The 55,980-nt window shown below is 72.4% G+C and carries 52 protein-coding genes; 25 read left to right on the top strand and 27 right to left on the bottom strand.

All coding sequences use genetic code 11. The annotated features are described in order from the left end of the window. Positions 1–32 precede the first annotated feature (32 nt). The gene (locus AC3ET3_RS14485) at positions 33–1,268 is read right to left on the bottom strand and encodes a sensor histidine kinase (protein ID WP_432133947.1); all 1,236 of its coding nucleotides are present in this window, start codon (positions 1,266–1,268) and stop codon (positions 33–35) included. 213 nt (positions 1,269–1,481) lie between these two features. On the opposite strand from AC3ET3_RS14485, the gene AC3ET3_RS14480 reads away from it, so the two are divergent. Beyond that, positions 1,482–1,682 (top strand): hypothetical protein, encoded by a 201-nt coding sequence (locus AC3ET3_RS14480; RefSeq protein ID WP_432133766.1) that lies wholly within the window; start codon positions 1,482–1,484, stop codon positions 1,680–1,682. A gap of 86 nt (positions 1,683–1,768) precedes the next feature. On the opposite strand, the gene AC3ET3_RS14475 is transcribed toward AC3ET3_RS14480, so the two are convergent. Both AC3ET3_RS14475 and AC3ET3_RS14470 read right to left on the bottom strand, forming a co-directional pair. Next, positions 1,769–2,392, bottom strand: a complete 624-nt coding sequence (locus AC3ET3_RS14475) for a dihydrofolate reductase family protein (protein ID WP_432156443.1) — start codon at positions 2,390–2,392, stop codon at positions 1,769–1,771. A gap of 72 nt (positions 2,393–2,464) precedes the next feature. Next, positions 2,465–3,277 (bottom strand): AIM24 family protein, encoded by an 813-nt coding sequence (locus AC3ET3_RS14470; protein WP_432156444.1) that lies wholly within the window; start codon positions 3,275–3,277, stop codon positions 2,465–2,467. 89 nt (positions 3,278–3,366) lie between these two features. Between AC3ET3_RS14470 and AC3ET3_RS14465 the strand changes: the two genes are divergently transcribed. Then, a complete protein-coding gene (locus AC3ET3_RS14465) occupies positions 3,367–4,119 on the top strand; it encodes a 3-oxoacyl-ACP reductase family protein (protein WP_432133763.1) in 753 nt (250 codons plus the stop codon). Between the two features lie 200 nt (positions 4,120–4,319). Here the strand turns inward: AC3ET3_RS14465 and alc are convergent, their stop codons facing one another. Both alc and allB read right to left on the bottom strand, forming a co-directional pair. Next, complete coding sequence (alc, locus tag AC3ET3_RS14460) at positions 4,320–5,444, bottom strand: allantoicase (RefSeq protein WP_435612264.1); 1,125 nt, start codon at positions 5,442–5,444, stop codon at positions 4,320–4,322. Between the two features lie 48 nt (positions 5,445–5,492). Next, the gene (gene allB / locus AC3ET3_RS14455; RefSeq protein WP_432133761.1) at positions 5,493–6,830 is read right to left on the bottom strand and encodes an allantoinase AllB; all 1,338 of its coding nucleotides are present in this window, start codon (positions 6,828–6,830) and stop codon (positions 5,493–5,495) included. 249 nt (positions 6,831–7,079) lie between these two features. Between allB and allR the strand changes: the two genes are divergently transcribed. Continuing rightward, positions 7,080–7,874: an allantoin degradation transcriptional regulator AllR gene (gene allR / locus AC3ET3_RS14450; protein ID WP_432133760.1), complete on the top strand. Its 795-nt coding sequence runs from the start codon at positions 7,080–7,082 to the stop codon at positions 7,872–7,874. Between the two features lie 218 nt (positions 7,875–8,092). On the opposite strand, the gene AC3ET3_RS14445 is transcribed toward allR, so the two are convergent. Next, positions 8,093–8,380, bottom strand: coding sequence for a DUF5955 family protein (locus AC3ET3_RS14445; protein WP_435612263.1), 288 nt, complete (start codon positions 8,378–8,380; stop codon positions 8,093–8,095). 238 nt (positions 8,381–8,618) lie between these two features. Here AC3ET3_RS14445 and AC3ET3_RS14440 point away from each other — a divergent pair, with 238 nt between their 5' ends. Continuing rightward, on the top strand, positions 8,619–9,218 hold the full coding sequence (locus tag AC3ET3_RS14440) for a nucleotidyltransferase family protein (protein WP_435612262.1): 600 nt from the start codon (positions 8,619–8,621) through the stop codon (positions 9,216–9,218). 185 nt (positions 9,219–9,403) lie between these two features. After that, complete coding sequence (gene aceB, locus AC3ET3_RS14435) at positions 9,404–11,026, top strand: malate synthase A (RefSeq protein WP_435612261.1); 1,623 nt, start codon at positions 9,404–9,406, stop codon at positions 11,024–11,026. On the opposite strand, the gene AC3ET3_RS14430 is transcribed toward aceB, so the two are convergent. The 3 genes from AC3ET3_RS14430 to AC3ET3_RS14420 all read right to left on the bottom strand — a co-directional run bounded on the left by AC3ET3_RS14430 (position 11,016) and on the right by AC3ET3_RS14420 (position 14,122). Continuing rightward, positions 11,016–11,318 (bottom strand): Rdx family protein, encoded by a 303-nt coding sequence (locus AC3ET3_RS14430; RefSeq protein ID WP_432133756.1) that lies wholly within the window; start codon positions 11,316–11,318, stop codon positions 11,016–11,018. The genes aceB and AC3ET3_RS14430 overlap by 11 nt on opposite strands. Beyond that, positions 11,315–12,229, bottom strand: coding sequence for a HipA family kinase (locus tag AC3ET3_RS14425; protein WP_432156449.1), 915 nt, complete (start codon positions 12,227–12,229; stop codon positions 11,315–11,317). Before AC3ET3_RS14425 ends, AC3ET3_RS14430 begins: the two co-directional genes overlap by 4 nt. A 402-nt stretch (positions 12,230–12,631) precedes the next feature. After that, positions 12,632–14,122: an alpha/beta hydrolase family protein gene (locus AC3ET3_RS14420; protein ID WP_435612260.1), complete on the bottom strand. Its 1,491-nt coding sequence runs from the start codon at positions 14,120–14,122 to the stop codon at positions 12,632–12,634. Between the two features lie 222 nt (positions 14,123–14,344). On the opposite strand from AC3ET3_RS14420, the gene AC3ET3_RS14415 reads away from it, so the two are divergent. After that, complete coding sequence (locus AC3ET3_RS14415; RefSeq protein WP_432156451.1) at positions 14,345–16,030, top strand: ribonuclease J; 1,686 nt, start codon at positions 14,345–14,347, stop codon at positions 16,028–16,030. A 49-nt stretch (positions 16,031–16,079) separates the two neighbouring features. Then, positions 16,080–16,808 carry a spermidine synthase family protein gene (locus AC3ET3_RS14410; RefSeq protein ID WP_432133752.1) on the top strand — a complete coding sequence of 243 codons (729 nt, stop codon included), beginning with the start codon at positions 16,080–16,082 and terminating at the stop codon, positions 16,806–16,808. Between the two features lie 305 nt (positions 16,809–17,113). Here the strand turns inward: AC3ET3_RS14410 and AC3ET3_RS14405 are convergent, their stop codons facing one another. Further along, on the bottom strand, positions 17,114–19,393 hold the full coding sequence (locus AC3ET3_RS14405; RefSeq protein WP_432133751.1) for a catalase: 2,280 nt from the start codon (positions 19,391–19,393) through the stop codon (positions 17,114–17,116). Between the two features lie 332 nt (positions 19,394–19,725). On the opposite strand from AC3ET3_RS14405, the gene AC3ET3_RS14400 reads away from it, so the two are divergent. Continuing rightward, positions 19,726–20,157 carry a PRC-barrel domain-containing protein gene (locus AC3ET3_RS14400; protein ID WP_435612259.1) on the top strand — a complete coding sequence of 144 codons (432 nt, stop codon included), beginning with the start codon at positions 19,726–19,728 and terminating at the stop codon, positions 20,155–20,157. 155 nt (positions 20,158–20,312) lie between these two features. Beyond that, complete coding sequence (locus AC3ET3_RS14395; protein WP_435612258.1) at positions 20,313–20,837, top strand: DUF4232 domain-containing protein; 525 nt, start codon at positions 20,313–20,315, stop codon at positions 20,835–20,837. Positions 20,838–20,870: 33 nt separating this feature from the next. Here AC3ET3_RS14395 and AC3ET3_RS14390 read toward each other — a convergent pair whose 3' ends face one another. The 4 genes from AC3ET3_RS14390 to AC3ET3_RS14375 form a co-directional block, all read right to left on the bottom strand. Then, the gene (locus AC3ET3_RS14390; protein WP_435612257.1) at positions 20,871–21,350 is read right to left on the bottom strand and encodes a phosphatase PAP2 family protein; all 480 of its coding nucleotides are present in this window, start codon (positions 21,348–21,350) and stop codon (positions 20,871–20,873) included. Positions 21,351–21,389: 39 nt separating this feature from the next. Then, entirely contained in the window at positions 21,390–21,632 is a 243-nt protein-coding gene (locus AC3ET3_RS14385) for a hypothetical protein (RefSeq protein ID WP_488191828.1), read from the bottom strand. Between the two features lie 332 nt (positions 21,633–21,964). After that, positions 21,965–25,090, bottom strand: a complete 3,126-nt coding sequence (locus tag AC3ET3_RS14380; RefSeq protein ID WP_435612255.1) for an FAD-binding and (Fe-S)-binding domain-containing protein — start codon at positions 25,088–25,090, stop codon at positions 21,965–21,967. 53 nt (positions 25,091–25,143) lie between these two features. Further along, positions 25,144–26,292, bottom strand: a complete 1,149-nt coding sequence (locus tag AC3ET3_RS14375; protein WP_432133746.1) for an enolase C-terminal domain-like protein — start codon at positions 26,290–26,292, stop codon at positions 25,144–25,146. A 146-nt stretch (positions 26,293–26,438) separates the two neighbouring features. Between AC3ET3_RS14375 and AC3ET3_RS14370 the strand changes: the two genes are divergently transcribed. The 3 genes from AC3ET3_RS14370 to AC3ET3_RS14360 all read left to right on the top strand — a co-directional run bounded on the left by AC3ET3_RS14370 (position 26,439) and on the right by AC3ET3_RS14360 (position 30,494). Then, a complete protein-coding gene (locus tag AC3ET3_RS14370) occupies positions 26,439–27,914 on the top strand; it encodes a cation:proton antiporter domain-containing protein (RefSeq protein WP_432133745.1) in 1,476 nt (491 codons plus the stop codon). A gap of 145 nt (positions 27,915–28,059) precedes the next feature. After that, entirely contained in the window at positions 28,060–28,689 is a 630-nt protein-coding gene (locus tag AC3ET3_RS14365) for a PepSY domain-containing protein (protein ID WP_432133744.1), read from the top strand. A gap of 14 nt (positions 28,690–28,703) precedes the next feature. Next, positions 28,704–30,494: a glycoside hydrolase family 15 protein gene (locus tag AC3ET3_RS14360; protein WP_432156457.1), complete on the top strand. Its 1,791-nt coding sequence runs from the start codon at positions 28,704–28,706 to the stop codon at positions 30,492–30,494. Here the strand turns inward: AC3ET3_RS14360 and AC3ET3_RS14355 are convergent. From AC3ET3_RS14355 to AC3ET3_RS14345, 3 genes are all read right to left on the bottom strand, one after another. After that, positions 30,401–31,549: an SDR family oxidoreductase gene (locus tag AC3ET3_RS14355; RefSeq protein ID WP_435612254.1), complete on the bottom strand. Its 1,149-nt coding sequence runs from the start codon at positions 31,547–31,549 to the stop codon at positions 30,401–30,403. The two genes, AC3ET3_RS14360 and AC3ET3_RS14355, sit on opposite strands and share 94 nt — an antisense overlap. After that, the gene (locus AC3ET3_RS14350) at positions 31,549–33,348 is read right to left on the bottom strand and encodes a thiamine pyrophosphate-requiring protein (protein ID WP_432133741.1); all 1,800 of its coding nucleotides are present in this window, start codon (positions 33,346–33,348) and stop codon (positions 31,549–31,551) included. The genes AC3ET3_RS14355 and AC3ET3_RS14350 overlap by 1 nt, the downstream gene beginning before the upstream one ends. A gap of 167 nt (positions 33,349–33,515) precedes the next feature. After that, positions 33,516–35,054: an IucA/IucC family protein gene (locus tag AC3ET3_RS14345; RefSeq protein ID WP_432156458.1), complete on the bottom strand. Its 1,539-nt coding sequence runs from the start codon at positions 35,052–35,054 to the stop codon at positions 33,516–33,518. A 95-nt stretch (positions 35,055–35,149) separates the two neighbouring features. Between AC3ET3_RS14345 and AC3ET3_RS14340 the strand changes: the two genes are divergently transcribed. From AC3ET3_RS14340 to AC3ET3_RS14330, 3 genes are read left to right on the top strand one after another with little or no spacing between them, the layout of a single operon-like run. Beyond that, positions 35,150–36,655, top strand: a complete 1,506-nt coding sequence (locus AC3ET3_RS14340; RefSeq protein WP_435612253.1) for an IucA/IucC family protein — start codon at positions 35,150–35,152, stop codon at positions 36,653–36,655. A gap of 43 nt (positions 36,656–36,698) precedes the next feature. Beyond that, positions 36,699–37,958, top strand: a complete 1,260-nt coding sequence (locus AC3ET3_RS14335) for a VWA domain-containing protein (protein ID WP_435612252.1) — start codon at positions 36,699–36,701, stop codon at positions 37,956–37,958. Then, a complete protein-coding gene (locus tag AC3ET3_RS14330; RefSeq protein ID WP_432156460.1) occupies positions 37,958–38,761 on the top strand; it encodes a hypothetical protein in 804 nt (267 codons plus the stop codon). Before AC3ET3_RS14335 ends, AC3ET3_RS14330 begins: the two co-directional genes overlap by 1 nt. Before the next feature lie 103 nt (positions 38,762–38,864). Here AC3ET3_RS14330 and AC3ET3_RS14325 read toward each other — a convergent pair whose 3' ends face one another. After that, the gene (locus tag AC3ET3_RS14325) at positions 38,865–39,497 is read right to left on the bottom strand and encodes a winged helix-turn-helix transcriptional regulator (RefSeq protein WP_432137072.1); all 633 of its coding nucleotides are present in this window, start codon (positions 39,495–39,497) and stop codon (positions 38,865–38,867) included. Positions 39,498–39,578: 81 nt separating this feature from the next. Between AC3ET3_RS14325 and AC3ET3_RS14320 the strand changes: the two genes are divergently transcribed. Then, entirely contained in the window at positions 39,579–40,787 is a 1,209-nt protein-coding gene (locus tag AC3ET3_RS14320; protein ID WP_432137071.1) for a pyridoxal phosphate-dependent aminotransferase, read from the top strand. Positions 40,788–40,821: 34 nt separating this feature from the next. Here AC3ET3_RS14320 and AC3ET3_RS14315 read toward each other — a convergent pair whose 3' ends face one another. Beyond that, positions 40,822–41,253 carry an ATP-binding protein gene (locus tag AC3ET3_RS14315; protein ID WP_435612251.1) on the bottom strand — a complete coding sequence of 144 codons (432 nt, stop codon included), beginning with the start codon at positions 41,251–41,253 and terminating at the stop codon, positions 40,822–40,824. Between the two features lie 136 nt (positions 41,254–41,389). On the opposite strand from AC3ET3_RS14315, the gene AC3ET3_RS14310 reads away from it, so the two are divergent. The 6 genes from AC3ET3_RS14310 to AC3ET3_RS14285 all read left to right on the top strand — a co-directional run bounded on the left by AC3ET3_RS14310 (position 41,390) and on the right by AC3ET3_RS14285 (position 45,203). Beyond that, on the top strand, positions 41,390–42,217 hold the full coding sequence (locus AC3ET3_RS14310; protein ID WP_435612250.1) for a helix-turn-helix domain-containing protein: 828 nt from the start codon (positions 41,390–41,392) through the stop codon (positions 42,215–42,217). After that, positions 42,214–42,417: a DUF397 domain-containing protein gene (locus tag AC3ET3_RS14305; RefSeq protein ID WP_435612249.1), complete on the top strand. Its 204-nt coding sequence runs from the start codon at positions 42,214–42,216 to the stop codon at positions 42,415–42,417. Before AC3ET3_RS14310 ends, AC3ET3_RS14305 begins: the two co-directional genes overlap by 4 nt. Further along, complete coding sequence (locus AC3ET3_RS14300) at positions 42,414–43,058, top strand: hypothetical protein (RefSeq protein ID WP_435612248.1); 645 nt, start codon at positions 42,414–42,416, stop codon at positions 43,056–43,058. The genes AC3ET3_RS14305 and AC3ET3_RS14300 overlap by 4 nt, the downstream gene beginning before the upstream one ends. A 51-nt stretch (positions 43,059–43,109) precedes the next feature. Next, positions 43,110–43,532, top strand: a complete 423-nt coding sequence (locus AC3ET3_RS14295) for an acyl-CoA thioesterase (protein ID WP_432137066.1) — start codon at positions 43,110–43,112, stop codon at positions 43,530–43,532. Between the two features lie 165 nt (positions 43,533–43,697). After that, entirely contained in the window at positions 43,698–43,958 is a 261-nt protein-coding gene (locus AC3ET3_RS14290; protein ID WP_435612247.1) for an NUDIX domain-containing protein, read from the top strand. A 144-nt stretch (positions 43,959–44,102) separates the two neighbouring features. Continuing rightward, positions 44,103–45,203, top strand: a complete 1,101-nt coding sequence (locus AC3ET3_RS14285; protein WP_432137064.1) for a barstar family protein — start codon at positions 44,103–44,105, stop codon at positions 45,201–45,203. Positions 45,204–45,352: 149 nt separating this feature from the next. On the opposite strand, the gene AC3ET3_RS14280 is transcribed toward AC3ET3_RS14285, so the two are convergent. From AC3ET3_RS14280 to AC3ET3_RS14245, 8 genes are all read right to left on the bottom strand, one after another. Continuing rightward, positions 45,353–45,727, bottom strand: coding sequence for a cold-shock protein (locus tag AC3ET3_RS14280; protein ID WP_432137063.1), 375 nt, complete (start codon positions 45,725–45,727; stop codon positions 45,353–45,355). A gap of 211 nt (positions 45,728–45,938) precedes the next feature. Beyond that, a complete protein-coding gene (locus AC3ET3_RS14275) occupies positions 45,939–47,315 on the bottom strand; it encodes a nucleobase:cation symporter-2 family protein (RefSeq protein ID WP_432156468.1) in 1,377 nt (458 codons plus the stop codon). A 217-nt stretch (positions 47,316–47,532) separates the two neighbouring features. Beyond that, the gene (locus AC3ET3_RS14270; RefSeq protein WP_432137061.1) at positions 47,533–48,909 is read right to left on the bottom strand and encodes an 8-oxoguanine deaminase; all 1,377 of its coding nucleotides are present in this window, start codon (positions 48,907–48,909) and stop codon (positions 47,533–47,535) included. Positions 48,910–49,020: 111 nt separating this feature from the next. Further along, positions 49,021–49,956, bottom strand: a complete 936-nt coding sequence (gene pucL, locus AC3ET3_RS14265) for a factor-independent urate hydroxylase (RefSeq protein WP_432137060.1) — start codon at positions 49,954–49,956, stop codon at positions 49,021–49,023. Positions 49,957–49,964: 8 nt separating this feature from the next. Then, positions 49,965–50,384, bottom strand: a complete 420-nt coding sequence (uraH, locus tag AC3ET3_RS14260) for a hydroxyisourate hydrolase (RefSeq protein WP_432137059.1) — start codon at positions 50,382–50,384, stop codon at positions 49,965–49,967. A 4-nt stretch (positions 50,385–50,388) separates the two neighbouring features. Further along, on the bottom strand, positions 50,389–50,901 hold the full coding sequence (gene uraD, locus AC3ET3_RS14255; RefSeq protein ID WP_435612246.1) for a 2-oxo-4-hydroxy-4-carboxy-5-ureidoimidazoline decarboxylase: 513 nt from the start codon (positions 50,899–50,901) through the stop codon (positions 50,389–50,391). A 157-nt stretch (positions 50,902–51,058) separates the two neighbouring features. Next, entirely contained in the window at positions 51,059–51,427 is a 369-nt protein-coding gene (locus AC3ET3_RS14250; RefSeq protein ID WP_432137057.1) for a helix-turn-helix domain-containing protein, read from the bottom strand. Then, positions 51,424–51,672 (bottom strand): YkoF family thiamine-binding protein, encoded by a 249-nt coding sequence (locus tag AC3ET3_RS14245; protein ID WP_432137056.1) that lies wholly within the window; start codon positions 51,670–51,672, stop codon positions 51,424–51,426. Before AC3ET3_RS14245 ends, AC3ET3_RS14250 begins: the two co-directional genes overlap by 4 nt. Before the next feature lie 168 nt (positions 51,673–51,840). Between AC3ET3_RS14245 and AC3ET3_RS14240 the strand changes: the two genes are divergently transcribed. The 3 genes from AC3ET3_RS14240 to AC3ET3_RS14230 all read left to right on the top strand — a co-directional run bounded on the left by AC3ET3_RS14240 (position 51,841) and on the right by AC3ET3_RS14230 (position 55,221). Then, positions 51,841–52,662 carry a TIM barrel protein gene (locus AC3ET3_RS14240; RefSeq protein WP_432137055.1) on the top strand — a complete coding sequence of 274 codons (822 nt, stop codon included), beginning with the start codon at positions 51,841–51,843 and terminating at the stop codon, positions 52,660–52,662. Positions 52,663–52,687: 25 nt separating this feature from the next. Next, the gene (locus AC3ET3_RS14235; protein WP_432137054.1) at positions 52,688–53,584 is read left to right on the top strand and encodes a 2-hydroxy-3-oxopropionate reductase; all 897 of its coding nucleotides are present in this window, start codon (positions 52,688–52,690) and stop codon (positions 53,582–53,584) included. Positions 53,585–53,757: 173 nt separating this feature from the next. Next, positions 53,758–55,221 (top strand): catalase, encoded by a 1,464-nt coding sequence (locus tag AC3ET3_RS14230; protein ID WP_432156470.1) that lies wholly within the window; start codon positions 53,758–53,760, stop codon positions 55,219–55,221. Positions 55,222–55,980: the final 759 nt, after the last annotated feature.

The raw sequence follows: 55,980 nt of genomic DNA, 5'->3' as shown, positions 1-55,980 counted from the left end.
GGTCACCGGGCAGGGGCGCGGGCCCCGGCTCATCAGGCGGCCGGCCACGGCAGCCAGGCGCGCACCTCGAAACCCCCGTCGCCGGTGGTGCCGTGGTGGAGCCGCCCACCGGTGAGGGCAGCCCGTTCGGTCAGGCCGATCAGGCCCTGCCCCGAGCCGGGTACGTGCGGTACCTCGCCCCCCGGGGCGGGGTTGCGCACCGCGAGGGTCAGACCGTCGCCCGGGGCACCGGTGACGGCCACCGCGACCTCGGTGCCGGGCGCGTGCTTGCGGGCGTTGGTCAGCGCCTCCTGGGCGATGCGATAGGCGGTGCGGCCGACCGAGGCGGGGACCGCGGCAGGCTCGGTGACCCGCTGGTCGAGGACCACCTTCATGCCGGCCGCGCGGCACTCGGCGACCAGCGAGTCCAGGGCGGCGAGGGTGGGCTGCGGGCGGCCGGCGTCGTCGCCCTCACCGGCCCGCAACACGCCGATGATCTCCCGGAGGTCCTGGAGGGCCTCGTGGGCACTCTCCCGGATGACGCCGGCCGCCCTGCCGATCTCCTCCCGGGGCGCGTCCGGCCGGAACTCCAGGGCGCCCGCGTGCACGCTGAGCAGCGTGAGCCGGTGGGCGAGCACGTCGTGCATCTCCCGGGCGATGGCCTCCCGGGCCAGCCGCTGCGCCTGTTCGGCGCGCAGCCGCGCCTCCGTCTCGGCACGCCGGGCCCGGTCGCGCAGGCTCACCACGAGCTGCCGCTTCGACCGTACGAACATGCCCCAGCCGATGACGGCGACGGTGAGCAGGTCGACGAACACGATGGCGCCCAGATAGGGCAGGTCGGGGTCCGGGCGCATCAGGTAGTACACGGGGACCAGGGCGATCTGGGCGGCGCCGATCCACGCGACGTACTTGAACGGCCGGTGCACGGCGACGGTGAACAGGGCGACCAGGGCCGCGCCGCCGGCGGTGTCGGAGAAGAAGCCGACGAGGGTCAGCGCGGCGGCCAGCGCGACCGGCCGGCGGCGGCGCAGCCAGACCGCGGCGCAGGCCAGCGCGCCCAGCAGCTGGTCGGCGACGGCGACGGTGTGCGGCAGGTCCGGGTTGTCCGACATCGTGTCGGCGGCCGCGAAGCCGATGAGGACGGCGAGCAGGAAGCAGGAGAAGTCGACGATCCAGTCGCGCACGGTGCGCTTGGGCCGACGCGGGCGTGCCGCGTCGGGGCCGGGGTCGTGGACCAGCGCGGAGGGCAGCCACCACCGCCGTCCCGTGGGTTCCGCCGTGAGCGCCATACCGTCCCCGTCCCCGTCCCCGTGCCCGTTCACGGTCGCCAAATCTACGCAGCGCGTCACCGTGGGACCTCCCCCTCGGCGGGATCGCCGACTCACGTCGTGCGAACGGCGACTTTCGTCGCGGACGGCCGCCCCGAACGGCGACGTCCGTCGTCCTCGTCAGGCCTCGTGGCCGATGCCGTCGTCGCGTCCTCGGGGGCGAGGCTCGGGGGCATGAAACAGCTGCTGGAAGTAGTCGGATTCATCGCCCTCGTGCAGGGGGTGCTGGGGCTGGTGCACGAGTTCACCGACTGGCACGTGGGTTTCGTGCAGCGGATCGGCTTCCTCGACGGCTACGAGGTGTACGCGAGCGGCGCGCTGGTGGTGCTGGCCTTCGCCCTGTTCGCCGCCGCGGAGAGTCAGGGCCCGGGGTGACCCCGCCGGCCTCCGCGGATCGCGGTCGCCCGCCTGCCTCGATCCCGCCCCGCCCCGCGCGGGACCAGTGCGGGATCGGGGCGGTACTAGCTTTCGGGCAGCTCGTACGTGCCGTACTCCGGCCGGCCGGCCCGGTCGTAGGACTGGATGGACACGCCCGAGCCGGTGACGCTGCCGCCGGTGTGCCGGAACGCGGTGGGTCGGGTGCCCTCGGTGAACAGGCGGCGGCCCGCGCCGAGTACCACCGGCACGGTCAGCAGGTGCAGGGTGTCCACCAGGCCGAGGTCGAGCAAGGAGCGCAGCAGGGCTCCGCTGCCGTGCACCTGCAGTTCACCGTCGGTACGCTCCTTGAGCTCGGCGACCTCCTTGGCGAGGTCACCCTTGAGCACCGTGGTGTGTGCCCAGGACGGGTCGGTCAGGCTCGCCGAGGGAACGTACTTCGGCAGGGTGTTCAGGGGTCCGGCGATCGGGTCGCCGGGGTCGGTCACCTTGGGCCAGTAGCCGGCGAAGATGTCGTAGGTCCTGCGGCCGAGGAGGAAGGCCCCCGCGCGTGCGAAGACCTCCGTGACGAAGCGGCCGAAGTCGTCGTCCCCGTAGGGGAAGCTCCAGCCGCCCTGGGTGAAGCCGCCGCGGGTGTCCTCCTGGGTGCCGCCGGGGGCCTGGTAGACACCGTCGAGGGTGACGAAGATGGTGGAGACGAGCTTGCCCATGGCGGGTGCCTTCTTCCGTGTGGGTCCTGTCTGTCATCAGCTCAGACCCCCGCGGCACCCGCAACTCATCGGTCAGCCCGCGTGCGTGGAGAACAGTCCTCCCGTGGGGCCCTGCTTGTCGCCGCCCTGGGCCTTCTTCAGGGCGTTGGCCAGGGACTCGATGGTCAGGGACTGCAGGACGACCCGGCCGTTGCCCTCCAGGGTGGCCAGGGAGAGGCCCTCACCGCCGAAGACGGCGTTCATCATGCCCTGCCGGTTGAGGCCGCCGACGCGCTGGACGCCGTACCGGATGCCCTCCTCGAAGGCGACGACGCAGCCGGTGTCCACCTCGATGCGGCCGCCGAAGTCGGCCGGGTTCAGGTCGATGAAGTTGCCGGCGCCGGCGATGATCACGGTGCCACGGCCGGTGAACTTCTCCAGGACGAAGCCCTCGCCGCCGCTCATGCCGGTGCGTCCGCCCTTGAAGGCGATACCGAAGTCGACCGTGGACTCGGCGGCCACGAAGGCGTCCTTCTCGGCGAACCACGCGCGCGAACCGTCCAGCTCCAGGGCGCGCATCTCGCCGGGGAGCACGCCCGCGAACCCGACGGTGCCCTCGCCGCCCTGTGCGGTGAAGTACTGGAACGCCAGTGACTCGCCGGCGAGCATGCGCTGGCCGGCCTGCACGGCGGTGCCCATGGCCTGGCGCAGCATGCCGCCGACGCCGCCCGAGCCGCCGCCCTGCCGGCCCGCGCCGTCCGACGGGCCGGACAGGCGGGTCTCCATCGTCACGCCTGTCGTCTTGAACAGGAACTTGCCGGCCTCGCAGTACACGGTCTGGCCGGGGCTCAGGCTGACCACGGCCATCTGCATCGCGTTGCCGACGATCTCTTGCTGAAGTGTCACGTGGGGGGAACGCGGCGGGGTGCCCCGAAGGTTCCCTCCGTGTCCGTTCCCCGCCAGCGTCCGCTCGTCGCGCCCGGTGGGATGGAGGCATGGCAACGACTGAGGGACCGCTGAACGGCAGGACGGCGCTCGTCACCGGCGGCAGCCGGGGGATCGGGGCGGCCACGGCACTGCGTCTCGCGCGGGAGGGCGCGGACGTGGCACTGACCTATGTGAACGGCAAGGACGCGGCGCTGGACGTCGTACGGGCCGTGGAGGCCCTGGGCCGGCGGGGGGTGGCCGTGCGGGCCGACTCCGGCGACGCCGAGGAGGCCGCAGGTGCGGTGGACCGGGCGGCGGACGCGCTGGGCGGGCTCGACGTGCTGGTGAACAACGCGGGAGTCGGGGTGCTCGGCCCGCTGGAGGACCTGACGCCCGCCGACGTGGACCGGGTGCTGGCCGTGAACGTGCGCGGGGTGTTCCTCGCGTCCCGGGCGGCAGCCGGACGGATGGGCGACGGCGGGCGGATCGTCACCGTCGGGACCTGTATGACGCAACGGGTGCCCGGGCCCGGCGGAACGCTGTACACGATGAGCAAGTCGGCCCTGGTCGGACTGACCAGGGCACTCGCCCGGGAGCTGGGCGGGCGGGGCATCACCGCCAACATCGTGCATCCGGGGCCGACGGACACGGACATGAACCCGGCGGACGGCCCGTACGCGGCCCCGCAGGCGGCGATGACCGCGCTCGGGCGCTTCGGCACGGCCGAGGAGGTCGCCTCCATGGTGGCGTACCTCGCGGGCGCGGAGGCGAGGTACGTCACCGGGGCGGAGTTCTCGGTGGACGGGGGGCACGCTGCGTAGCCGTCCGTCCGTCTCCCGGCCCGTCCCCCGCCCACGGTACGGAACGCACCCGCGCGGGTGACCGCTCGGCGCCGGCCGGGCAACCGTGAGAGGCCGGCCCGGGAGCTGGAGGCCGGGCGACCTCGGGCTGGGGGCGTCGGCCGGGGGACGTGCCGGGGGCGGGCCCGCCGCCGAGTCGCCGGGGGGCGGGCCCGGGGCGGTCAGCCGCCGAGTTCCTGGTCGCGGGCCGACAGGCGGGCGGCGCCCTCGTCGGTGAGGGAGCCGTGCAGGCGCAGGCGGGAGATGCCGCCGTCGGGGTAGATGTCCACGCGCGCGTGGGTGCCGACGACCGGGGTCGGCAGGACGAAGCGGTGGTTGGTGTCGGGCTGGAGGCGGGTGCGGGGAAGGACCTCGCGCCACTCACCGGCCCCGCCGCCGTCGACGTCCTTGACCGACACCGACGCCCAGCCCGCGCTGTTGCCCTTGAGGTACGCCGTGTCGATCTCGATCGCCCGGATCCGCGCCTGCACGGCCAGGCGGTAGCGGATCCAGTCGTTGCCCCGGTCGCGGCGGCGGCGCGTCTCCCAGCCGTCGTCCATCTTGCGGGAGCGGCCCGGCTGGATGGTGTTGCCGGCCGGCGAGTAGAAGCGGTCGGAGGCGTCCTCGACCTGGCCCCCGTTCTCCAGCGCGGCCACGTCGAAGGTGCCGAGCGCCGCGAGCCACCGGGGGTCCGGCACGACCTCGCCGTGCACGCGCAGGCGCGCGATGCCGCCGTCGGGGTGCTGGTTGACCCGCAGGTGGGTGAAGCGCTGCTCGGCCGACACGGCGAATCCGTTCGCCGCGTGGCCGCCGACCGGGGTGCGCGGCACCAGCGTCGTCCACTTGACGTCGTCGGCGAGCAGTTCCTCCGGGGACGGCGAGCCGGGCACGCAGGCCCCTTCGACGGACACGGCCTGCGGGTAGTTGCCCCGGAAGTGGGCCGTGTCCACCACGATCCCCCGGACCACGCCCGGGGCGCCGAGGCGGATCAGTGCCCAGTCGTGGTCGTCTGCGGTGGGCCACGGGTGCTCGGCTGAGACGCCTCGCCGCCGCCGGGTCTCCCAGCCGTCCATGATCTTGCCCTTGTGCCCGAAGTGCTCGGGGTCGAACTCGGCGCGCTCCGGCACCAGCAGGTTCTCACGCTGGGCGAAGAACTCGTCGTTGGCGGCGATGACACCGGCGCCGAGCCGGCGGTCGGCGAGGTCGGCGTACTGGGTGAAGGGGAAGTCGGCGGTGCGGTAGTCCGCGTACGGGTCGCCGCCGCCGTAGGGGTTCGCGTCGCCGGTGAAACTCGGTATCGCCGTCACGGGGATCAGGGGTTCCTTTCGGGTTCGGCCCGCTGCGGGCGCGGGGACTCAGGAGGTGCGGTGGAGCAGCCGGCCCTTCGGCTCGGTGAACTCGCCGTCGGCGGCGATGCGTTCGCCGCGCAGCCAGGTGGACCTCACCACGCCGTACAGGGTCCGGCCGGCGTACGCCGTCACGCGGTTGCGGTGCTGGAGTGCCGCCGGGTCGACGGTGAAGGTCTCGTCGGGGGCGAGGACGGCGAAGTCGGCGTCGCGGCCCGCCTCGATGGCGCCCTTGCGGTCCAGGCCGACCAGTCCGGCCGTGCGGGACGACATCCACCGCACGACGTCGGTGAGGTCGTGACCGCGTCGGCGGGCCTCGGTCCACACGGCCGCCAGGCTCAGCTGCAGCCCCGAGATACCGCCCCAGGCGGTCGCGAAGTCGTCGGTCTTCAGGTCGGCGGTGGACGGCGAGTGGTCGGTGACCACGCAGTCGATGGTGCCGTCCGCCAGTGCCTGCCACAGCAGGTCCTGGTTGGCCGCCTCGCGGATGGGCGGGCAGCACTTGAACTCGCTGGCGCCGTCGGGGACTTCCTCCGCGGTCAGGGTCAGGTAGTGCGGGCAGGTCTCGGCCGTGATCCGCACCCCCGCGGCCCTGGCCTCGGCGATCAGCGGCAGCGCGTCGCTGGAGGACAGGTGCAGCACGTGCACGCGCGCGTTCAGGCGCCGGGCCTGGGCGATGAGCGCGGCGATCGCGGTGTCCTCGGCGTCGCGCGGGCGGCTGGCGAGGAAGTCGGCGTACCGGGGGCCGCCCTGCTGCGGGGCGGCGGCGAGGTGGTGCGGGTCCTCGGCGTGCACGATGAGCAGTCCGCCGAAGTCCGCGATCTCGGCCAGGGACCGGGCGAGCCGGTCCTGGTCGAGGTGCGGGAACTCGTCCACTCCGGAGGGGGACAGGAAGGCCTTGAAGCCGAAGACCCCGGCGTCGTGCAGCGGGCGCAGGTGCTTGACGTTGTCGGGCAGCGCGCCGCCCCAGAAGCCGACGTCGACGTGTGCCTTGTCGGCGGCGACCGCCTCCTTGGTCCGCAGGTGCTCGACCGTGGTCGTCGGCGGGAGGGAGTTGAGCGGCATGTCGACGAGGGTGGTGATACCGCCGGCCGCCGCGGCGCGGGTGGCGGTCCAGAAGCCCTCCCACTCGGTGCGGCCGGGGTCGTTGACGTGCACGTGGGTGTCGACCAGGCCGGGCAGCAGGACGTCGTCGCCCAGGTCCTCCAGGCGGGCGCCGGCGGGTACCTCGGCGTCGTGTCCGAGCACGGCCGTGATCTCGCCGGCGGAGACGGTGACCGTGGCGGGCCGCATCCCCTCCGGGGTGATGACGCGCGTCGAGCGCAGCACCAGTTCAGCGTCGGACACCCGGACCCCTCTCTGCCGCCGTTGACTTCCACGTGACGGAATTCAACTTTCTGTTGAAGGAGTCTTCACTCCCTCCGGGGGCCCGTCAAGGGGCACACTCTCCACCATGCACCGCTGACGCGAACTCTGGACGTTTCCACAAGGCGGAATTAGACTTCCACAAGGCAGAACGTAGTTACGTACCAACCGGGAGTCAACCGACTGCCGGGTAGGCTTCTGCCCTCCCGTCAGTCCCGAAAGGAACGCGCCGTGCCGACGTCCAGCGCCAGCACCACCGACTCCGCCCGGTCCGCCGGCGGAGGCGTCCAGTCCCTCGAGCGCGCCTTCGATCTTCTGGAGCGGATGGCCGACGCGGGCGGCGAGGTGGGGCTGAGCGAGCTCTCGGCGAGCAGCGGCCTGCCGCTGCCGACCATCCACCGTCTGATGCGCACCCTCGTGGCCTGCGGTTACGTCCGCCAGCAGCCCAACCGCCGGTACGCGCTGGGGCCGCGCCTGATCCGCCTCGGTGAGTCGGCGGCCCGGCTGCTGGGCACCTGGGCCCGGCCACACCTGGCGCGGCTGGTGGAGGAGACCGGCGAGACGGCGAACATGGCACTGCTGGACGGCGACGAGATCGTCTATGTCGCCCAGGTGCCGTCGAAGCACTCGATGCGGATGTTCACCGAGGTCGGGCGACGGGTGCTGCCGCACTCCACGGGCGTCGGCAAGGCGCTGCTCGCCTCGTTCCCGGACGAGGAGGTACGCGCCCTGCTGGGCCGCACCGGGATGCCGGCCGCGACCGAGAAGACGATCACCACGCCCGACGGGTTCCTGGCCGCACTGGGCGATGTGCGCCGGGCCGGGTACGCGGTGGACGACAACGAGCAGGAGATCGGCGTGCGCTGCCTCGCGGTCCCGGTGCCCGACTCCCCCACCGCCGCGGCCATCTCCATCTCCGGCCCGGCGGGCCGCGTCACCGAGGCCGCCACGGAGAAGATCGTGCCGGTGCTGCAGCAGATCGCGGCCGAACTGTCCGAGGCCCTGGCCGGCCAGCACCAGCTCTGAGGCACCCGGCCCGAGCCGAACCGGCACCCGGCCCCGCCCGGGCGGCACTCACTCGAGTCGACACCGAAGCCCGCCGCACCACCCCGCCACCGCGACCCCGCACCTCGCGCGCACACGACGGCGCGCCCGACCTTCCCGGCGGGCGCGCCGATCGCCGGTCCGGCGGCATCCTGGCGGGCGCGCCGATCCGCCGCCTTCCCGGCGGGCGCGCCGCCCCGCTACCGTCCGTGCGGTTCGCCGAACAGGTCCACCGCCGCGCGGACCTCCGACAGCCCCGGGGACAGGGCGCTGACGGAGCCGATCGCGCCGGCGATGACCAGTAAGGAGCGGCGCAGCCGGGGGATGTCGGGGACGCCGTCGATCATCATCGCGGCCAGCGTCGCCAATTCGTCCTCGGCGATGGCGCGGTCCGGGAACTCCGCCGGGTGCGCCGCGAGTTGGCGGCGCAGCCGGGACACGGCGACCCGCAGTCCCGCCACTCTCGGATCCTTGTCGCTGCCGGTCACTGGCCTCTGCCCCAAGCTCCGCAACACAGCTCCCGCCCCCTCGCACGTCCTTGTGCGCGAGTCCGTCGTCTCCCGCCTCGCCGCCCCGTGACGGCGCCCGGCCGCCGAGGGACGCGGGTCAGTAAACGCCACCCCGCGCCACCGCGCCACAGCCGTGACGGAAATTCAGCCGCGGGAGACCGTCACGGCCGGCCCGGCCGGGGTAGGCAGGGAGAACGACCATCGACGAGGACGGCACATGACGCGTTGCGAGGACCAGGTCACCGGGCTGCTGCTGGCGGCCGGCGGCGGGCGGCGGCTCGGAGGACGCCCCAAGGCGCTGTTGCAGCACCGGGGCCGCCCCCTGGTGGAGCACGCGGTGGGCGTGCTGCGCGCGGCGGGCTGCGCGCGCCTGCACGTGGTGCTCGGAGCCGCCGCCGGCACCGTACTCGAGCGCGCGCGGCTCGACGGCTGCGCGGTCGTGACGAACCCGGACTGGGAGCAAGGCATGGGGTCGTCGCTGCGGGCCGGGCTCGACTCGCTCGCCGAAAGCGGGGCGCGGGCCGCGCTGGTGCTGCTCGTGGACCAGCCGGGCATCGGGGCGGAGGCGGCGGGACGGGTCCTCGCCGCGTACCGGGACGAGACCTCGCTGGCCGCGGCGTCCTACGAGGGGGTGCGCGGGCATCCCGTGCTGTTCGGGGCGGCCCACTGGGCCGGCATCGCGGCGAGCGCCACGGGGGACCAGGGGGCGCGCGCCTATCTGCGGGCACACGCGCAGGACGTCCGGCTCGTGGAGTGCGGGGACGTGGCCCGGCCGTACGACATCGACACCGAGGCGGACCTGAGCCACCTTGAGTGAGCGCGGTGGCACCGAGAGCCACCTTCCCTCGACCCGGAGAATCTCGACATCAACAAATCATTGAAGTTCCACAATGAGGAAACTACTATCCACTGATCAGAAGCGCCCGACCGAACCGCGGGCGCCAAAAGTCCCCGTTCGTACCTCTCGGCACCCGGTGCCACCGCTGAAGGAAGTGACAGCTCATGTCCGCACCAGCGCCGTCCCCGCTGGCCATCGTCGACGCCGAGCCCCTGCCCCGGCAGGAAGAGGTCCTCACCGACGCGGCACTGGCCTTCGTGGCCGAACTGCACCGGCGGTTCACGCCGCGCCGTGACGAACTCCTCGCCCGCCGGGCGGCGCGCCGCGCCGAGATCGCCCGCACCGCCACGCTCGACTTCCTCCCGGAGACCGCCGCCATCCGCGCGGACGACTCCTGGCGGGTCGCCCCCGCCCCCGCCGCGCTGAACGACCGGCGCGTCGAGATCACCGGCCCCACCGACCGCAAGATGACCATCAACGCCCTCAACTCGGGGGCAAGGGTCTGGCTCGCGGACTTCGAGGACGCCTCCGCGCCGACCTGGGAGAACGTCGTCCTCGGCCAGCTCAACCTGATCGACGCCTACACCCGCAGCATCGACTTCACCGACCCCGGGTCCGGCAAGACGTACGCCCTGCGCCCGGACGACGAGCTCGCCACCGTGGTCATGCGGCCCCGCGGCTGGCACCTGAACGAGCGTCACCTCCAGGTCGACGGGCAGCAGGTCCCGGGCGCCCTGGTCGACTTCGGCCTGTACTTCTTCCACAACGCCCGCCGCCTGCTCGACCTCGGCAAGGGCCCTTACTTCTACCTCCCGAAGACGGAGTCCCACCTGGAGGCCCGCCTCTGGAACGACGTGTTCGTCTTCGCGCAGGACCACGTCGGCATCCCGCAGGGCACCGTCCGCGCCACCGTCCTGATCGAGACGATCACGGCCGCGTACGAGATGGAGGAGATCCTCTACGAACTCCGGGACCACGCCTCCGGGCTGAACGCCGGCCGCTGGGACTACCTGTTCTCCATCGTCAAGAACTTCCGTGACGGCGGCGCCGAGTTCGTCCTCCCGGACCGCAACGCGGTGACGATGACGGCCCCCTTCATGCGCGCCTACACGGAGCTGCTGGTCCGCACCTGCCACAAGCGCGGCGCGCACGCCATCGGCGGCATGGCGGCGTTCATCCCGTCCCGCCGGGACGCCGAGGTCAACAAGGTCGCCTTCGAGAAGGTCCGCGCCGACAAGGACCGCGAGGCGAACGACGGCTTCGACGGCTCCTGGGTCGCCCACCCCGACCTGGTGCCGATCGCCATGGAGTCGTTCGACCGGGTCCTCGGTGACAAGCCGAACCAGAAGGACCGGCTGCGCGAGGACGTGCACGTCGAGGCCGCGGACCTGATCGCCGTCGGCTCCCTGGAGGCGAAGCCGACGTACGCCGGTCTCGTCAACGCCGTGCAGGTGGGCATCCGTTACATCGAGGCCTGGCTGCGCGGCCTCGGCGCCGTGGCCATCTTCAACCTCATGGAGGACGCGGCCACCGCCGAGATCTCCCGCTCGCAGATCTGGCAGTGGATCAACGCGGGCGTCGAGTTCGAGAACGGCGAGAAGGCCACCCCCGAGCTGGCCCGCAAGGTCGCCGCCGAGGAACTGGCCGCCATCCGGGAGGAGATCGGCGCGGAAGCCTTCGCCGCCGGCCACTGGCAGCAGGCCCACGACCTGCTGCTGCAGGTGGCGCTCGACGAGGACTACGCGGACTTCCTCACCCTGCCCGCGTACGAGCGGCTCACGGGCTGACGCAGGGCGGGCCCGACCCACCCGGACGGTCCGAGTGGCCCAGGGGTCTGCCCGGGGCCACTCGGTCGCGTACGGCCCGCTTGACCGCGGTGGGCTCCGGGAAACCCTGCTCGCGGCGGTCCCACACCACCTCGCCGTCGACGCGGACGACGAAGACCCCGCCCGTGCCGGGCTTGAGAGACAGCTCCGTCAGCTCGGTCTCGAAGGTCGTCAGCAGCTCCTGCGCCGGCCAGGCCGCCCTGGGCAGCCGGCGGCACTGGGTGCAGTACTCGATCTGTACGGCCGCGCTCATCCCAGGTGCACCGACCAGTCCTGTTCGGCCGCCGGCCTGCCGTGCAGGTCGGGGACGCGCTTGAGCCAGTCCGGGCGGCCCCGCTGGGAGCGCGCCGCACGCCGGGCGTCCTCGGCGGCCAGCTCCTCCCGGGCGGGGAAGTCGGTGGGCAGCCAGGCGGCGGAGGCACGCACGCGCGCGTGGAGATGATCCACGTACGCCGCCCGGACGTCGTCCGGAGCCGTGGCCTCCTCCTCCCCGGCGAGCCAGGCGTCCGGGACGCACTGCGTGACCGAGCGCAGCAGCTCGGGCGTCACCCGGGGCGCCAGCTCGGCGTCGGCGGCCCGCACGTCGGGGCCGTAGGAGCCGAGGGCGTGATGGCGGAAGTCGTAGGCCTTCTCGGGGTCGGAGGCATCCCAGCGGTGGTGGAAGACCAGGGCCGCGCCGTGGTCGATCAGCCACAGGCGCGGGGGGACCGTCCCCAGGGTCGGCCAGATCATCAGATTGGTGCTGTGGACCGTACGGTCGACGTTCGCGGTCAGGGCGTCCAGCCAGACGATCCGGCCGGCCTCCACCGGGTCCACGGGGAAGGTCCCCGCGCTCTCGGGGGTGAAGTCGCGGGCGCCCGGCAGATAGTCCATGCCCAGGTTGACGCCCGCGCTGGCGGCATGCAGCTCCCGCACCTCCTGGTGCGGCTCGTGCGCGGCGATCGCCGGGTCGAAACGCACCAGCACCAGCTCGGGGAAGCGCAGCCCGAGCGCCCGGGCCAGCTCCCCCACGATCACCTCGGCGACCAGCGCCTTGCGCCCCTGGGCGGAGCCGGTGAACTTCACGACGTACGAGCCGAGGTCGTCGGCCTCGACGACGCCGGGGACGGAGCCGCCGGAGTGCAGGGGCTCGATGTAGCGGGTCGCGGTGACCCTTCTCAGCATTTCCTCACCTCTCCCGCCGTCGACCTTGCGATCCAGGGCGAGCCTCGGAGGTGTCCCACAGCGGGAACTGCCCGTCACCAGCGCTGGGGAGAATCCGGGGAGTTTCGACCGGCATGCAGATCTCCCCGCCTCCCCAGCAGTTCGTCCGTGGCCGTCCCGGCCCCTTGCTTCCGGCCTACAGCATGAAGTGACCATAGTAACCGGGGGTTGATGGTCGGCGAGGAGTGCCCGGGCCGCCGAGCCGCAGTCACCACGGATTCTCCCGCCTCCTGCGTTGTCCCGGTACCACCCAGCACCGCCCGCGGGCCGGATCGCTCCAGGGCGTCGGCCGCGCAGAGCTTCGTCGGACGCCGGCGGAAGTGCGCGGGACCGCACCCGGCTTCGTCAGGCGCTCCCGTGCGTTCAGGTACCGTCGCGCGGCGGGTAGACGGTGAGGGCACCGTGCGCGGTCAGACGGGTGGCCAGGTCATCCGGCTGGTCGCGCAGCGTGGTGTCGAGGAAGGCGAGCGAGGCGGCGGCGGTGATGTGCGGTCCCTCGGTGCGGCCGCGTGATCCGACGATCGACTCCACCGGGGGGAGGTAGAGCGGGGCGTCGGTGAACGTGAGGTGCGCCGCGCCGGGGACGCTGAGCCGGTAGCTGGTCGCACCGCTCAGGGCGAGCACATGGGTGAGGCGGGGGATGTAGTCGGGGTCGATGTCCTGGTGGACGTCCTGGGTCAGCGCCAGCACCGGCTGCGGGAAGGGCTGCGCGTCGGGGTCGTGCGGAAAGCCGTCGAGGTCGATGACGGCATCGAACCGGTGGTCCTGACGGGCCGCCTGCAGGGCGGCACCTCCGCCGAGGGAGTGACCTGCGACGGCCACTCGGCCGGTGTCCATGCGCCCGCCCACGGGGCCCGGTATCTCGCCTCGGGCGACACGGTCCAGCTGGGTGAGGACGAAACCCAGGTCGGCGGCGCGGACCGCGGTCCACTTGACCGCCAGCGCTTCGTCACGGTCGGCGTCGCCCGTGGCGGTGACCTTCGTGCGAATGGTCCGGCCGTCGGCGAGGACGACGGCGGCGGAGTCGTAGGGGTGGTCGAGGGCTGCGACGACGTAGCCGTGGCTGGCCAGTTCCTGCGCCCATGCCGAGTTCTGGGTGCGCACTCCGCCCAGTCCCGGGGAGAACACCACGACCGGGAAGCGTCCGGTGCCGTCGGCCACCGGCGCGTCGGCCACCGCGTGGGTACGGGCGCGGGGCAGGCCGTCGAGCAGGAAGCCGGGCATGCCGACGTAGTCGGCGAGGGCATCGGAGACGATGTCCGCCTCGCGGTCCGTGCGCCCGAGGTAGCCGGCACGTCGCGCATCCGTCGGGTTCTTCCGCGCCGGGTACCACAACTGCACCACCACGGTGCGCCGGTCCTCCCCGTCGGGGGTGGCGTCTTCGGGACGGTCGGCGTCGGTCCACTGCACGACGCTGGTGCCCACGGCGAAGGGGCCGGACGGCGCCGGGAACGCCGGCACGGGAAAGGCCCAGGAGGCGGCCGGACCGACCGCGACCAAACACAGGCACGCCAGTGACACCGGCAGCGCCGCCCACCACCGAGTCCTGCGCGGCGGCCGGCCGCCGCGCGTGCGCAGCTCGGCTGCGACGGCGAACGGCAGGACGAGTGCCGCGCCGGCCAGGACGGGCACCATCTGCCAGCGCACCGGACCCCACACCAGTGCGATGCCGGACAGCAGCACCAGCACCGAGGCACCGAACGCGGTCGGGCGACGCATCCGCTGGGGAAGCCAGCGGGCCGTCACGAGCGCGGCGGCACCTGCCACAACCACGGTTTCCAGGAGGGACATGTGAAGACCCGGCAGTGTCTCAGTCACACCGTCATGCTGGATGCCCGACTGCCGTCCCCACATCAAACCCAGGTCGCGACCATGTGCGACCTGAGGTTGACGGGCCGTCGTCCCAAGGCGGTGCGGATGCGCTCGCGCAGATCGAGACGGTCGGCGGGTTCGCCCGCCGGGCGTACTCGTTCTCGATCGCGTCCAGGGCGGTGACCGAGGAGGTGTCCCGGATGTGGGCGTCGGAGACCCACGGGCAGTGGATCACCTCGGCGGGCTCTCCGGTAACGTCGGGCTATGAGCCATCCGCACCCCGAACTCAAAGCCGCACCGCCGCTGCCCCACGGAGGGCTGAGGGTCACCGCCTTGGGCGGTCTGGGCGAGATCGGCCGCAACATGACGGTCTTCGAGCATGCCGGCAAGCTGCTGATCGTGGACTGCGGTGTGCTGTTCCCGGAGGAGAACCAGCCCGGCGTGGACGTGATCCTGCCCGACTTCACCTCGTTCAGGGACCGCCTCGACGACATCGTGGCCATCGTGCTCACCCACGGCCACGAGGACCACATCGGCGGCGTGCCCTATCTGCTGCGGGAGCGGTCGGACATTCCCGTCGTCGGTTCGAAGCTCACCCTGGCCTTCCTGGAGGCCAAGCTCAAGGAGCACGGGATCAGGCCCCGCTCGGTGCGGGTACGCGAGGGAGACCGGCGTGGCTTCGGCCCCTTCGACTGCGAGTTCGTGGCCGTCAACCACTCCATCCCGGACAGCCTCGCGGTGGCCCTGCGTACCGCGGCCGGGCTGGTGCTGCACACCGGTGACTTCAAGATGGACCAGTTCCCGCTGGACGACCGGATCACCGACCTGCGTGCCTTCGCCCGGCTCGGCGAGGAGGGGGTGGACCTGTTCCTCACCGACTCCACCAACGCCGAGGTCCCCGGCTTCACCACCTCCGAACGCGAGCTGAACCCCGCGATCGAGCAGGTGATGCGCACCGCGCCGCGCCGGGTCATCGTCTCCAGCTTCGCCAGCCACGTGCACCGCATCCAGCAGGTCCTGGACGCGGCCCACGCGCACGGCCGCAAGGTGGCCTTCGTCGGCCGCTCCATGGTCCGCAACATGGGCATCGCCCGCGACCTGGGGTATCTGAAGGTCCCCTCCGGCCTGATCGTGAGCACCAAGGAGCTGGAGAAGCTCCCCGACCACAAGATCACCCTGGTGTGCACGGGCTCCCAGGGGGAACCGATGGCCGCCCTGTCCCGGATGGCCAACCGCGACCACCAGATCCGCATCGGCAAGGGCGACACCGTCCTGCTCGCCAGTTCCCTCATTCCCGGCAACGAGAACGCCATCTACCGGGTGATCAACGGCCTGACCCGGTGGGGCGCCAACGTCGTCCACAAGGGCAACGCCAAGGTGCACGTCTCCGGCCACGCCAGCGCCGGGGAACTCGTCTACTGCTACAACATCGTCCGCCCTCGCAACGTCATGCCGGTCCACGGCGAGTTCCGCCACCTGCGGGCCAACGCCGACCTCGCCATCCGTACCGGCGTGGATCCCGAGCGGGTCGTGATCGCCGAGGACGGTGTCGTCGTCGACCTCGTCGACGGCCGTGCCTCCATCACGGGCAAGGTGCCCGCGGGGAACGTGTACGTGGACGGCATGGAAGTCGGCGGCGCCACGGAGGCGTCCCTCAAGGACCGTCTCACCCTCTCGCAGGAGGGCGTCATCACGGTCGTGGCCATCGTCGACGCCGACACCGGCGTCCTCGCCGAGGCCCCCGACTTCCTGGCGCGCGGCTTCGTCCACGACGAGACCACCTTCGAACCGGTCATCCCCGTCATCGAGAAAACGCTGGCCAACGCGGCTCAGGAAGGCGTCGGCGACGCCCACCAGCTCGAACAGCTCATCGCCCGCGCCGTGGCGAACTGGGCCTTCCGCACGCACCGCCGCAGGCCGCTGATCATCCCCGTCATCATCGACGCCTGACCGGGCCACCCCCGCAGCAGCACACCGAAGGGCCGGAGAAGGGGAACGGATGGGCCTGCGTTTCGAGGAGATCGACTGGCGGCGGACACCGATCGGTGAGATCAGTCTGCGCCGCCGCCGCGACCCGGTGTCGGGCGAGGACGTGTACGAGGTGAAGCTCGGCGACGAGTTCCTGATGTCCAGCCTCTTCACCACCGGCGAGGTCGCGCTCGCGGAACGGGGCCTGGCGGAACTGCCGGACACCGGACTGGACGTGGTCGTCGGCGGCCTCGGGCTCGGCTACACCGCCCGGGCGGCCCTGGACGACCCCCGGGTGCGCTCACTGACTGTGATCGACGCGCTCGCCGAAGTCATCGACTGGCACCAGCGGGGCCTGGTGCCCCTCGGGACCCGGCTGTCCGCGGACGCCCGCTGCCGCCTGGTCCACGGGGACTTCTTCGCGCTGGCCGCCGACCCCCGCGGTCTGGACCCGACCGAGCCGGGCCGCCGCTTCCACGCCGTCCTGCTGGACGTCGACCACTCACCGCGCCATGTGCTCCACCCCCGCCACGCGGCGCTCTACCGGCCGGCCGGGCTCCGCGCCCTCGCCGGACATCTTCACCCTGGCGGGGTGTTCGCCCTGTGGTCGAACGATCCCCCGGACGAGACGTTCACCTCCGCCCTCACCGAGGTCTTCGCCCGAGCAGCGGCCCATGTCGTCGAGTTCGACAACCCCCTGCAGGGCGGTACCTCGGCCAACACCGTCTATGTGGCAGGCACGGAACCGGGCACACCGTAGGCGGAGCTCGGCTGTGCGGCGCGGCCGCGCACGTACGGCGGTACAGCCGCTCCAGGTGGTACCCCGGCGCGTGGGGCGGGGAGGCCGACAGGGCGGAACCGGAGTCTCCCTCGCTCGGTCACCTTGCGTCCGGGAGCGAGCATGATGACCGAGCGAGACAGCCGGGGAGGACGATCCGGGCCGTCCGGACCCGGCGGCGGACTGCCGCAGCAGCCCGCCGCTCGCTCCCGCGGACCCCGCCCAGAGGCGTCGTGGGGTCCGCTCCGGGACGTCGCGGGGTCGCTCAGGGACGTCCCGGGGCCCGCTCAGGCATGGTCGGTGAAGCGCTCCCAGACACGGTGGGAGGCCATCAGCCGGCTGAGCTGTTCCAGCGTGGCCGTCGCGCCGTCGCCGACGATCACGCCGGGTGCGTCGGCGGGCACGGCCGCCGCCTCCAGGACCGTCTCGCCGCCCGCCCAGGCGCCGATCGCCTTGCCGTGCCGGAACGCCTCGGACAGCAGCAGGCCGACGCGCGGGTCGTGCGTCCCCTGGCGCGCGCCCGCGGCTCCGGCCTTGGCGTCCCGGGCCCCGTGGGCGTCGCCGCCCAGGCCGGGCGGGCCGGCGAGCAGCAGAGCATCGAACTCGACGGACCGGGCGGTGACGAAGGTCCGCTGAACGGTCAAGGGCCCGTCGTCCGTGTTCAGGGTGCCGCCCGTCGGCGCGACGACGAGCGGCACCATGCCGGCCCGCAGGATCGCTTCCCGCACGGCGCGCACGCCGTCGAGGTCGCCGCCGGGACCGGTGACGATGCCGACGACGCGCCCGTCGGTGGGCCAGGTCCGCCCGACCTGGGACAGGGCCGGGCTCGGCTCCACCTCGGCGAGCGGCACGGTGGGCTCCGGCGCCGGCAGACCCAGCCCCTCGGCGACCTGGGCGCACAGGTCACCGTCGATGTTGGCCAGTACCTGCAAGGCGCGCTCCTTGACGGCCTGCTCGTAGCATTTGCCGAGTTCGAAGGTGTAGGCGCCGATGATGTGCTCGCGTTCGACCGGGCTCATGCTCAGCCAGAACCGGCGGGCCTGGCTGAAGTGATCGGAGAAGGACTCCGGCGCCTCGCGTACCTTGGCCGCCTCCGGGACGCGTACCGGCGCCTCGACGTACGCCGCGGTGTCCGCTCCGGCGGTGAAGGGGCAGCCGCCGTCCAGGGAGTTGGGCCGGTAGGGGGCGACCCCGCGGTGGACGGCCGCCTGGTGCATGCCGTCGCGCAGCATGTCGTTGACGGGTGCGTGCGGGCGGTTGATGGGCAGCTGGGGGAAGTTGGGCCCGCCGAGCCGGGTGATCTGGGTGTCGAGGTAGGAGAACAGACGCCCCGCGAGCAGCGGATCGTCGGTGACGTCGATGCCGGGAACGAGGTGACCGACGTGGAAGGCGACCTGTTCGGTCTCGGCGAAGTAGTTCGACGGGTTGCGGTCGAGGGTGAGCAGCCCGATGGGCTGCACGGGTGCGAGTTCCTCGGGCACGAGGTTGGTGGGGTCCAGCAGGTCGATACCCTCGAACGTCTGGTCGGGGGTGTCGGGGAAGGTCTGGATGCCGAGTTCCCACTGCGGGTGGGCGCCCGCCTCGATGGCGTCGGCGAGGTCCCGGCGGTGGAAGTCCGGATCGACACCGTTGATGATCTGCGCCTCCTCCCACACCAGGGAGTGCACGCCGAGCTTCGGCTTCCAGTGGAACTTCACCAGCGTGGTCTCGCCGGCGGCGTTGACCAGGCGGAAGGTGTGGACTCCGAAGCCCTCCATCGTCCGGTAGGAACGGGGGATGCCACGGTCGGACATGTTCCACAGGGTGTGGTGGGTCGCTTCGGTGTGCAGGGTGACGAAGTCCCAGAACGTGTCATGGGCGCTCTGCGCCTGCGGGATCTCGCGATCCGGATGCGGCTTGCCGGCGTGGATGACGTCGGGGAACTTGATGGCGTCCTGGATGAAGAAGACCGGGATGTTGTTGCCGACCAGGTCGAAGACGCCCTCACTGGTGTAGAACTTCGTGGCGAACCCTCGCGTGTCGCGCACGGTGTCGGACGAGCCGCGAGAACCGAGCACCGTGGAGAAGCGCACGAACACCGGCGTCTCCACGTCCTTCGCCAGGAAGGCCGCCTTGGTCACGGAACCGGCCGTTCCGTACCCCCTGAAGACGCCGTGGGCCGCGGCTCCCCGGGCGTGGACGACGCGCTCGGGGATGCGTTCGTGGTCGAAGTGCATGACCTTTTCCCGCAGGTGGTGGTCCTGCAGCAGGACGGGTCCCCGCGCTCCGGCCTTGAGGGAGTGGTCGGTGTCGTGCCGCCGGGTGCCCTGGGCGTCGGTCAGGAACGCACCCGCCTGCGCCACCTGGGCCTGTTCGGCTCCGGTCGGCTGTCCGGTCGGCGAAAGGGTGTCGGGGCCGCTCTGGTCGGGCTTCGGCGGCAGCGGTTCGCGCGGCCGGGTCGGCTCCGACACGGGCGGTGACTGAGGACCGGGCTTGCCGGGGATGCCCTCCGGCGGTGCCGAACCATCGCCTTGAACGGCATCGGTGACCTTCTGAGCCGCCCTTTCGACGGGGTTGGTCTCGCTCATGGATGTCGCTCCTCCGGGATCGCTCACACGGTCCCCCCTGCGTACCCACCCGCGGGGGTCCGAGACAGGCATGCCGGGGTCCGTCGCCGGGAGCTGCAACGCCCGACCGCCGGGAGCCGCAACGACGCTCAGGACACTCATAGCGACTGTCGCTCGGCTGCGCTCCGTCATGGGCGCCCGGGGCGGGGGCGGAGCCCGCCTCGGGCGGCCCCGGACAGAAGGGCCGCGAAGGCCGGGGATGACCTCTCGCGAAGGGGGAACCGGGAGGGGACGAAGCGCCGGGCCGTGAGGTACCCGGCGCTGCCCCTGCCGTGCCGTTCAAGGGAGGCGCCATGCAATCCGGCGATGTCCCCGTCCTGACGAGGATCTCCGAGTCCCGCCAGGCGATCACCGCCACCGACGAAGACGTCCGGGGCCGGAAGGTCACCGACCGCTCGGGCAACGAACTCGGCAAGGTCGGCGACCTGCTCGTCGACGAGGAAGAGCGCAAGGTCCGCTTCCTCCTCGTGGAACACGGAGGGTTCCTCGGCATCGGCGAGAAGAAGAGCTACATCCCGGTCGACGCGGTCGCCGACGTCACCGAGGACCGGGTGCGCATCGACCGGACGCGGGACCAGGTGGCCGAGGCGCCCGCCTACGACCCGGAGCTGGTGGACCACGAAGAGTTCTACGACCGCGTCTACCAGCATTACGGCTACGCCCCGTTCTGGGGCGTCGGCTACGTCTACCCGCCGTTTCCCCGCCTGCCCGGCCAGCCGTCGTGAGTGACGTGAGGGATACGGCCCGGCGGGAGCGCGGGCGGGCCCTTGGGCTGCTGCGCACAGGTGCCGTGGGCGTCGGTGTCGTTCTGACGGCGGTGGCGTGTGGGGACAGTGCCGCCGGGCGGTCGACGCCGACGGCGTCCGCCGCCTCGTCCGGCGTGACCGCTTCGACCCCGACTGCTTCGACGCCGCCTTCGACGTCACCCTCGACGACACCGGCGGCGTCCGGCACGGGCACCGCGGCCGCCCCGCCGGGCTCGCCTTCCGTATCACCGGCCCGTTGCACCCACGACCGGCTCCGCCTGTCCCTCGGCCGTGTCTCGCCCGGCGCGGGCAACCGCTACGCCCCCCTGGTCTTCACCAACACGGGCACGCGGCCCTGTTCGCTCCACGGATATCCCGGTGTCACCCTGCTCGACTCCGCCGGTGACCGCATCGGCGAACCGGCCCGGCGCCGGGGCCCCGACGCCGGGCCCCTCACCGTGGAGCCCGGGGGCAGCGTCTACGCGGCCCTCCACACCGTCGCCCAGGGCGTGACGAACGAGCCCTGCCGGCCTCCCGCCGCACAGGTCCAGGCCTACCCACCGGGATCGACCCGGGCCCTGCGGGCACCGGCGAAATCGTTCCGGGTCTGCGGCGGCGTCTTCGAGGTCGGCGCCGTCGAGCCGGGCAAGCACCCCTGACGTGAGCGGCGTGAGCGGGGTGACTCCGCCTCGTCACTCGCGTTCCAGTTCGTGCTCGGCCGGGTGGATGGTCGCCCGTTCCCTCGCCCGGTCCTCGGGCGCGGGGCGCGTGGCCCACCAGCAGGCCGCGGTCCAGGGTCCGGCCAGGAGCAGCCCGGCCAGCACGTCACTGGGGTAGTGGGCGCCGGCGTACAGCCGCTCGAAGGCCACCGCCGCCGTGATCAGCACGGCCAGCGCCACGGCGGTCAGCCGCCACCCCGTGCGGCGGGTGGCCCGGAAGACGATGATCGCCGTGCACGCCGTGAGCGCCAGGGTGGCGGTGACGTGACCGGAGGGAAAGCTCGCCGTGGGCGGCAGCTCGTCGCTCAGGTGCGGTACGTCGGGCCGGGTCCGGGCGACCAGCGCCACGGTGACCAGGAAGAGGGTGACCTGCCCCACCAGGGCCAGGGCGAGCAGGACGAAGGGCCGCCAGCTGCGGGTGACGGCCACGGCGAGCGGTGCCACGATCGCCACCGCGGCGATGATGCCGGGCGATCCCCCCAGGATGCGCAGTCACTCGGCGACCTGGTCCAGCCAGGGTGTGCGCGCTGCGGCCAGGTCGCGCACCACAGCGCGGTCCCAGCCCGGTGGTCCGGAGCCCGGCCCGGCGTTCTTGACCAGTGCTCCCAGCCCGTAGAGCGCGCCCGCGATGAGCTGCCAGGCCACCAGTAGTTCGGCTCCGGCGACCAGCGGCCGCGGCAGGGCGTGGGCGTGCCGCTCGGGCACCGGCCGCAGTTCCCGGGCCGAACCGAGCACCGGGAGCGCGGAGGGAACGCGGGCACGATCGCCGACATGGCCGCGGGCGTTGCCGGATCCCTGGCGGCGGGGCTGCTCCTCGCCCGGTGGGCCGCCCGCGCCTCCCCCCGGCCGGGCGGGAGCGACGATCCGCCTCGGCCCGAGCGGCCACCGGGCTGAGGTGAGCCTGACTGCCTCGTCAGGCCGGACGGCACTCCAGGACCTCGCCCTGCCTCCCCCGCCGTCGCCCGCCGTCGCCCGTCGTCGTGTCCCTCGCACGGCCGTGGGCCGGGCGTTGCCCGCCCGGCCCGCGGCTGCGGCGTGCCCGATCGTTCCCGGGCCCGGTCGGCGGCTCAGCGGCGCTTCGCGCGCAGGGCGACGGCCGCGGCGGTCGCCGCCAGGGCTAGTGCCGGGGTGAGGCGCAGGGCGCGTCGGCCGAGGGGCGGAGCGGGGCGGGCGGCCGGGTCCTTGGACCTGGTGCGGGCCAGCTGGAGGATCTGCCCCAGGTGCAGGGGGCGGTGTTCCGTCCCGGCGTCCTTCATCTGGGTGCGGCAGGAGAAGCCGTCGGCGACGACCAGGGTGTCGGGGCCGGTGTCGCGGACGGCGGGCAGGAGGGCCTGTTCACCGCACTCCATGGAGATCCGGTACTTGCCGGACTCGAAGCCCCAGGAGCCGGCGAGACCGCAGCAGCCGCCCTGGAGGTTGTTCACCTCCAGCCCCATCTTCTCCAGGAGTTGCTGGTCGGGGCTCATGCCGCCGGTGGCGCGCTGGTGGCAGTGGCCCCACAGCAGCGCCGTCCCGTCGAGCCGGGGCGGCTCGACGCCGAAGGTCTGGAAGAACTCGGCGAAATGGTAGGCGTTGCCGGCCAGTCGGCGGGCGTCGTCGTCGTGGGGCAGCAGCTTGGTGAGCTCGTCCTTGAAGACGGCGAGGCAGCTCGGTTCCATGCCGACGACCGGGGTGCCGGCCCGCAGGTGCGGCCGCAGCACCTCCAGCACGCGGCCGAGGTAGCGCTCGGCGGCGTCCAGGAAGCCGTAGTCGTACAACGGCCGTCCGCAGCACACGTGCTCCTCGGGCATGATGACCCGCCAGCCCGCCGCTTCGATGGCTTCCACGCAGGCCACGCCGACGTCGGTGTGGAAGTGGTTGTTGAAGGTGTCGGGGAAGAGCACCACGGGCCGGCCGGTCGGGTTGGCGGTGCCGCCGCGCCGGGCGAACCAGTCCTGCAGGGTCATCGGGGCGAACTTCGGCAGCGGCCGGTGGCGGTCGATGCCGGCCACGAACTTCGCCAGCCGGGCGAACCCGGGCGTCTGGGTGGCGAAGTTGGCCAGTTCGGGTACGCGCGCGGCGAGCCGGGCCGCCTGGTCGATGAACCCGAAGGCGTAGGCGTGACGCGGGCGCCTGCGGGTGGGCGACTTGTAGTGGTGGTATAGGAACTCCGCCTTGTAGGTGGGCATGTCGACGTTGACCGGGCAGTCGTTGGTGCAGCCCTTGCAGGCGAGGCACAGGTCGAGGGCGTCGAAGACCTCCTCGGACTGCCAGCCGTCGGTGATGACGTCGCCCTTGAGCATCTCGTACAGCAGCCGGGCCCGGCCCCGGGTGGTGTGCTTCTCCTCGCGGGTCACCTGGTAGCTCGGGCACATCGTGGTCTCCGCCTGCGGCACCCGGCACTTGCCGACGCCGACACAGCGCACGGTGGCGTGCGCGAAGTCCCCGCCGTCCTGCGCGTAGGCGAACTTCGTGGGGGTGCGCGGCGGGTTGTAGTCGGTCCCCAGCTTCAGGTTCTCGTCCATGCGGTACGGGTCGACGACCTTGCCCGGGTTCATCTTCCACTCGGGGTCCCAGATCGCCTTGAACTCCCGCATGGCCTGGACGAGTTCCGTCCCGTACTGCTTCTCCAGCAGTTCCCCGCGCTGCTGTCCGTCGCCGTGTTCGCCGGACACCGAGCCGCCCATGCCCACGCACAGGTCGGCGGCCTCCTCCATGAACTGCCGGTAGGTGGCGATCCCGTCGGCGCTGCGCAGGTCGAAGCTGAGCCGGCAGTGGATGCAGCCCTGCCCGAAGTGGCCGTACATGGCGCCGGTGATGCCGTGCCGGTCCATGACCTTGCGCAGTTCGCGCACGTACTGCCCGATCCGGTCGGGCGGCACCGCGGAGTCCTCCCAGCCCGGCCAGTGGTCCTTGCCGTCCGGCGGGAAGGAGGTCGAGCCGAGCCCGCTCTCCCGGATCGCCCACACGTGTTCGCTGGTGCCGCCCTCCTGGGTGCTCTGGGCGATGCGGATGCGGTCGCGGGCGTAGCCCTTGTGGTCGGTGAGCCACCGGACGAACTCGTCGGCCCGGCCGCGGGACTCCTCGATGCGGTCGGCGCCGAACTGCACGAGGAGCCAGGCGCCGCCGCCCAGGCGCGGCAGCTCCTTGAGGTCCTCCGGGTGCATGTGGCCGATCTGCTGGTTGTGGATGAGCTTGTCGTCGAGCGCTTCCAGGCCGATCGGCTTCCAGTGCTCGATGATCTCCATGCAGTGTTCGGCCGCGTCGGCCAGCTCGTCGTACTCGACCACCACCGTGGTGCGCTGGAGCATGGCGGGGGTGAGCATCAGCTCGGAGCGCAGGACGGTCGCGCAGGTGCTCTCGGTGCCGACCAGGGCGCGGGCGACGTTGAAGCCGCGTTCGGGCAGGAGTTCGTCGAGGTTGTAGCCGGAGACGCGGCGGGGCACCTGCTCCGCGGAGCGGAAGCCCGCCCGGATGGCGTCGGCGTACTTGTCGCGCAGGGCGCGCAGGGCGGCGTAGATCTCGCCCTTGCGGCCGCCCTCGGCGATGATCTCGTCGAGCCGTTCCTCCTCGTTCACGCCGACCTCGAAGCGGGCGCCGTCGTAGGTGACGACCTCCAGGCTGTGCACGTTGTCGCTGGTGCGCGGGCCGGGGCCGTACAGCTGGGACTGGACGGAGTGGATGCCGCAGGAGTTGTTGCCGATGTTGCCGCCGATCACGCACCGGGAGTGCGAGGAGGGGTCGGGGCCGAAGATCAGGTTGTGGCGGCCGGTGTGGCGGTTGAGCTCCTCGTTGATGACGCCCGGTTCGCAGGTGACCAGGCGGCGTTCGACGTCCACCGCTCCGATGCCGGTGAGGTACTTGGAGTGGTCGATGACGACGGCCTCGTTGACGGTCTCGCCGGACAGGCTGGTGCCGCCGCCACGGCTCAGGACGGGGGCGCCGAAGCGGTGGCACACCTGGTGGACGGCCACCACGTCGTCCAGGGTGCGTGGCACCACCACGCCGATGGGCACCTGCCGGAAGTTGGACGCGTCCTGGGCGTACAGGCCCAGGGTGCCGGTGTCGAACCGCACCTCGCCGTCGACCGCCTTGCGCAGGGCCCGTTCGAGCTTGCCGACGTCCAGGGTCTGCCGGCCGCGGGGCGGTCCGGCGATGTCCGGATGGGTCTTGGCGGGGATGTCGCGCGTGGTGCGGCGGGTGGGTTTGGCCATCGGGTGCTTCTCTCCTATGGACGAGCCGGGGCGGGCGGGTCCGGCGGACCGGGTCAGGTGGGCCGCGTGCCGTGCACGCGGTAGGGCTCGGCGTCGGCCCATTTGACGTCGAGGCCCAGCCCGGGGCGGGCGGGGTCGGGCCGCAGGGTGCCGTCGGCCGGTGTCAGGGTGCCGTCGAACAGCAGGTGCTCGACCCGTACGTGATCGTGGAAGTACTCCAGGTGCCGCAGCCGGCGTACGGCGCAGAACGCGTGGGCGGAGACCGCCGGCGCGCAGTGGGCGGAGAGGTCCAGGTGCCGGGCCGCCGCGAGGCCGGCGACCTCCAGGACGCCGGTGATCCCGCCGCAGCGGGTGACGTCGGCCTGCAGGCAGTCCACGCCGGGTGGTTCGACCAGGTTGACGAAGTCCCGGGAAGTGAACGCGTACTCGCCTGCGGCGATCTCCAGCCGGTGCGGGCCGCGCTCGCGCAGCATGCGCAGTCCTTCGAGGTCGGCGGAGCTCACGGGCTCCTCCAGCCAGCGCACGTCCCACTCCTCGTGGAACCTGTGGGCCCAGTAGAGGGCCTCCTTGCGGCCGAGTGCCCCGTTGGCGTCGGTGAACAGCTCCGGGCCGTCGCCCAGCGCCCGGCGTACGGCGGTCAGCCGGGCCGGGTCGCGTGCGGGGTCGCGGGACGTCTTGAGCTTCACCCGGGGGATGCCCTGACCGACCCAGCCGGCGAGCTGGTCGGTGAGGCGGTCCAGGGAGTAGTTGGTGAAGCCGCCGCTGCCGTACACCGGGACGCGGTCGTGGAAGGCGGGCAGGAGGCGCACCAGGGGGAGGCCGAACAGGCGCGCCTTGAGGTCCCACAGCGCGATGTCGACGGCGGAGACGGCCATGGCGCCGGCCCCCGGACGGCCGGCGTTGCGGATCTCGGCGCCCATGAGGTGCCACAGGGCGGGCGGGGCGGTGACGTCCCGGCCCCGGACGAGGGACGCGAGTTTCGACTCCACGAAGCGGGCGACGGACACGTCGCCGTAGGTGTAGCCGAGGCCGCTGATGCCGCCCGCGTGCACCCGGACCAGGACCATCGTCGTCGAGTCCCAGTCCAGGGTGCCGTCCTGTTCCCGGCCGTCGGGGCCGTCGGTGGGCACCTCGAAAGCGTGGACGTCGACCGCGTCTACACGGCACTCCACCCGCTCGGCCTCGCCGGCGGCCAGGGTCATGGCGTACTCCCTCGGACATGGATCGGACACCCGCTGTCGTCTTCAGTGGGTGACCCGGCTCGGGGCAGGTAAACGGGCCGACGGGGGGTACACCACAGGCCACGGAATCGTCGGACGGTGCGTCTGGGGCGCGTGAGGAGCGAGGAATGACCCAGGAGGTCGTGTCACTGGGGTGGGCCGTGCTGATCACGGGCGGCGTCATGGCGGCGGCGCTGGTGCTGCATCCCGTCAGTGAGCGCACCCGGGTGCCGGCGCCCGCGTTCTTCCTGATCGCGGCGGCGGTGGTGTCGGACTTCGTGCCTGGGCTGCGGGAGGTCCCGATCGAGCTGGTCCAGCAACTGGTCACGATCGCCCTGGTGTTCATCCTGTTCGACGGCGGCATCTCGCTGGGCTGGCGGCGGCTGCGGCCGTCGCTGGCGGCAGCGTCCTGGATGGGGCTGGCCGGCACGGTGGTGATCGCGGCGGCGACGGGCTCGCTGGCCCATGTGCTGCTGGGGTTCGACTGGCTGCCGGCGCTGCTGCTGGGGGTGGCGCTGGCGCCGACCGATCCGGCGGCGGTGTTCTCCGCGCTCGGCCGCCGGGAGATCCCGGGGCGGGCGGGCACCCTGCTGAACGGCGAGGCGGGCCTGAACGACCCGGCGGGCATCGCCCTGCTGGCCGGCCTGCTGGAGCTCGGCGGCCGGACGGGCGGGGCGGCGGTCGGCCATGTCGCCTGGGTGTTCGCGGTGCAGATCGTCGTCGGGGCGGTCGTCGGGGTCGTGGGCGGGCTGGCACTGCCCCGGTTCCTGCGCCTGGTCCCGCTGCCCGGGCAGGGGCTGTACGCGCTCGCCGCGATGGCGGGCGCGCTCGGGGTGTACGGGCTGGCCACGGTGGCGCACGGCTCGGGGTTCCTGGCGGTGTTCGTCACCGGGCTGCTGCTGGCCGGGCACGGGGTGCCCTTCGAGCGGGAGATCGACCGGTTCCACGACGCGCTGGCCAGCCTCGGGGAGATCGCCGCGTTCACGGCTCTGGGGCTGACGGCCACCGTCGGGGACTTCGACGAGCTGGGGGCGTGGTCCGACGGCGCGGTCATGGCGGCGGTGACGCTTCTCCTGGTGCGGCCGGTGGTGATTCCGCTGATGCTGTGGCCGGTTCGCATCCGGGCGGGCGAGCGGGTGTTCCTGGGGCTGGCGGGGCTGAAGGGTGCCGTGCCGATCCTGCTCGGCAGCTTCCTGTTCACCGAGCACGCCGAGCACGGCACGTCGATCTACGCCATCGTCTTCGTCGTGGTGGCCGCGTCCGTCGTCCTCCAGGGCACGCTGATCCCCTGGCTCGCCCGGCGCTGCGGGGTGTCGCTGCAGACGACGCCGCTGCGGCCCTGGCCCCTGGGCATCCGCTTCCGGTCCCCGCCGGACGGGGTGCGCCGCTGCCGGGTCCGGACCGGGGCCCCGGCGGAGGAGTCCCCGATCGAGGACCTCGACCTGCCGGACGCGGTCTGGGTGGCCCTCGTCATCCGCGACGGGCAGTTGCTCTCCCTGCGCCCGGGTACGCGACTGCGCGCCGACGACGAGGTGGTGCTGATCACGGACCCGGAGACGGACATACCGCGGGAAGCCGTCAAGAAGGTGTTCGGCGGCGTGTGAGAAGGAGGCACGCGGCCGTGGCCGTGCGCCGGGTTTCAGGGGGGCCAGGTCGGCCTACTCCCCCGGTGCGGAGGTCGTGCCGGCTTCTGGGGTCGGCGGAGAGGCAGGGAAACGTATGGTTCGGGCTCGCAGGGGAGGCGTCCGGATGCGTCGGCGGGGCGGGCCGGTCGGTGTGGCGCTGGTGGCTGCCGCGTTGGTGGTGGCCGGCTGTGACGGGCCGCCGCCCGCCGAGCGGTCGGAGGTGTTCCCGCAGGTGGAGGTCCGCTTCGACCGTGCCGTGCGCAAGGCGCTCGACGAGGTGCCCGAGAGCAGGCTGCTGTCGGTCGGGCTGCGCGAGCCGTCCGAGACGAAGCCCGTATGGCGCACCGAGGTCGCCACGCCGGACGGCGCGGTGCGCGTGGTGCGCGTCGACGCCACCCTCGGCCGGCTGCTGGGCAGCCCCGAGCCCGCAGACCGGCGGGTGGACGCCGAGGCCCGCACGTCGGCCCTGGTGGAGAGCGCCCGGATCCTGCCCGAGGAAGCGGCCGAGACGGTCGCCGCGACCGCGATGGAGAGCGAGCACTTCGGCAAGGTGACGGAGGTCCGGCTGGCCAAGGGCGAGAAGGGGCGGACCGTCTGGGTCGTCACCGTGGCGGCCATCGAGCCGGGGCGCACCCACACCTACCAGGTCGACGCGGTGACCTCGGACGTGATCGCCGACCACGCCCCCGCTGCGACCCCGGTGCCCACGCCGGGCCTCGTCACCGGTCCCAGCCGCACCACCGGCCCGCGGTGAGGGGAGGAAGCGCGATGGACGACGGCACGGGCAGGCCCCCGGCGGCACCCGACAGCACCTCTCCCCCGTGGGCCCTGCGGGAGTACGCGGTCCTCGCCGACGGCGAGCGCGGCGCGGTCGTGGACCCGCAGGGGCGGATCGTCTGGCTGTGCGCCCCGCGCTGGCACAGCGACGCGGTGTTCTCCGCGCTGATCGGCGGCACCGGGCACTTCACGGTGCGGCCGGTGGACCCCTGGCACGTGTGGGGCGGCGCCTACGAGGAGGACACCCTGGTCCGGACTCAGCGCTGGGTGACCCCGGACAGTGTGATCGAGTGCCGTGACGCGCTGGCGCTGCCGGCGGCCACCGACCGCCTGGTCCTCCTGCGTCGGATGCGGGTCGTACGGGGCGAGGCGCGGCTGCGCGTGGAGCTGGACGCCCGCCCCGGCTTCGGCGCGCACCGCCTGCGCGACCCCCGTCTGGACGGCGACGTGTGGACGGCGGGCGGCGGCGGCCTGCGGATGCGGCTGCTCGGTGCCCGTTCGGCCGCCTGGGACCCGGAGGCCGGTCTCACCGGCGAGTTCCGTCTGGGCCGGGGCGAGCGGCACGACCTGGTACTGGAGCTCTCCGAGGGGCCCGCGGGCGCCGACGCGCCCCGTCTCGACCCGGACGCCCTGTGGGCCGCCACCGAGCGCGAGTGGCGGCGGGCGGTGCCGGACTGCTCCGCGCTCGCCGCGCCGCGGGACGCCGGGCACGCGTACGCCGTCCTGCTCGGGCTGACCAGCGCGTCGGGCGGCATGGTCGCGGCCGCCACGACGTCCCTGCCGGAGCGCGCCAACTCCGGGCGCAGCTACGACTACCGGTACGCCTGGCTGCGCGACCAGTGCTACGCGGGGCTCGCGGTCGCCGCGCACGGCCCGCACGAGCTGCTCGACACCGCCGTGGGATTCGTCGCGGACCGGATCCTCGCCGACGGCGACCGAGTGCGGCCCGCCTACACGGTGGCCGGGGGGTCGATGCCGCAGGAGCGGTCCCTGCCGCTGCCCGGCTATCCCGGCGGCAGCGACCGGATCGGGAACCAGGCGGCCACCCAGTTCCAGCTCGACACGTTCGGCGAGGCGTTGCAGTTGTTCGCGGCCGCCGCCCGGCACGACCGCCTCACCCCGGAGGCGGAGCGGGCGGCGCGGATCGCGGTGGACGCGGTGGAGCGGCGCTGGACGGAGCCGGACGCCGGCCTGTGGGAGCTGGAGGACCGGTGGTGGACGCACTCGCGGCTGAGCGTGGTGTGCGGGCTGCGCCACATGGCGCGGGTGCTGCCCGGCGGGGACGGCCGGCGCTGCGCCGAGACCGCGGACACCGTGCTGGCGGAGACCCGGCGGCGCTGTCTGCACCCGGACGGGTTCTGGCGGCGGGCCGCCGACGACGACGGCGCCGAGGCGGCGCTGCTGGTCCCGCTGGCCCGGGGCGGGGTGGCCGACGGCGACCCGAGTGCGCGACTGACCCGGGACCGGATCGAGAAGCGGCTCTCCCAGGACGGGTATCTGTACCGATTCGAGCGTCCCGGTGTGCCGCTCGGGGACGCCGAGGGCGCCTTCCTGCTGTGCGGGTTCCACATGGCGCTGGCCACGCACCACCTGGGAGACCGGGTCGGCGCCTTCCGCTGGTTCGAACGGACCCGGGCGGCCTGCGGGCCGCCCGGGCTGTTCGCGGAGGAGTTCGACGTGCGTCAGCGTCAGCTGCGCGGCAACCTGCCCCAGGCGTTCGTCCACGCCCTGCTGCTGGAGTGCGCGGTCCGCCTCGACGACACAGCGGTCCTGCCGCCGTGACCGTGGCCGACGAGCCCGTTGCCGTGCGAGCGCAGCCCGCCGGCGACCGCCGTGGCGGCGGAGCCGGCCAGGGCGGTCGCCAGGGCGATGGGCCGACGGTGCCGGGAGATCCAGTGCTGGACGCTGCGCGGGTGCGCCTCCTCGTCGAAGACGCCGTGCGCACCCCGGTCGTGGCCCCCCGCCCCGTCGGCGGGCTCCCACAGGTTGACCGGGCGGGACGGGTCGAGGGGCTCGCCCGTCTGCTGTGAGTCGTAGCCGGTGCGGGCCAGGTAGCGGTCCAGCAGCCCGGCGGCGACGCGCTGGCCGAGCAGGGTGAGGACGGTGGAGCCGCCGACCCAGTACTCCCGCCGCTTCGGGTGGTCGGCCGCGTACAGGATGCCGCGCGCGGCCACCTCCGGCTGGTAGACCGGCGCGACCGGCCTCGGATGGCGGGCGAGCCGGGACAGCACCCAGCTGAACTGGGGGGTGTTCAGGCCAGGCAGCTGCACCATGGTGACGCGCACCCCGCTGCCGTCGTGCAGCAGTTCGCAGCGCAGGGACTCGGTGAAGCCCTTGATGGCGTGCTTGGCGGCACAGTACACGGACTGCAGGGGCACGCTGCGGTACGCCAGCGCGGAGCCGACCTGCACGATGGTGCCCCGGTCGCGGGGCAGCATGCGTTTCAGGGCGGCCTGGGTGCCGTACACGAAGCCGAGGTAGGTCACCTCGGTGGCCCGGCGGTACTCCTCGGGGCGTACCTCCGTCACCGGCGCGAACACGGTGGAGAAGGCGGCGTTGACCCAGACGTCGATCGGTCCGAGCTCCGCCTCAACGCGTTCGGCGGCGTCGTCGACGGCCTTCGCGTCGGAGACGTCCACCTCCAGGGGGAGGGCCCGGCCGCCCGCCTCGCGCACGTCATGGGCGGCGCCCTCCAGACCTTCCCGGCCGCGGGCGAGCAGTGCCACGCGGGCGCCGCGGGCGGCGAAGGCGCGGGCGGTGGCCCGGCCGGCGCCGCCGCTGGCGCCGGTGATCACGACGACCTGGCCGTCGGAGTCCGTGCGCTGTTCCCCGGTCATCAGCGCCCCCGGCCCGGCAGGTGCTCGGCGTACTGGGTGATCTTCTGGCGTACGCCCTTGGTGGCGATCCCCACCTTCTCGGGGTCGTGCAGGGCGGCCTTGGCGGCCTTCTTTCCCTGGGACTTCATGATGTGCGGCGGGATCGGCGCGATCTCGCGGTCCACCTTGAACTCCAGCACCACCGGCCGGTCGCTGGCCAGCGCCTCGTCCCAGGCCGCCCCGATCTTCTTCGGCTTGTCGCAGACGATGCCCTTCAGGCCGATCAGCTCGGCGTACCCGGCGTAGGAGATGTCGGGGATGGCCTGCGAGCCGGGGTACTTGGGGTCGCCGGCCATCGCGCGCTGCTCCCAGGTGACCTGGTTCAGGTCCTGGTTGTTGAAGACGCAGAAGACGAACGGCGGGGAGCCGCCGAGGCGGTCGAGGTACCGCCTGACGGTGATCATCTCGTTCATGCCGTTCATCTGGAACGCGCCGTCGCCCACGAAGGCGATCACTGGCCGGTCCGGGTAGGCGAACCGTGCGGCGATGGCGTACGGCGTGCCGGGCCCCATGGTGGCCAGGGTGCCGGACAGCGAGGCGTGCATGCCGTGGCGGAGCTTGATGTTGCGGGCCCACCAGTTGGTGCCCGAGCCGGAGTCGGCGGTGAGGATGGCGTTGTCCGGCAGCCGGTCGGAGAGCGCGGAGGCGACGGCCTGCGGGTTGATGACGCCGCCGAAGTGCTGGGCGGCCCACCGCTCGCACAGGTCGTTCCACTCCCTGACGCCCTTCTCGATGCCCTTGCGCCAGGACCGGTCCTCCTTGCGCCGCAGCAGCGGCAGGAGGGCCTTCAGGGTCTCCTTGGAGTCGCCGACGAGGTGTGCGTCCATCGGGTAGCGGATGCCGATCATGCGGCCGTCGATGTCGATCTCGACGCCGCGTGCCTGGCCTTCGTCGGGCAGCCACTCGGAGTACGGGAAGCTGGTGCCGACCATCAGCAGGGTGTCGCAGCCGCGGATCATGTCGTCGCTGGGCTTGCTGCCGAGCAGGCCGATGGGGCCGGTGACGAACGGCAGGTCGTCGGGGAGCACCTCGCGGCCCAGCAGGGCCTTGGCGACGCCGGCGCCGAGCAGTTCGGCGACTTCGAGGACCTCGGACTCGGCCTCGGCGGCGCCCTGGCCGACGAGCATGGCGACCTTCTCGCCCTCGTTGAGGATGTCGGCGGCCTTGCGCAGCTCGCCGGGGTCGGGCAGGACCCGCGGGCGGCTCCAGCCGACGCTGGAGAACACCGAGCCGTGCTGTTTGGGCGGGGAGGGCTGGGCGTCCGCCTCCTGGATGTCCTCCGGGATGATGACGGTGGCGACACCGCGCGTGGTCAGCGCGGTCTTGAACGCCCTGTCGATGACGTGTCGGGCCTGCCCGGGGTGCACCACCGTCTCGCAGTACTCGGAGACGTCGGCGAACAGCCGGTCGAGGTGGACTTCCTGCTGGTAGTGCGCGCCGAGGCTGAGCCGCTTCTGCTGGCCGACCAGGGCGACCACCGGCTGGTGGTCGAGTTTGGCGTCGTAGAGCCCGTTGAGCAGGTGGATGGCGCCCGGCCCGGAGGTGGCGGTGCAGCAGCCCACCTCGCCGGTGAACTTGGCGTGGGCGCACGCCATGAAGGCGGCCATCTCCTCGTGCCTGACCTGGATGAACTCCGGATCGCCCGAGGCGCGGTCGAAGGCGCCGAGCATCCCGTTGATGCCGTCGCCCGGATATCCGTACACGCGGTGCACGCCCCACTCGGTCAGGCGCTGCAGCACGTAGTCGGCGACTTCGGTCATGGACTTCTCCTGAACACCCGGTGAGAACGTCGGATGTGTTTGAGTTGCCGTCCCGGTGCCCGGTAAACCGCCGCGGCCCCCTCCCGCGGGTGATGTCCTGGCAAAACTCGCATGATGCGCGCCCGCCGGGGCACCCGGCCCGGCTCTTCCCCCTCGCGCCGCGCCGGTCAGGGGCCGGCCAGGGGGTTGGGCAGGGGCCGGTATCGGGCGGCGGCGCCGTCCGCGCCCGTCCAGCGCAGCAGCAGGTTGGTCTTGGCGGGCAGAGCGGGCGCGGTGAGCAGGGCGGCCGCCTCGGGCAGCCCGTGCGCGGCCAGCTCGTGGCGTACGGCCGGCCAGGGGTCGAGGCCGGGATGGTGCTCGGCGAGGGCGCCGGCGACCTCCATGAGGTGGTTGACGACCAGGCAGTACACCAGGCGCTCCCAGCCGGCCGCCCGGGACACCTCGGGCAGCAGCTTCACGCCCTCGGCGTCCCGGAACAGGGCCTGGGCCGGCGTGCCGGCGGCGTCGACGGCGACCAGGGTGTTCTGCAGGTGCGCCTCCAGGACGACGCCGTGGTCGGCGAAGGCGGTCAGGGCGGGCGGCACGACGGCGCGCACGTACGCCGCCCACCACGCCGCCGGATCGGCGGCGTCGGGCAGCGGGCTGCCCTCGAAGCCCTCCACCAGTCCGGCGGCGAGCAGCGGGGTGGTGCCGGGCAGGGTGTGGCCGCGCAGCCCGTCGCGGACCAGGACGGCGAGTTCCTCGAAGGCGAACCGCGCGGTGCGCCAGCCGCGGTCGCTGAGCCAGGCAGCGTCGCCGGGGGCCGCGGCCAGGGCGCGGGCGACGGCCTCGTCGGTGCGGCGGGTACGCAGCAGGTCGTGGCGCCACAGCCGGCGCACGTCGTTGGTGATCCGCACGTCGAGGCTGAACTTCACGAACACGTCGGCCGCGGGCGCGTACAGGGTGCGTACGGCGGCCGTGGGCCAGGCGGTGGGGCCGGTGGTACCGAGGCGGAGCAAGCGGCCGTCGGCGAAGGCGGGCGCGAGGTCGGCGCCGGTCAGGTCGAGCTGCCAGGGGTGGGCGGGCAGCAGCCGGTAGCCGGGCGGGGCGGCGCCGAGCGCGTCGAGCGCGGAGGTGTCGCCGTCCTCGGCGACCTGGTCCTCCCGTACGGCGAGCAGGGTGAGCGGGAAGCGGGCGTGCGCCTCGGGGGCGTAGGGCAGCCAGCCGGCGACCGGCCCGCCGCCGCGCGCCTTGGGGGCGGGGTGGTGGGGGTGGCCGCTGACGAGGGACTGCTCGGAGCGCAGGTACGGGTCGGCGGGCGGTTCGGTGCGCGCGCGGGCGGCGAGAAGCGCGGCGAGGGCGGCCCGGCTGTCCAGCATCTCGGCGGGCAGTTCGTGGTTGGACAGCCCGGTGTGCCGGCGCAGCACCTCGGCGGTCAGCTTGACCAGCTCGCCGTGGCCGAGTCGGTGCCAGCGGCCGTCGGCGTACACCTCGGGCTCGGCGGGCCGCCGGGTGCCGCGCACCCGCAGCAGCCGCCCGCCGGGCAGCCGGTAGGTGCGCCGGGTGCGGGACGCCGCGCCGCCGGGTGGGGTTCCGGCCGGTTCGGGCAGTGGTTCGGCGACCTCTCTCAGCAGGCAGTTCAACAGGGGCGCCGCCGCGTGGGCGTCGGCGGCGTCGGGGGCCGGCACGGGGTCGGCGGGTGGGGGGGTGCGGTCCACGCGTTCCACTCGTTCCCTACGGTTCATTCGGGCGGAGACGATCAGTATCGCTGTCGTCACGGCCCCGCCGTGTCGTCGTAACCCGTACCCGAGGGAGCCCGTCCGTGCACCGTCCCCCCGCCGCCGAGGCCGAAGTGGCCGCGGAACTGGCCGATCTGCGCCCCGTTCTCGGCCCCCGGTACGCGGCCGCGCTGCCCGGTGCCCGCGCCGCCGTGCTGAGCCGCCTGTGGCGGGCGCTGACCCATGAGCCGCTGCCGTGGGTGACCGGCCGCGAGCGCGGCCGGGACGGCCTCACGCTGCGGCTGGCCGACGGCCGGCGGCTGCACGGCCCGCACCCGGACCCGTACGCGACGGCCGGGTACGTCACGGCCGTCGGTCTGGACGGCACGGAGTACGACGCCCCGGACCGGCTGATGACGGACCTGCGGGTGCCGCACGGCGCGGGCTTCGCCGCCGAACTCGGGCACAGCGTCGCTTCGCTCGCCCTGTCCCGGGCGGCGCGCCCGACGCGGCCGGACGCCTGGCCCGCGACCGACTGGGAGTGGGAGCGGCGGGTGGTCGACGGGCACCCGTACCACCCGAGCTGCCGTTCGCGGCCCGGCTTCTCGGTTGCCGAGCAGCTGGCGTACGGGCCGGAGCACGGGCCGGTGGTGCGGTTGGGGCTGCTGCCGGTGGCGGCGGCCGAGTGCCGGGTGGCGGGGGTGTGGCCGGCGTGGCTGAGGGACGGGGAGCGGCTGCTGCTGCCGGTGCACCCCTGGCAGGCCGCGCACGTGCTGAAGCGGACCTGCGCGGAGGGCTTCGAGGCCCGTCCGCTGATGTCGCTGCGGACCCTGGCGGTGCCGGACGGACCGCATGTGAAGACGTCGCTGAGCGCACGGCTGACGTCGTCGGTGCGGGACATCTCCGTGGCGTCGGTGCTCGACTCGGCCGGCCTGTCGGCCTTCGCCGAGACCCTGGCGGCCCGCACGGACGGCGCGCTGCACGTGACGCGCACGCTGGGCGCGGCCACGGCGGGCTCCCCCGACCTGGGCGCCGTGTGGCGGGAGTCGCCGCGCGTGCACGCGGAGGCCGGCGAGCACGTCGTGCCGGTGGCCGCCCTGGCCACCACCGCGCTGCCGGGCGACCCGGGCTGGCTCGCGGACCTGGCGCGTCTCGCCCTCACCGTCGGGCTGCGGCTGCTGGAGCTGGGCGTGGCGCTGGAGGCGCACGGGCAGAACCTGCTGGTCGTACTGGGGCCGTCGGGTGAGCCCCGCCGCCTGGTCTACCGGGACCTCGCAGATATCCGGGTCAGTCCGGCCCGGCTCGCGCGGCACGGGGTACCGGTGCCGGAGCTGCCGGCGCGGATCGTCACGGACGACGCGACGGCCCTGCGCCGCAAGCTGTTCGGCTCGCTGGTGGGCGGTGCGCTGGCGGGCGTGGCGGGCGGCCGCGAGGCCCTGCGCGCGGCCCTGGGGCCGGCCGTGCGGGACCTGCCGCGCACCCCGGACGTGGTGGCGCTGTGCGAGGAGCCGCTGCCGGTGAAGGCGCTGACGGTGATGCGGCTGTCGCACGGGGCGACCGGCGACCGGTGGACCACGCTGCCCAACCCCTTGTCGGCGTCCGGTTCCTGACCCCGTTTTGATGCGGGGCACCCGGCATCAATAGGATCCGCCGATGATCAGAACACAACGGCTGGCGGCGGGCGTGTGCGCCCTGTTCGCCGCGCTGGCGGCCGGGATAGCGGTCCCGGGCGAGGCGGCCGCCGACGAGATGAGCGCACGCGCGCCGAAGGTCGACCTGGTGCTCGACGTCAGCGGCTCGATGCGCACCAAGGACATCGACGGCGGAACCCGCATGGCGGCGGCGAAGCAGGCGTTCAACGAGGTGCTGGACGCGACGCCCGAGGAGGTCCAGCTCGGCATCCGCACGCTGGGCGCCAACTACCCGGGGGACGACCGGAAGACGGGCTGCAAGGACACCGCGCAGCTGTATCCGGTCGGCCCCCTGGACCGCACCGAGGCGAAGACCGCGGTGGCCACCCTGCAGCCCACGGGGTGGACGCCGATCGGTCCGGCGCTGCTGAAGGCGGCCGACGACCTGGAGGGCGGCACCGGTTCCAAGCGGATCGTGCTGATCAGTGACGGCGAGGACACCTGCGCGCCGCTCGATCCGTGCGAGGTGGCGCGGGAGATCGCCGCCAAGGGCATCGGCATGACGATCGACACGCTGGGCCTGGTGCCGAACACCAAGCTGCGCAGGCAGCTCAGCTGTATCGCGGAGGCGACCGGCGGGACGTACACCTCGGTCGAGCACACCGACGAACTTGCGGACAAGGTCAACCAGTTGGTGGACCGGGCGGCCGACCCGGTGGTGACGCCGGTCGCCGTCGAGGGCGCGTCGTCGTGCGAGAAGGCACCGGCGCTGAAGTCGGGTCTGTACACCGACCGCGAGGAGTTCGGCCAGCAGCGGTGGTACCGGGTGGACGTCGAGCCGGGTCAGGAGCTGCGCGCCTCGGTGAGCGTCGCCGCGGACCGCGTCATGAACCCCGACTACGGGGTGCTGCTGCGGGCGATCACCACGCACGGCCGGGAGATCGTGCGCGGTGAGGCCGCGGGCAACGGCCGCACCGACGTGATCTCGACCGGGCTGCGCTACCCGCGCCCGGACGGCGACGACGACGCTCCGGCGGAGACGGTGTGCCTGCTGGTGACGAACTCCTTCTCGGCGGCCTCGGGTGTGAAGACCACGCCGGGCATGCCGGTGGAGCTGACCGTGGACGTGGTCGACGGTCCGTCGTCCGCGGACGACGTGGCGTCCTTCGGTCTCGGCCGGGGCTGGTGGCTGCTCGGCCTGCTGGTGCTGGTGGGCTTCCTGGCGGGTCTGATCTGGGGCTGGCTGTCGCGCTGGCGTGTCGCGGTGTGGAGGACCAACTGATGCGGATCACACGCGCCCTGGGCGCGGCTCTCGTCCTGGTCGGCCTGGCGGCGGCGCCCGCCGCGGCCGACGCCTCACCGTCCGCGAGCCCGTCCCAGGGGTCGTCCGCGCCGACCTCGGCGGGCACGTCGTTCCGTTCGGCGGCGGAGATCGACCAGGGGGAGACCGCCACGGCGAGCGCCTCCGCGGGTGACTACCTGTACTGGTCCTTCCCCGCCGACGCGGGTCAGCGGCCCACCGTGAAGGCCACGGTGAAGCTGCCCGAGTCGCACGCGGCGCAGACCTGGCAGGTCGACGTGTACGACGGCCTGCGGCGCCGCCAGGCGTGCCAGTACGGCGCCCAGAAGCGCACGGCGGGCCAGGGCACTGCCACGGTCGAACTGGCCTGCGTGCTGCGGACGGTGCGGGCCTGGTCGGAGGCGTGGGCCAACGACCCGCTGCCGGGCACCTACTACGTCCGGCTCACGACGGTCGGCCTCGGCGCGGACGACCTGGGCCAGCCGGTGCAGGCCGAACTGCGGGTCGACTCCAAGGACATCGGCGGCGCGGCGGCGGTCGACGGATGGCTGGCCGAGCCGCTGGTGCCGGGCATCGCCGCCCGGCCGGAGAAGGAGGAGGACGACGACACGGCGTCGGCCGTGCTGTCGAGCATCGAGCCGGACGACGGCTGGTCGTCGGGCTGGTGGTCCGACCGGTGGGTGTGGACGGGGATCGGAGCGGTTCTCGCTGCGCTGGCGGGTATCGGCGGTTACACGTTGACCCGGGGTGCCGGGCGGCCCGGTCGGGTGCCGTCGGGCGGCTGATGTCGTGTCAGGAGGCCCGCCGTGCGCGTACCCGTGCGGCGGGCCTCCGGTGTGTCGCGCGGGTGCGGCGCCGTTGTGGTTGATCGCGCAGTTCCCCGCGCCCCTAAAGGGCCTGCTGCCGCAGGGCCTTGGCCAGGGTGCCCTCGCCCGTCACCTCGGCCCGGCCCTCCCGCACCGCCTGCGGCAGGCCGGTGTCGCCCCGGCTGACGGCCTCCCACGTACCGGCGTCCAGCACGAGGCGCGCGTCGGGCTCGCGGGGGGCCGGGCCCTCGCCGTAGACCGGACCGTCCTCCGCGCCGACGTACACGTGGAAGTGGCCCTCTTCGAGGCGCACTTCGACGATCCCCTCGCCCTCCAGGGCGCGCAGCAGGGGCAGGGCGAACCAGTGGGCGCGCACCGCGTCGGTGGGCCGCCGCTCGCCCAGCTCGGCCTGCCCCCACTCCCCCAGCGCCTGCAGGACGGGCAGCAACCGCCGCCCCCGGGACGTCAGTTCGTACACGTACGCCGCGCCGGGCGGGGGCAGCCGACGCCTGGCGGCCAGCCCGTCGCGTTCCATGTCCTTCAGCCGCGAGGCGAGTACGTCGGTGCTCACACCCGGCAGGTCGGCGTGCAGGTCGGTGTAGCGGCGCGGGCCGGCGAGCAGCTCCCGGACGATCAGCAGGGTCCAGCGGTCGCCGACGGTGTCGAGCGCGCGGGCGGCGGAACAGTACTGGTCGTAGCTTCGGCGAGGTGACATGGGACGCAGTCTAGACAAGTGGTTGGACTTTCCAAGCTCCAACTTGGTAAAACCAAGCAACCCCAGTTACCGGAGGGACCCATGGAGTTCCGGCAGTCGAACAAGCTCAGCGAGGTCTGTTACGAGATCCGCGGCCCGGTGATAGAGCACGCCAACGCGCTGGAGGAAGCGGGCCACAGCGTGCTGCGGCTGAACACCGGCAACCCGGCGCTGTTCGGCTTCGAGGCGCCGGAGGAGATCCTCCAGGACATGATCCGCATGCTGCCGCGGGCGCACGGCTACACCGACTCGCGCGGCGTCCTCTCCGCCCGCCGCGCGGTCGCCCAGCGCTACCAGACGCTCGGCCTGGAGGTCGGCGTCGACGACGTGTTCCTCGGCAACGGCGTCTCCGAGCTCGTCTCCATGGCCGTACAGGCGCTGGTCGAGGACGGCGACGAGATCCTGATCCCGGCGCCCGACTTCCCCCTCTGGACGGCGGTGACCACACTGGCCGGCGGCAAGGCGGTCCACTACCTCTGCGACGAGCAGGCGGAGTGGTACCCGGATCTGGCCGACATGGAGTCGAAGATCACCGACCGCACCAAGGCGGTCGTCCTCATCAACCCCAACAACCCGACCGGCGCGGTCTATCCCAAGGAGATCGTCGAGGGCGTCCTCGACCTGGCGCGCCGCCACGGCCTGATGGTCTTCGCCGACGAGATCTACGACCAGATCCTCTACGACGACGCCGTGCACCACTCGGCCGCCGCGCTCGCCCCCGACCTGGTGGTGCTCACCTTCTGCGGCCTGTCGAAGACGTACCGGGTGGCGGGCTTCCGCTCGGGCTGGCTCGTGGTGACCGGCCCCAAGCAGCACGCGAAGGACTACCTGGAGGGCCTGACCATGCTGGCCTCCATGCGGCTGTGCGCCAACGCCCCCGCCCAGTACGCCATCCAGGCCGCACTCGGCGGCCGCCAGTCGATCCGCGAACTGACCGAGCCGGGCGGCAGGTTGCGCGAGCAGCGGGACGTGGCCTGGGAGAAGCTGAACGAGATCCCCGGGGTGTCCTGCGTGAAACCGAAGGGCGCGCTGTACGCCTTCCCGCGCATCGACCCCAAGGTGCACCCCATCCACGACGACGAGAAGTTCGTCCTCGACCTGCTGCTGCGCGAGAAGATCCAGGTGGTCCAGGGCACCGGCTTCAACTGGCCGACCCCGGACCACTTCCGCATCCTCACCCTCCCCCACGCGGACGACCTGGAGGCGGCGATCGGCCGGATCGGGCGGTTCCTGAGCGGGTACCGGCAGTAGGGCGGCCGGTCCGGCTCCGGGCCGACAGCGGCCTTCACCTCAGCGCGACCTCGCACCACACCGTCTTCGTACACGGGTCGTCGCAGATCGTCCCCCAGCGGGTGGACAGGGCCTCGACCAGGAGCAGGCCCCGGCCGGACTCGCCGGAGGCCGGCGGGAGCGCCCCGGGGGCGGGCGGGCGCCGGTCCGGGCGGGTGTCCGTCACCTCGACGCGCAGGCTGGGCCCCGCCGGGTCGAGGACGAGGCGGAGGCGGAAGTCCCGGCCCGGCGTCGCACCGTGCCGGACGGCGTTGGTGACCAGCTCCGCCACCAGCAGCGTCGCGGTGCGGTGCGCCTCCGCACCGTACGGCCAACCCCACGCGTCCAGTTGTCCGGCGGCCAGGCGGCGGGCCAGGCGGGCACCCCTGCGGGTCGCCGAGAGCTGGAGCGTGAAAGGTGTCGCCCGGTGCGCGATATCGACGTTCATGTCACTCAGCGTGGTCGGCTGACTCTACTCTGAACAGCGGCAACGGCAGTACGCAGCGTCACTGTCCGGTCGCTGTCCGGCGCGGTCCGGGCGGTGTGGGTGGCGTGGCGCGGACGGCACGCGGGAGGTGTCCGGGATGAGTGACGGACTCGTCGACGACGAGGAGTCGGCGGCGGTACTGCGCATGGTCGGCAGGGTCATCAAGACCTGCCGCGAGCGGAAGGGCCTGAAACAGGCCGAGTTGGGCGCGGCCATCGGGTACAGCGACGAGCAGGTGTCGTCGGTGGAACGGGGGCGCCGGGCACCGAGCGCGAAGTTCCTGGAGGAGGCCGACCGGGTTCTGGACGCGGGTGGCCTGATCGACGGGCTCAGGAAGGACGTGGAGCACGCTCGGTATCCGAAGAAGGTCAGGGATCTGGCCAAGTACGAGGCCGAGGCCGTCGAGATCTGTGCCTACGACAACTCCGTGGTCAATGGGCTGTTACAGACGGAGGAGTACCTGAGAGCTGTGTTCGGCTCACGCCGTCCTGCCTTCTCCGAGGAGGAGATGGAGCAACTGGTCGCGGCACGGCTGGCCCGGCAGGAGATCATCCGGGGAGACCAGATGATCCCCGCCTTCAGCTTCGTCCATGATGAGGCTGCCCTGCGGAGGCCCGTCGGGGGCAGAATGGTGTGGCGCCGACAGCTCGAACGGCTGTTGGAGGTGGGGCAGATGCGGAACGTCGAGATTCAGGTGCTGCCCATGGATTGCGAGGACAACGCGGGCCTCGACGGCCCTTTCCACCTTCTGCGGCTGCACGAGGGCACCACAGTGGGGCACAGCGACATCCAACTCGTCAGCCGACTGATCTCGGACCGCAGGGAGATCCAGATCCTTGAGCTGCGCTATGGGATCATCCGAGCTCAGGCCCTCACCCCACGGGAGTCGCTGGCCTTCATCGAGAAACTGCTTGGAGAGACATGAGCCTGAAGCCCACGGCCGGTGTCAGTACCGAACTGGAGTGGTTCAAGAGCAGCCACAGCAATCCCGACGGAGCGGCCTGCGTCGAGGTGGCTTCCGTCCCCGGTACCGTCCACGTCCGCGACTCGAAGCACATACACGGCCCCCGCCTCGCCTTCGAACCCCGCCACTGGGCCGCCTTCCTCACCTACGCCGCCGAGTGAACCGACCGCTCAGCCCCGCGCAGCGGCGGGTCGTCGAGGCGGCCGATCCGGTGACCGGGCGGCTGAAGGCCACGCCCGCGCAACTGGACGCCCTGGTCAGGCGCGGGCTCGCGTTCCGGCACCCCCGGCCGCCGCACGACCACTTCCTCACACCGGCCGGCCATCGGGCGCGGGAAGCCATGAGGACACCGGAGCCGGAACCGGAACCGGTGCCGGTGCCGATCGAGCGCGCGGACACTGGTGGGTTCGCGGCGCGGGTCGGCGGGGAGCAGGACGCGCCCGGTGACCCCGCGGCGCGGGCCCGCGAGGTGCACAGCGCCTGGCAGGGGCTGCTGGAGCTGCGGCGGATGACCAATCCGGACGGTTCGACGCAGCGGCCGTGCGGCTGGGAGCGGGCGCATCTGGTGCGGGCCGCCGCGCTCGCGCTGGAGGCGGCCGGGCACCGGCCCGCCGGTCCGGACGGCGACGGCTACCGGGTGCGGGAGACACCGCAGCCGGAGGCCGTGGCGGTCGGCGGGCCGGGCGGGGAGTTCCTGCGGGCGTGCGCGGGCACGCTGGAGGGGGCCGGGTGGCAGGTCGGTGAGCACACGGACCCGCGGTCGCGGCAGCGGTATCTGCTCGCCTCGCCACGCCGGACCTGACCGGCATGTCAAGATCGGTGAGTCATGCACCGACCGCGTGAAAGGGAAGCAGTGAGCGAACCGTTCTCCGTCCGGGTGACCGTCCGCGGCTACGAGACCGACGTACAGGGCCACCTCAACCAGAGCGTGTACATCAACTACGCCGAGCACGCTCGCTGGTCGCTGCTCCAGGCGGCCGGCATCAGCCAGGCCGACATGGTCGGCACGGGCGTGGGCCCGGTCGCACTGGAGACCACCATCCGCTACCGGCGTGAACTGCTGGCAGGCGACGAGGTCGACGTGACGTGCGTCTTCGAGTGGGGCGGAGGCAAGACCTTCCGCATCGAGCAGCTCATCCGCAAGACGGACGGCACGGTCGCCGCCGAGATCACGGCGGTGGGCGGGCTGCTGGACCTGAAGGAGCGGCGGATGGTGGCCGACCCGCAGGACTACTTCAGGAAACTGGCCACCGACCTGAGCCTGTTCGGTCTCTGAACATACCCGTTGAGGGTGGGCCACGGGTCGGACAGGCGCCCCGGCGGAACGGACCGCGGGGGCCCTCGCCGAGCGTCAGGAGTCTCACGCGAAGTCCAGGTCGCTCGAAATGTCGATCAGCACAGTTCTTGATCGACATTTCGAGCACGGCATAGCGTCAGGACGGTGGAAACTACGCACCGGCCCGCCGCCCGGGTCATCTGCCTTGACGCCGCCAACCGCCTGCTTCTTCTGCACTGGCGGGACCCGTTCGACGGAACGTGGCTCTGGGAGCCCCCCGGTGGCGGTATCGAGTCCGGCGAAACGCCGCTGGTGACGGCGCGACGTGAACGGGCCGAGGAAACCGGACTCGACCCGGCTGCCGTCCTTGACCGGTCGGTGCTCGACGCCCTCGTGCCAGACGGTCCGTGGTGTGATCGTGCATGAGCTGCGGCCTCCCCTTTCCGTTTCCGTATCGTTGGCGCGAAGGTCGCTCACATGCTCGGGGGTTGGGTGCGTATCGCAGATCACGCCGTGTGGGACCGGGGTTTTCCAGTGAAGTACCTCTTGGTGAAGGAGGACGATCACGGCGTGGAACAGCTCTGGGGGAGGTGCGCGGGCGCCGAAGGACTGTTCGCCGACCCCGTCCCGCCGCCACGGGAGGTTCTCACCCTCCGCGGATGCCGCCCCGACGGCCTCCTGAGCAAGGTTCTGGCTGAGCCCGATGCGTCGCTGCGCGGTCTGGGCGACGTGTGCGTCGAGGTCTGGAACGACGAGAACCCCGTGCAGTGGTGGACGCTCGTCGATGCCGTCGTGGTGGCCCATCAGCCCTACTCGGCCGATCCGGCGCGGTACGACATCGTGCTCGGCGCCGGCGTCAGAAACGAGGAAGGCTTCTTCGAACTGCCTGCGGCGCCGCGCTTCGAGCTCTTCGCGGGAACGACAGTCGTTGCGGCAAAGGCAGGCCGGTGCTCCGCCGTGGACGGCCTGTTCAAAGCGCGAGTGGAACCAGCTCCCGTTCCGCTGCAGCTCATCGGCTGCGAGCCTGCGGAGCCCCTGCTCGCGGCGCTGCGGCGGCCCCGTCGATGGGAGCGGGACTGGGCCTACCTCCTGGTGCTGGACCGTCATGGTGCTGTGATGGCCTCCCGCCCCGTGGGCCTGGCCATTACCGGAGCGCGACCATCCGTGCTCGGCGGCACGCTCGTCGACATCACCCTCACCGATGGCGGCGACGACCGGCCACCGCTGGCGGCCCGCCCGATCTGGTCGGAGTGGCACCAGGGCCCGCCGACAGAGCCCAACCTGTGGGCGCCGTACGACTCACAGGGCAGGGCCGCATGGTTGGACCTCACCACACGTGCCTGGCGGGCGCCCGCGCTCCACCCGGACCGGTCCGGCGGTGAGCACCATCTCGACGGCCGATTCGTCACGGACGTTTCCGGGCTGCACTGCGCGGTCGCCGAGGCCCTGCTCGGGCCCGGCCGCTATTTCGGCCGGGAGTGGAACGCGCTCAAGGACTGTCTGGGCGGTGGCTTCGGGGTGGCCCCTCCCTTCACCTTGACCTGGCACGACTCCGAGATCGCGCGCCGCGCGCTTCGGGACGTCGTGGGGGATCCGGAGGACGGGCTCTCCTACTTCGAGGACGTCGTGCGGCTCCTCGAACGGTGCGGCGTCACGGTCGTGCTGCGGTGAGCCCGCATGCGACCGAGCGAATACGGCTCCTGGAGGCTGAGGTGTCTTCAGCACCCGCTGTTGGCGCCACAACGCATAGTGCCCTGTTCAGTCGATCCGCGTGCCTGTGCGTGACATGTGGCCGGCCGGTCCTGGCCAGGGCGTACCGATCAGGTGTCGAAGGTGATGTCGAGGCGGGAGGAGTAGCCCGTACCGTGCGCGCTTCCGCCGGACTCCGTCGGTGACTGCGACGGCCCGGACGGCCAGACGTGCACGGCTCTCCAGTCGAAACCGTCCTGTTCGGCCCGCTCCACCGTGAAGGTGACAGGCTGACCGTCGGTCAGGGTGCGGAAGCCCTCGGCCTGAACGGCCGAGTAGTGGGCCCACACGTGGTGGTCCGGCAGGGTGGGCGTCACCAGGACACCCCACCCCTCCTCCTCGTGCCACTCACGCACGCGCCCGCTGAGGACGTCGTCGGATGCCGGATCGGACGTGGCTCGGTCGGGCACGCCTTCCTCCCGTGTGTCGATCGTCGATCCGGCCATGGCAGTACCTCTGGTCAGACGGCACGCGACCGGTGCTCATCACCGTAGTGGCACCGTCAGGAAGCACGGAGCAGGGCTTCCGGAGCCGGGCCGTCGTGGTCCGAGAAGAGGGCAGACCACCCGGCACGGGGCCGGGGATCACCGACGAGCAGGCGACCGCCCCGTGGGGGGCGGCATCTCCCCCGGGCGGTCGGCTGCCGTGCCCACATGATCAGTGCACCGCGGCGATCTCCTCCCCCGCCTCCATCGGATGGGTGACGTCCTGGGCCTCGCCACCCCGCCCCAGGTGATTGAAGACCAGGTTGAGCAGGACCGCCGCCACGCAGCCGGTGGATATCCCGGAGTCGAGGACGATCCTCGCGGTCTCCGGGAAGGCGTGGTAGAACTCCGGCGCGGTGATCGGGATGATGCCGACGGCGAGCGAGACCGCGACGATGAGGACGTTGTTGTCCTTGTCGAGGCCGGCCCGGACGAGGGTCTGGATGCCGCTGGCGGCGACCGAGCCGAACAGGACGACGCCGGCGCCGCCCAGCACCGGGCGCGGGACGACCGCGATGAGGGATGCGGCCATCGGGCACAGGCCCATCAGGACCAGGAAGGCGCCGCCGGTGGCGACGACGTAGCGGCTGCGGATCCGGGTCATCGCGACCAGGCCGATGTTCTGGGCGAAGGCGCTGCACATGAAGCCGTTGAAGAGCGGGCTGAGCGCCGAGCCGAGGGTGTCGGCGCGCAGGCCGGCCGCGATGGTCCGCTCGTCGGCCGGGCGGTCGACGATCTCGCCGAGGGCGAGCATGTCGGCGGTCGACTCGGTCATGGAGACGACCATGACCACACACAGCGAGAGGATCGCGGCGAGCTGGAACTGCGGGGCGCCGAAGTGGAACGGTGTCGGGAAGCCGACGACGGCCGCGTCCGCGACCGGGCCGAAGTCGGTGGCGCCGAAGGGGACGGCGACGAGGGTGCCTGCGACCAGGCCGAGCAGGACGGCGATCTGCTTGACGAAGCCGCTGGTGAAGCGGCGCAGCAGGAGCACGATCAGCAGGGTGGCGCCGGCCAGGCCGAGGTTGGTGCCGGAACCGTAGTCGTCCGCCGCGGGGCTGGAGCCTTGTGCCCAGCCGAAGGCGACCGGCAGCAGGGAGACGCCGATCAGCGTGATCACCGTACCGGTGACGACGGGTGGGAAGAAGCGGACCGCCTTGCAGAAGACGGGTGCGGCGAGGAAGCCCAGCAGACCGGCGACGATCACCGCGCCGAAGATGACCGGCAGGGCGTCCGACTTGTCGTCGGTGGCGGCGACGATCGCGGTCATGGGGGCGACGCCGGCGAAGGTGACGCCGTTGACGAAGGGCAGCCGGGCGCCGATCTTCCAGATGCCCAGCGTCTGCAGGAAGGTGGCGAGGCCCGCGGTGAACAGGCAGGCGCCGGTCAGGAAGGTCAGGTCGGTGGCGGACAGGCCGATGGCCGCGCCGACGATCAGGGGTGGGGCGACGACTCCCGCGTACATGGCGGCCACGTGTTGCAGACCCGTGGTGGCCATCTTGAGGACGGGGAGCTTCTCGTCGACGGGGTGGGGTGACTGAGCGGACACTGCGGCTCTCCTCCGGTCGGTGGCACGTCGGCTCTGACGTGGGTGCAGGGAGGTGGTGCGCCGGCCGTGCGGGACCGGAGAGGACGGGACGGTGACCGTTCCGGGGCGCGCGTGCGCGCCCCGGAGCCGGCCGCCGTGGACTCCGCTGGAGTCCACGGACACCGGTCGGGAGCCGTCCCTCCCGACCGGAGCTCAAGTGCCCTGTGACGGCGCCGGGTTACCGGTCGGCGATCCGGGCCAGTCGCCGTGCCTCGTCGCGTGTGACCCGGGCGATCGCGTCCTCGTCGGCCGTCAGCAGCCGGTTGTCCTCGACGATCTGACGGCCGTTCACGAAGGACGCGGTGACCGGTGCGGCGGCGCCGAACACCAGGGCGGTGACCGGGTCGGCGATGGAGGCGTGGGCGAGAGTATCCAGCTTCCACAGCACCAGGTCGGCGAGCTTGCCCGGCTCCAGGGAGCCGATCTCGGCGGCCCGGCCGAGCACCTGGGCGCCGCCGTGGGTGCCGAGGCGCAGCGCCTGTCGGGCGTTCAGCGCGGCCTCCCGGTGCGCGCCGAGCCGGTTGATCAGCAGGGCGTTGCGCAGTTCGGTGTGGAGTTCGCCGGACTCGTTGGAGGCGGTGCCGTCGACGCCGAGGCCGACGGGGACTCCGGCGGCGAGCATGTCGGGCACGCGGGCGATGCCGGCCGCGAGACGGGCGTTGGACGAGGGGCAGTGGGCGACACCGGTCTTCGTGCGGGCGAAGGCGTCGATGTCGGAGTCGTTCATGTGGACGCAGTGCGCCATCCACACGTCCTCGCCGAGCCAGCCGGTGGACTCGAAGTAGTCGGTCGGGCCCATGCCGAACAGTTCGTGGCAGAACTTCTCCTCCTCGACCGTCTCCGAGCCGTGGGTGTGCAGCCGGACCCCGAGGCGGCGGGCCAGCTCGGCACCTTCGCGGAGGAGTTCGGTGGAGACGGAGAACGGCGAGCAGGGGGCGACCGCGACCTGGGTCATCGCGTCGAAGGAGGTGTCGTGGTGCTGCCGGACGGTGTCCTCGGTGGCGGCGAGCGCGCCCTGAAGCGTCTCCACGGCGAAGTCCGGGGGCAGGCCGCCGTCCTTGACGCTGCGGTCCATGGAACCGCGGGCCAGGGTGAAGCGGACGCCCATGTCGCGGGCGGCGCGGATGATCGCGCCGGACAGGTCGCCGGAGCCCTGCGGGAAGACGTAGTGGTGGTCCATCGCGGTGGTGACGCCGCCGCGGGCCATCATCGCCAGTGATCCCTGGGCGGCCGCGTGGACCATCGGCTCGTCGATGCGCGCCCAGGTGGGGTAGAGCGCGACGAGCCAGTCGAAGAGGTTGTGGTCGGTGGCCAGGCCCCGGGTGATCCACTGGTAGAAGTGGTGGTGGGTGTTGACCAGGCCGGGGGTGACGAGGTGCCCGGTGGCGTCGATCCGGCGTACGACGTCCGTCAGGCCCTCGGGGGCCTTGCCCGCGCCGAGCGACTCGATGCGGTTGTCCGCGATGACGACGTGCCCGACGGCGTACTCGGTGTCGTTCGCGTCCACCGTCGCGATCGCCGCGTTCTCGATGACGATGCGCTGGGCTGCTGCCATGATTCGTCCTTTGCGCTTCAGGTGGAGTGGGCACGGCAGGACCCGTGGGGATTTGAGTGCCGTTGCCGGCGGAGTACCCGCCGGCAACGGGTGCCGATGTTCCGGTGTGGCTTACAGGTTGGTCATGTCGACCGGGATGAGCTGTTCGGCGCCGTCCCGCAGGATGGTGGCCTCGATCAGGCCGTAGGGGCGGTCGGCGGCGTAGTAGACCGCGCCGTCCTTGGCCTCGTTGTCGATCCCGAAGGGCGACAGGTCCGAGCGGAAGTGGTGCTTGTTGGGCATCGAGAAGCGGATCTCGTCCACCTCGTCGCGGGTGTTGAGCACCCGCACGCCCATCTCGAAGAGGGTCTGCTGGAGCGAGTACGAGTAGGTCTCGGCGAACGCCTGGAGCGCGTGCTTGCGTACGCCGTTGTAGGAGCGGTCCCAGTCGGGGGCGTGCGAGTCGACGCCGTCCCAGTTGTGCCGCCACCAGGTGGAGACGGTGGTGGCGAGGATGCGGTCGTGGTCCTCCTGGAGGGTCGTGTACTTGTCCTTCAGGAAGCCCCAGAACTCGGAGTTGGTCGTGTTCAGGACGGTGAGGTCCTTGAACCCGGACAGCACCTGGATGCCGTGCCCGTCGTAGGTGATCTGCGCGACGCGGGTCTCCTGGCCTTTGCGGACGAAGGAATGGGCGATCTCGTCGGCGCCGACGAATCGGGCGCCGCCCTGGGAGGTCTCGATCCGCTCCCAGGCGTACTCCTCGACGCGGATACGGGCCCGGTGGATGGGCTCGTTGTCGTCCACGAAGTGTCGGGCGAGCTTGACGCCGAAGTCCTCGGCGCTCCGGATGCCGTGCTCCTTGGCGAAGGCGTACACCGTGTTCTTGGTGGTGTCGGTCGGCAGGACGTTGGCGTTGGAACCGCTGCGGTGGACCTCCTCCATGTCGCCGGAGAGGGCGACGGAGACGTTCAGGTCCTTGATGTGGTGCGTGTCGCCGTCACGCGTGATCTTGACGACGCGGTTCTCCGCCTTGCCGTACTGGTTCTGTCCCAGGACGAAGCGGGTCATGGTGTCGGTCAGCTCCCTCGGTAAACGGAGTAGCCGAACGGGTTGAGCAGCAGCGGAACGTGGTAGTGCTCGCCGGGCACCACCGCGAAGGCGATGGTGACCTCGGGGAAGAACACCGGCCGGTCGTTCTCGCTGTCCCGAAGCGCGGGGGCGTCCTGCTGGGCCGCGGCTTGCTTCTTGGTGAAGTACGTCTCGGTGTCGAAGGCGAGGCGTACGTGGGTGGTTCCCTCCGGCAGGGCCGGCAGGTCCTTGCACCGCCCGTCCGCGTCGGTCGCGGAGCCGCCGAGCGGCCGCCAGTCCCCTTCCCGCCCGTCATGGGCGGACCGCCCGGAGCGGGCGCTGAGGTGGACGGCGACGCCTTCGGCGGGGCGGCCGAGGCTGGTGTCCAGGATGTGGGTGGACACCGAAGCGGTGGTGCTGGTGCTCATGGGGTCAGGCTTCCTCTTCGACGAGCCGGGCCAGACGGATCCGGTTGATCTTGCCCAGCTCGGTGCGGACGATCTCCCGCTCCTGCTCCGGCGCGTTCCCGATGCGCTCCTTGACCGCGTCGCGCATCTCCTCGGCGGTCCGGCCGGTGGCGCAGATCAGGAAGACGTGGCCGAACCTCTCCTGGTAGGCGAGGTTGAGTTCCAGCATCTCCTCCTTGAGCCGCTCGGAGGCGCCGGCCATGCCGCGCTGTTCGCGGGCAGAGGCCGGGTCGCCGGGTTTCGGCCGGCCGATCGGCGGGTGCCCCGCCATGGCCTCGGCCAGGTCCGCCGGGGTCAGCTCGGCCATGGCGGCGTCGCTCGCGGCGTACAGGGCGTCGGCGGTGGCGTAGGGGCGGGCGGTGAGCAGCCGGCCGGCCCAGGCGGTGGAGGCACACGCCTCGTGGAGGGCGGCGGCGGCCGCGGTGTCCTCCAGGTCGTTGAACCGGGCCAGGCCCGGGGGCGTGGAAGTCGAAGTCACGGGGGCCTCCGTGGCCGTTTCGGCCTTCGTGCTGAACGGGCTGCGGTCAGCTAACGCCCCGTCGCGACCCCACGTCAACACTTTGTTGAAAATTCGGGGTGACAAACGCGTTGCCGGTCCGCCGCACGGCCACCCCGCCCGGTCGGCCGGCCGTCGATCAGCCCTCTTTCTGGCGGTTGAGGTAGTTGTAGACCGTGAAGCGGCTGACGCCGAGGGCGCTCGCCACGGTCTCCACACCGTGCCGGACGGAGAAGGCGCCGCGCGCCTCCAGCGTCCGCACGACCTCCTGCTTGGCCTTGCGGTCCAGGTCGGAGAGCGGCTTGCCCCGCCTGCGCTCCATGGCGGCCAGGATGTGGTCCAGGGAGTCGGCGAGCTGCGGCAGGCGCACCGCGACGACGTCCGCACCCGCCCAGGCGAGCACCACGTCCTCGGGGCCGGCCTCGTCGGGCGGGAGCAGCTCCCCGCCCATGGCGTCGACCAGCGGTTTGACCGCCGCGATGAAGGACTCCTCCCCGGTGCCGGTCACTCGCCCTCCTCTATGACGTTCACCTGGAGGGACACACGGGTGGCGCCGGCCTCCAGGCTCTTGCGCAGCAATGCGTCCACCGCGCCGAGGACCGCGTCGGCGCGCCCCTCGGCGGTGTTGCCGAACGGGCCGACGTCCACCGCGTCCAGCTCGGCCGCCTCGACGACCTCACGGGCCACCACCGCGTGCGCGGGCGCCTCGTCCAGGTCGAAGGGTTCGGTCGTGAACTCCACTCTCAATCGCACTCGCTCAACCTAACGCGCGACACGCCCCACGGGGCAGCCCCGGAGGGCGCGGACCGTCGGCACCGTCCGGGACCCCTTGACAAGCCGCGAGCACCGACGGCAGTCTTCCATTAAGCAGAAACTAACTTCCGTAATACGGAATACACCACGGAAGGGAGCGCGGGATCCATGGGATTCGCAGACCAGCGCTTCAACGTCAACCTGTCGATCCTCTTCACGGAACTCCCGCTCCTGGAGCGCCCGGCGGCAGCCGCCGCGGCCGGCTTCACCGCGGTCGAGCTGTGGTGGCCCTGGACCGACACCCCCACCCCGGAGCGCTCCGAGCCGGCCGCGCTGAAGAAGGCCGTCGAGGACGCGGGCGTCCAGCTCACCGGCCTGAACTTCTACGCCGGCCGGCTGCCCGGACCGGACCGCGGGGCCCTCTCCGTCCCCGGCGAGGAGTCCGAGCGATTCCGCGCCAACATCGACGTGGCCGCCGACTTCGCGCAGTCGCTGGGCTGCACGGCGCTCAACGCGCTGTACGGCAACCGCGTCGAGGGCGTGGACCCGGCCGAGCAGGACGCGCTCGCCCTGGAGAACCTGGTGCTCGCCGCGCGCGCCGCGGACCGGATCGGCGCGATCCTGCTGATCGAGGCGCTGAACAAGCCCGAGTCACCGCTGTACCCGCTGGTGTCGGCCCCGGCCGCCGTCGGGATCGTCGACAAGGTCAACGCGGCGAGCGGACTCGGCAACGCCCGCTTCCTCATGGACCTCTACCACCTGTCCATGAACGGCGAGGACCTGCCCGCGGTGATCGACGCGTACGCGCCGAAGACCGGCCACGTCCAGATCGCCGACAACCCGGGACGCGGCGCCCCCGGCACCGGCTCCCTCCCCCTGGAGAAGCTGCTCGACCGGCTCGCCGAGGCGGGCTACGACGGCTGGGTCGGGCTGGAGTACAAGCCGGGCGACCGCCCGAGCGCCGACGCCTTCGAGTGGCTGTCCCGCTGACCCCCTGTATGTGAGAGGCACCCCTATGAGCACCGACAACCTTCCCAAGATCGCATGGATCGGCCTCGGCATCATGGGCTCCCCCATGTCCGAGAACCTGATCAAGGCGGGCTACTCCGTCACCGGTTACACCCTGGAGCGGGACAAGCTGGACCGGCTGGCCGCCGCGGGAGGCACCGCGGCCGGCTCGATCGCCGAGGCCGTGCGGGACGCCGACGTCGTCATCACGATGGTGCCCGCCTCCCCGCAGGTCGAGGCCATCGCCTACGGCCCCGACGGCATCCTGGCCAACGCCCGGCCCGGCACCCTGCTGATCGACATGTCCTCGATCACCCCGCAGACCTCCGTCGACCTGGCGAAGGCCGCGTCGGACCAGGGCATCCGCGTCCTGGACGCCCCGGTGTCCGGCGGTGAGGCGGGCGCCGTCGAGGCCGTGCTGTCCATCATGGTCGGCGGCGAGCAGGCCGACTTCGACGCCGCCGAGCCGATCTTCGAGGCGCTGGGCCGGACGATCGTGCTGTGCGGTCCGCACGGCTCGGGCCAGACCGTGAAGGCCGCCAACCAGCTGATCGTCGCCGTGAACATCCAGGCGTGCGCCGAGGCCGTCGTCTTCCTGGAGAAGTCCGGCGTGGACCTCAAGGCCGCGCTGGACGTCCTCAACGGTGGGCTGGCCGGCTCCACCGTGCTGACCCGCAAGAAGGACAACTTCCTCAACCGCGACTTCAAGCCGGGCTTCCGCATCGACCTGCACCACAAGGACATGGGCATCGTCACCGACGCCGCCCGCACCGTCGGCGCGGCCCTGCCGGTGGGCGCGACGGTCGCCCAGCTGGTGGCGTCGCTGCGCGCCCAGGGCGACGGCGGCCTGGACCACTCGGCCCTGCTGCGGGCCGTGGAACGCCTGTCCGGCGCCCAGGTCTGACCGCCCCTCCCCCCGACTTCCGGGCGGCGCCGCCGCTGACATTGTCCTGTCGCGCCCAGGCGGCGGCGCCGCCCGGAATCCCCTTCAACAAAACGTTGACGCTCCGATCGCCCACTCCTAGGCTCCACGAAGCGGAAACACATTTCCGCTGACTCCCGCACGGAAGGTCCTCGATGTCGAAGCGCGTGCTCACCACCGAGTCCGGCGCCCCCGTCGCCGACAACCAGAACTCCGCCACCGCCGGCGTCGGCGGCCCGCTCCTCCTCCAGGACCAGCACCTGCTGGAGAAGCTCGCCCGGTTCAACCGCGAGCGCATCCCGGAGCGCGTGGTGCACGCCCGCGGCTCCGGCGCTTACGGACACTTCGAGGTGACCGACGACGTCACCGGCTTCACCCACGCCGACTTCCTCGGCGAGGTCGGCCGGCGCACCGAGGTGTTCCTGCGGTTCTCGACCGTGGCGGACAGCCTCGGCGGGGCGGACGCGGTCCGCGACCCGCGCGGCTTCGCCGTGAAGTTCTACACCCGCGAGGGCAACTACGACCTCGTCGGCAACAACACCCCGGTGTTCTTCATCAAGGACCCGATCAAGTTCCCCGACTTCATCCACTCGCAGAAGCGCGACCCCTTCACGGGCCGTCAGGAACCGGACAACGTCTGGGACTTCTGGGCCCACGCCCCCGAGGCCACGCACCAGGTGACCTGGCTGATGGGCGACCGCGGCATCCCGGCGTCGTACCGGCACATGAACGGCTACGGCTCGCACACCTACCAGTGGACGAACGCCGACGGCGAGGCGTTCTTCGTCAAGTACCACTTCAAGACCGACCAGGGCATCCGCTGCCTGTCCGCCGAGCAGGCCGCCGAACTCGCGGGCCAGGACCCCACCTCGCACCAGACCGACCTGCTCCAGGCCATCGAGCGGGGCGTGCGCCCCTCGTGGACCCTGTACGTCCAGCTCATGCCGGCGGCCGAGGCGGCGGACTACCGCTTCAACCCGTTCGACCTGACGAAGGTCTGGCCGCACCGGGACCACCCGCTGCGGCGCGTCGGCCGCCTCGTCCTCGACCGCAACCCGGACAACGTGTTCGCCGAGGTCGAGCAGGCCGCGTTCTCCCCGAACAACTTCGTGCCGGGCATCGGCCCCTCGCCGGACAAGATGCTCCAGGGCCGCCTGTTCGCCTACGCCGACGCACACCGCTACCGGCTGGGCGTCAACCACACGCTGCTGGCGGTCAACGCGCCGAAGGCCGTGCCGGGCGGCGCCGCCAACTACGGCCGGGACGGCTACATGGCGGTCAACGGCCAGGGCCGGCACGCCAGGAACTACGAGCCGAACTCCTACGACGGCCCGGTCGAGACCGGCCGCCCGCTGTCCGCCCCGCTGGCGGTGACCGGCCACACCGGCACCCACGAGGCGCCGCAGCACACCAAGGACGACGACTTCTTCCAGGCGGGTGAGCTGTACCGGCTGATGTCCGCGGACGAGAGGTCCCGCCTGGTCGCGAACATCGCGGGCAGCCTGTCCCAGGTCTCCCGCAACGACGTGATCGAGAAGAACCTGGCCCACTTCCACGCCGCCGACCCCGAGTACGGGCGGCGTGTCGAGGAGGCGGTCCGCGCCCTGCGCGAGGACTGAACCCCCTGACGGCGTCCGGGACTTGACGGGGAGGTCAAGCCCGGACGCGCCCGACCCGCCACCGCCGAGCGATCCGGATGAGGGGTGATCGCGCGGTACGGCGGGCAAGGTGAGGACCGCGGCGGCGTGCGAGCCAGTGCGGTGGTCAAGGACCCGGGCCCCCTTCTCGACCTGAGGGAAGGCGCCCCGGATCCGTCGCCACCGCCGCGGTCCCAGCCCACCGACCCCGTCCGGTGGCGCGAACGTACTGACTCGCGCCCAGCCTCGCGCCATCGGACGGTCATACGACACCGAGCGCTCCCGAGCCGGCCGGACACCGGCGAGGGAGCGCTCCGCGCTGTCCGCCCGCACCTCGCAGGGAACCGCACCTCGCAGCGAACCGCTCCTCGCGGGGGCGAACCTCGCAGGGAACCGCTCCTCGCTGGAAGTATCCAGTGGTTGCCTCCGTGGGCTTGCCGGGATGAGGGTCCAGCCCCCGTGACGGCGCCGTCGCAGCCGCGGGACAGCGCCCACGGCATACGCCGGGGAGCGTAGGGATCGTGCGTAGAGCCGGTACGCCAACCTCAAATGAAGCTCTGAAGACGCGTCGGGGGGCTTCAACCGGGGCCGGTGCAGGGCACATTGTTCTCGTGCGGGGCCCGCCGGCACGGGGGCGGCGGGCCACCGCGAGCCGCTCGGCACGATGCGGACCCCGGAGCGTCCAACGGGGGCGTGCGAGCGGGGGAACGCCGAAGGGGAGGGGAGAAAGAAGGGGGGGGG

The sequence above is a fragment of the Streptomyces sp. bgisy159 genome, from assembly GCF_057707805.1.
Note: the sequence above shows the minus strand (reverse complement) of the source record. Positions and strands in the feature narration are given on the sequence as shown.

Excerpts from the sequence above, each read along its gene's own strand:
- AC3ET3_RS14405 (WP_432133751.1), bottom strand. The coding sequence starts at position 19,393 with ATGAGCGAGACCAACCCCGTCGAAAGGGCGGCTCAGAAGGTCACCGAT.
- AC3ET3_RS14320 (WP_432137071.1), top strand. The coding sequence starts at position 39,579 with ATGGAGTTCCGGCAGTCGAACAAGCTCAGCGAGGTCTGTTACGAGATC.
- AC3ET3_RS14430 (WP_432133756.1), bottom strand. The coding sequence starts at position 11,318 with ATGAGCGCGGCCGTACAGATCGAGTACTGCACCCAGTGCCGCCGGCTG.
- AC3ET3_RS14330 (WP_432156460.1), top strand. The coding sequence starts at position 37,958 with ATGCGGATCACACGCGCCCTGGGCGCGGCTCTCGTCCTGGTCGGCCTG.
- AC3ET3_RS14485 (WP_432133947.1), bottom strand. The coding sequence starts at position 1,268 with ATGGCGCTCACGGCGGAACCCACGGGACGGCGGTGGTGGCTGCCCTCC.
- AC3ET3_RS14480 (WP_432133766.1), top strand. The coding sequence starts at position 1,482 with ATGAAACAGCTGCTGGAAGTAGTCGGATTCATCGCCCTCGTGCAGGGG.
- AC3ET3_RS14420 (WP_435612260.1), bottom strand. The coding sequence starts at position 14,122 with ATGTGGGGACGGCAGTCGGGCATCCAGCATGACGGTGTGACTGAGACA.
- AC3ET3_RS14335 (WP_435612252.1), top strand. The coding sequence starts at position 36,699 with ATGATCAGAACACAACGGCTGGCGGCGGGCGTGTGCGCCCTGTTCGCC.
- pucL (WP_432137060.1), bottom strand. The coding sequence starts at position 49,956 with ATGACCCGCTTCGTCCTGGGACAGAACCAGTACGGCAAGGCGGAGAAC.
- AC3ET3_RS14380 (WP_435612255.1), bottom strand. The coding sequence starts at position 25,090 with ATGGCCAAACCCACCCGCCGCACCACGCGCGACATCCCCGCCAAGACC.
- AC3ET3_RS14350 (WP_432133741.1), bottom strand. The coding sequence starts at position 33,348 with ATGACCGAAGTCGCCGACTACGTGCTGCAGCGCCTGACCGAGTGGGGC.
- AC3ET3_RS14440 (WP_435612262.1), top strand. The coding sequence starts at position 8,619 with ATGACGCGTTGCGAGGACCAGGTCACCGGGCTGCTGCTGGCGGCCGGC.
- AC3ET3_RS14410 (WP_432133752.1), top strand. The coding sequence starts at position 16,080 with ATGGGCCTGCGTTTCGAGGAGATCGACTGGCGGCGGACACCGATCGGT.
- AC3ET3_RS14240 (WP_432137055.1), top strand. The coding sequence starts at position 51,841 with ATGGGATTCGCAGACCAGCGCTTCAACGTCAACCTGTCGATCCTCTTC.
- AC3ET3_RS14270 (WP_432137061.1), bottom strand. The coding sequence starts at position 48,909 with ATGGCAGCAGCCCAGCGCATCGTCATCGAGAACGCGGCGATCGCGACG.
- AC3ET3_RS14355 (WP_435612254.1), bottom strand. The coding sequence starts at position 31,549 with ATGACCGGGGAACAGCGCACGGACTCCGACGGCCAGGTCGTCGTGATC.
- AC3ET3_RS14365 (WP_432133744.1), top strand. The coding sequence starts at position 28,060 with ATGCGTCGGCGGGGCGGGCCGGTCGGTGTGGCGCTGGTGGCTGCCGCG.
- AC3ET3_RS14375 (WP_432133746.1), bottom strand. The coding sequence starts at position 26,292 with ATGACCCTGGCCGCCGGCGAGGCCGAGCGGGTGGAGTGCCGTGTAGAC.
- AC3ET3_RS14400 (WP_435612259.1), top strand. The coding sequence starts at position 19,726 with ATGCAATCCGGCGATGTCCCCGTCCTGACGAGGATCTCCGAGTCCCGC.
- aceB (WP_435612261.1), top strand. The coding sequence starts at position 9,404 with ATGTCCGCACCAGCGCCGTCCCCGCTGGCCATCGTCGACGCCGAGCCC.
- AC3ET3_RS14315 (WP_435612251.1), bottom strand. The coding sequence starts at position 41,253 with ATGAACGTCGATATCGCGCACCGGGCGACACCTTTCACGCTCCAGCTC.
- AC3ET3_RS14235 (WP_432137054.1), top strand. The coding sequence starts at position 52,688 with ATGAGCACCGACAACCTTCCCAAGATCGCATGGATCGGCCTCGGCATC.
- AC3ET3_RS14230 (WP_432156470.1), top strand. The coding sequence starts at position 53,758 with ATGTCGAAGCGCGTGCTCACCACCGAGTCCGGCGCCCCCGTCGCCGAC.
- uraH (WP_432137059.1), bottom strand. The coding sequence starts at position 50,384 with ATGAGCACCAGCACCACCGCTTCGGTGTCCACCCACATCCTGGACACC.
- AC3ET3_RS14370 (WP_432133745.1), top strand. The coding sequence starts at position 26,439 with ATGACCCAGGAGGTCGTGTCACTGGGGTGGGCCGTGCTGATCACGGGC.
- AC3ET3_RS14310 (WP_435612250.1), top strand. The coding sequence starts at position 41,390 with ATGAGTGACGGACTCGTCGACGACGAGGAGTCGGCGGCGGTACTGCGC.
- AC3ET3_RS14360 (WP_432156457.1), top strand. The coding sequence starts at position 28,704 with ATGGACGACGGCACGGGCAGGCCCCCGGCGGCACCCGACAGCACCTCT.
- AC3ET3_RS14465 (WP_432133763.1), top strand. The coding sequence starts at position 3,367 with ATGGCAACGACTGAGGGACCGCTGAACGGCAGGACGGCGCTCGTCACC.
- AC3ET3_RS14475 (WP_432156443.1), bottom strand. The coding sequence starts at position 2,392 with ATGGGCAAGCTCGTCTCCACCATCTTCGTCACCCTCGACGGTGTCTAC.
- AC3ET3_RS14325 (WP_432137072.1), bottom strand. The coding sequence starts at position 39,497 with ATGTCACCTCGCCGAAGCTACGACCAGTACTGTTCCGCCGCCCGCGCG.
- AC3ET3_RS14425 (WP_432156449.1), bottom strand. The coding sequence starts at position 12,229 with ATGCTGAGAAGGGTCACCGCGACCCGCTACATCGAGCCCCTGCACTCC.
- AC3ET3_RS14305 (WP_435612249.1), top strand. The coding sequence starts at position 42,214 with ATGAGCCTGAAGCCCACGGCCGGTGTCAGTACCGAACTGGAGTGGTTC.
- AC3ET3_RS14415 (WP_432156451.1), top strand. The coding sequence starts at position 14,345 with ATGAGCCATCCGCACCCCGAACTCAAAGCCGCACCGCCGCTGCCCCAC.
- AC3ET3_RS14280 (WP_432137063.1), bottom strand. The coding sequence starts at position 45,727 with ATGGCCGGATCGACGATCGACACACGGGAGGAAGGCGTGCCCGACCGA.